Below are 57671 nucleotides of genomic sequence, written 5' to 3'. Positions count from 1 at the left end.
TGCACCGTCAGCGTCCGGCCACCGCCTCGGGGATCACGTTTGTGAACCTTGAGGATGAGGACGGGATGATCAACGTGATCTGTAGCGTCGGCCTCTGGCAGCGCCACCGCCGGGTGCTGCGCGAATCCCCGGCCCTGGTGATTCGTGGCATCCTGGAGCGCAGCCCCGAGGGCATTATTAACCTGGTGGCCGACGGCGCCGAACCCCTGGATCTTGCGGTTCGCACCCGGTCCCGAGATTTTCAATAGCACGAGGTTTTCTCTCGAATCGAGTTTCGGGGCACTCCCTCGGTAGACTGTCAGCATGATTTTTGTAATTGCACTGGTCCTGTTCCTGGGTGGAATCTACCTGTTTGGTCTGGCCTTCCACCTGGAAGAGCTGCACGCGGTTGTGTTCTTCGCCGGAATCCTGGCGATTTCGCTGAGCCTCGCTATCCCCTTCCACATGCTGCGGAGGCGCTAGCGGGAGAACGGTGACCGTTCTCAAGGAGGGGCGTTCCGAGGCAATTGCCGGGGACGCCACGGCGCTATCACGCGTGTTTTCGGTGGTGGGCATCCTCGGTCTGATGACCGGGATCCTACTGATCGGCGTTGCCGCCTATCGGCTCGATGCCGCCGGCGCGGGGATCGGCCTGGGTGTCATCGCCCTCGCCATCATCGTGCACGCGATCGGTGTGCTCCTGCGACTGCGTCGGGGGTTTTCCTGGCGGTAGCCGCGCACCGCGCACCAACACTGAATGACGATTCCCCTACGGGCGAATCGTCATTTTTGTCTTTCCATTGGATTTTCAGGCCCAATCGAGCAGAATGAAAACGTAGGTTATTCACTAGCTCGAGGAGGAATTATGGGATTCATCGAAGACGCCAAGGAAACCATCGAAGCCGGAGCCGAAAAGGTTTCGCGCGCCGCACACGACCTGGTGGACCAGGCCAAGGACAAGGTTGACGAGGTCAAGGCAGATGCCGAGGTCAAGAAGGCCGAAGCCGAAGCCGAATCGGTCCGCGCCCGTAACGAGGCCAAGGACAAGCTGCGCGACTAATCACCAACTTAAACGGAGAGGCGGGGACACCACGGTGTCCCCGCCTCTCCGCGTTAGCGGACGCTAGCGGCATGGGGGCGGTTTCCCGACAGGCCGTCAGGTGTGTTAGCGGACGCTAGCGGCGCGCGGTGCCGCGCCCGCGGCGCGACGTGAGGAGCATCACAACGGCCCCGAGGGAGCCCAAGCTGAGCAGCGATGATGCTCCGACGAGGAGTGACTGGCCATCACCCGTCCGGTAGCCGATGATCATGCTCGCAGTAACGAGGGCCAGACCGGTAAGAATGCCGAGAACAAAGATTGACAGCGCGGCGATGCGCCATCGGGCAAGCGGCTTCGGGAATCCATCGTGAGAGATAAACATCGCCTTCATCCCCTAACTACTGTCCCCAGCAGAACGGCGTGCCTGTCCAAAGATGATTTAAGAAGACTCCCCTGCCATACATATTGCAGGCGGTCACGGCACCGGCTCCCACCGTAAGAACCGCAGCAGCGACGGTCCCCGCAACCGCTCCGGCACCCGTAGCCGCGGTGATGATGGCTGCCAGTGCAGAGATTCCAGCACCGGCAGTCAGGAGGCCAATGACGAGCTGGGTATTACAGGAATCGATTCGTAGCTGGTGTCCCCACCAGTAGTTCTCGACGCCATTTCTCCCCAGACACGCACGCACTGATTGACGTAATTCTTGGTCAGAAACTGACAGCGTGGGAACCTTCACACCGGGTGAGCCGTGTACCACGCCGCCGGCAAGAAGAATTCCGCGCGCATAATCTGCCGCGAATGTTTCGTCAACGCCTGCCGACAGCGCTTTGGCGTAGTCAAAAGTGAGATTATCGTTCTCACGCGTCACGGCCTGCGTGAGAAGCTCAAGGCTATTACCTTCCTCCGCCGACAGCGTCCGGATAGCCGCGTCCTGTTGCAACGTTGCCAGGGAGGGATGCGAACCACTTGGTTCGGAAGATGCGAGTGCAATGCCAGGCTGTGAAACTGAAGCCGTTGTCACTAACGCCGTAATGAGCAGCCCCAGAAGAATAGGCCTAATCTGACGTTTTGATGTTGTAATGCTCATGGTTGATCCTCATAACTTCGGTCATCATTGACGTTTGTTGAGAGCTCTCTGGTAAGCGAAATTAGCACGGCTCAGGGGGAGGAACAACGGGACGCAGCGTGATATGTAGTATGCGTTCGGGCTCACAAATCCTGCTGGCCGATGAGGAATTCAGGAGCCTGATTTGCCGCGTGAGCGGTCGCTAGCGGCGCGCGGTGCGGCGTCCACGACGCGACATCAGCAGCAGCGCCAGTGCGCGCCAGCCGATCAGGAAGATCGCGAGGACGCCGGCGGTCACCAGCACAAACGAGATCGGGGCTTCGCCACCGGCGAGGACCCGCAACGGGAGGCCCAGCACCACGGTCGCGAGCCAGATCAGCGGACCGGTCCAGCGCAGGGCCACCGGGTTGCGCCAGGCGAGGGTGACGATCCAGCCGATGGCCGCACCCACCAGGAAGGGCCAGGCGGTCCCGAGGATTCCCAGCAGGTCGTTGCCTTCGGCGTGACTGCGCCGGCCCAGCATCACGAAGACGATGATCAGCAGGGCGTCCAGCGCCGCGGCGGAGACAATCGATCGGGTGGGGGAGGATCCAAAACGCATGCTCCCAGTCTAGGGGCGGGCGTTCGGGTGCGCGGCCGGTTAGCTGCGGCGTAGCGCGAAGAACATCACCACAAAACCGGCCAGACCGACGATCATCGCGCCGATCATCACACCCAGCTCGGTACCGGTCGCCGGGCAGGCGGCGGCGATGATGTCATCCCCGCAGGTGCGCCAGGGCTGGAGGAGTCCCAGGACCAGCCCGACCACGCCGAGGGCCATGAGGCCCATGCCGATGAGGCCGAGGGGGTTTGCACGTCTTCTGGAGGCTGCCATGCCTCCATCGTACGGGGTGTACAAACCGCCAGCCTGTCCGGCTTGTCCGCCGAGCGGGGGAGCGAACACCGTAATTCCGGGTTGATAGCGCTTGTGATCTGGCAATTTATTTGATGCCAGGCGGGGATGGCGCCTATCGTGGCGCAGACCCACCACCGCCGGTGGGCCCACACGAGAGGACCTCGCCATGACCGCACCCCTCGCGGACCCCACCCCGGACCGGCCCCGGGTGCGGGGGTCCCTGCTTCGGCTCCTGTTTTCCATCCTGGGGGCCAACCTCGGGGTGTTTTTTCTCTGGGGTGCAATCCCGGGGATCCTCCTACCGCTCCAAATTCAGGCCTTCGGGGAGGATCAGAAAGCCGAAAACCTGGCCCTGGTATTGGCGGTCGGGGCCGTTGTAGCGCTGATCGCCCAGCCTTTGGCGGGCATGGTTTCGGACCGCACCCGTAGCCGGTTCGGGCGACGCAGCCCGTGGATGATCATCGGTGCGCTGGTGGGAGGGCTGGGGCTGATCGGCATCGCCAGCGCCTCCACGCTGGTCCAAATCGTCATCTCCTGGTGTGTGGTCCAACTGGCTTATAACTTTGCCCAGGGGCCGCTCAGCGCCATCATGCCCGATCGCGTGCCGGGACCCGTGCGCGGATTGTTTTCGGCGTTCACCGGCCTCGGGGTCATGGCGGGAATGGCGGGTGGACAGGTCATTGCCAGCCAGTTTGCCGCCAATATCCCCGCCGGCTACCTCTTTTTTGCCGGGGTGACCCTCGTGGTGCTGGTGGTGTTTGTTTTCCTCAACCCCGATCGAGACAACCGGGGTGAACCGCGTGAGCGCTTCGATGTGGCGGCCTTTTTCCACACCTTCTGGGTCAACCCGATCAGGCACCCCGATTTCTTCTGGGGATTTAGCGGACGCATGCTCCTCAACGTCGGAACCAACCTGGTGGTCGGATATCAGCTGTACATCCTGCAGGACTACATCGGGCTCGGCGAGAGAGCCATCGGGCTGGTGCCGCTGCTCGCCGTTATCAACCTGGTCGCAACCACGCTTGCGGTGCTGATCTCCGGGCCGCTATCGGACCGACTGGGGCGTCGCCGCATCTTCGTGATGATCGCGGGGGTCGGGATGGCGGTGGGATTCTCGGTCCCCTGGATCGCCCCCTCGGTCACCGGGGTGCTGATCTACGCGGCCCTCGGCGGATTCTTCAGCGGGATGTTCCAGGCCGTGGATACCGCGCTGATGAGCGAGGTATTGCCCTCCGAAAAGAGCTTTGCCAAGGACCTCGGGGTCCTGAATATTGCGGCCACCCTCCCGCAGACCTTTGGTCCCGCGCTGGCCGGCCTGATTGTGGTGTCTCTGGGTGGGTATGTGATGCTCTTCCCCATCGCGATTGTGTTGGTAGTGCTGGGGGCGTTAGCGGTGATCCCGATTCGTTCGGTGCGCTAGGGCGAATAACCGGGAGGCTAGTCTCGGTCGACGACCGGGGCGACCTCGGGGCTACGGATGTGCTCGTAGACCACCGAGGTGCGCACATCGGCAACCTCGGGTTTCTCGGTCAGTCGGTCAATCACAAACGCGTAGAGGTGCTCGTTATCGGGCACGGCCACGTGCAGCAGGAAGTCTTCGGTTCCGCTGGTCACAAAGACCCCGATGACCTCGGGGAGGGTCGCCGCCCACTCCCGAAAGCCCTCAATATTGGCGCGTGTGGGTGGGCGAACACGCACGGCGACCATCGCCTGGACGGGACGTCCGATCTTGGTGAGATCGAGTTCGAGCCGGGCACCCCGAATGATTCCACGCTCGCGCAGCGCGCGGGTGCGATCCAGCGCGGTGGTGGGGGCGACGCCCACGGCGGCCGCGATGTCACGATTTGTGCGTCGTGCATCACGCTGCAATTCCCGCAGGATCGCCGTATCTAATTCGTCCAAACGGGCCATATCCACATCTTATCCGCAGAAAATACGAGTTATCCACAGAACTATGCACATGTTTATAAACTGTGCGAGCATTGCCGAATTAAATACGGGTAATTATCTAGAAACTCGAACCGTGAACGCATTCATTGGTTTTCACTCGGATGTGATTCACCCGGGCGAGCCCGCGTGGGTTGAATTTGTACATACTAGTAGTTACAGTTAACGCATGACGACCCGCGAGAAGCTCACGACCGCCATGGCCGACCTGCTCTGGGAGCGCGGCTACGCGGCCACGAGCCCGCGAGACGTCCTCGATCGTGCGGGCGTGGGCCAGGGCAGCATGTACCACCACTTCAGTGGCAAGCATGAGCTCGCCGTAGAAACGCTGCGCGAGACGGTCACCCGGGTCACCGAGCGTTCGATCCTGCTCACCGGTGAGGGTACCCCGATGGAGCGCATCCACGCCTATTTGACGCTGCCGCGTCCGGGCGTGCGCGGGTGTCGCATCGGCCGGATGACCCAGGACCCGCAGGTGGTCGAAGACGCCGAGATGATCGGCCTGGTGGCCGGAGGTTTTGACCTCATTATCGAGCGCTGGACCGTGGTCCTGACCGAGGCGATCCGGGCGGGAGAGCTGCCGGCCAGCGTGGATCCGGTCGAGCTGGCCCACACCCTGGTGGCCGTCATCCAGGGCGGCTATGTGCTGGCCCGCGCGCACGGCGATCAGGCTCCAATGGATGCCGCGATCCGTGGAGCCCTGGCGCTGCTGGATGCCGCCGGTGCCCCGCGCCCCGAGATTTAACCGCACAACAGAAGGAGTACCCATGTCCACTCGGATTGGAATCAACGGCTTTGGTCGGATCGGCCGCAGCTACCTGCGCGCCGCCCTGGCGAGCGGAGCCGACGTTGAGGTGGTCGCGATCAACGACATCACCAGCGCTCAAACCCTCGCAAACCTGCTGGAGTGGGACTCGATCTCCGGGCACCTGGACGGTGTTTCGGTGGACGGCGACTTTATCGTCGTGGGCGAGCGCCGCATCCGCGTGTTCTCCGAGCGTGAGCCCGACCAGATCCCCTGGGGCTCGGTTGGTGTGGACGTGGTGGTGGAATCCACCGGCTTCTTCACCAGCGAGGAGAGCGCTCGGCGCCACCTGGTTGGTGGTGCCCGGAGGGTCATCATCTCGGCACCGGCCTCGGGCGATCTGCCCTCGGTGGTCCTCGGAGTGAATGACGAGGTGATCAACGACTCGGTGGAGGTCATCTCCAACGGTTCCTGCACCACCAACTCGCTGGCCCCGCTGGCCAAGGTCTTGCACGATGCGTTTGGCATCGAGCACGGCCTGATGACCACCGTGCACGCCTACACGAGCGATCAGCGTCTGCAGGACGCCCCACACAGCGACCCGCGTCGGGCCCGCGCCGCCGCCCTCTCCACCATCCCGACCTCCTCGGGGGCGGCCAAGACGATCGGCAAGATCATCCCCGAACTTGACGGCAAACTCACCGGTCTGGCCCTGCGCGTTCCGGTGCCGGTGGGATCGATCACCGACCTCACCGTCAAGCTCACCCGTCCCGCCACCGTGGAAGAGGTCAACGCGGCGTTTGCGGCGGCCGCAGCCTCGGGCTCGCTGGCCCACGTGCTGGAGTACTCCGAGGCACCGATCGTCTCCGCCGACATCGTGGGTAACCCGCACTCGACGATCTTCGACGCCCCGCTCACCCAGGTGGTGGGTGACCAGGTGAAGGTCTTCGGCTGGTACGACAACGAGTGGGGATTCACCAACCGGCTGGTGGAGCTCTCCGAGCGTCTCGGGGCCTAGTGCCCCCGGCGGCCGGGCGCCCGCGGGGTGCCCGGCCGCCGTTTCGCCATCCCCGTCTGCTACGCTCGGGCCAGTCCAATCCGAGGGAGCAGCGCATGTTTGATCCGTGGAACCTCGCCGATGAGCCGAGACGTCCGGACGCGGTCTTCGCGATCACCGGGGCCACCTCGGGCATTGGGTACTTCATTGCCGAGCGGCTCGCCCAGACCGGCGCCGAGATCGTGCTGTTGGCGCGCAGCGAGGAACGAATCGATCGGGCCCGGCGCGAGATCGAGAGCCGCGTCCCCGGTGCGCACACCTCGCGCATCCGGGTGGACCTGTCGGATCTGGAGTCCGCCACCGCCGCGGGACAGGCCCTGGCCAAGTTGCCGCGCCTGGACGCACTGGTGGCCAATGCCGGACTCATCTCCGCGGGCCGCCGCCGGCGGGTGACCGCGCAGGGCCATGAACTGGTGGTGGGCACCAACCATCTGGGGCATTTTGCGCTGGTGGCGGCCGCTCATCCGGTGTTGGAAAACACCGCGGGTAGCCGGGTCATCTCGATGGGCAGCATGCTGGTGGGGCGGCTGAAACTGGACCCGGGCAATCTGATGAGCGAGCGTTCGTATCGGCCCCTGCAGGCCTATGCGAACTCCAAACATGCGACCGAACTCTTCGGGTTTGACTATCATCGACGCCTGCGTCGAGCGGGGCTGGACATCACCTCGATCGTCGCGCATCCCGGCGGTGCGATGGATCAGATGACCCCGTCTCGGGAGGGAATCGCCGGTGCCAATCGTGCAACCCGCGCCCTGTTCGCCCCGGTCCATACGGTCATCCAGGGCAAGGATGACGGGGCGTTGCCCGCCGTCCGGGCGGTGCTGGATGCGGGGGTTCGGGGCGGCGACTATGTGGGCCCGATTCACACCTCGCGGGGCCGGCCGGTACGGCTGCGCCCGCATCCGATGAGCATCGATCCGGATCGGGCGGCCTGGCTGTGGCGACGCAGCGAGGAGCTGACCGGAATCCGCTGGCTCTCCGACTAACGATGCGGGCCGGGCGGACACCTGGGTGTTGCGCCGGGAACCGGAGTAGGATCCAGGCAGCAGCGCCTCTTCCCCCTCACCAAAGGACCCTCGATGACCCAGTGGACCGCCCAGAACCTGCCCGATCTCTCCGGTAAAACGGTCGTCGTGACCGGTGCCAGTAGCGGCATCGGCGAGGTGACGGCGCGGGAGCTCGCCCGGGTGGGTGCCCGCGTGCTCCTCGCGGTCCGCAACGTGGAAAAGGGGCGGGCGGTGGCCGCGACCATCGACGGAGACACCGAGGTGCGTGAGCTCGACCTCGGCAGCCTGGACTCGGTGCGTGCCTTTGCCGCCGGGGGCGAGGGCCAGGTGGACATCCTGATTAACAATGCCGGGATCATGCAGGTGCCCGAGCAACGCTCGGCTGACGGGTTTGAGCTCCAGCTGGCGACCAATTTCCTGGGGCCGTTCCTGCTCACCAACCTGCTGCTGCCGCGGATTACCGAGCGGGTGGTGACGCTGTCCTCGGTGATGCACCGGATGTCGCGGATGGACGGGAGTGACCTCGGCTGGCAGCGCCGAAAGTACAGCGATATGGGCGCGTACAGCGACTCGAAACTCGCCGATGTGTACCTGGCCAAGGAGCTGCAGCGCCGCCTCGAGGCCGCCGGGAGCCCGGTGCGTTCGGTCCTCGCGCACCCCGGTGTTGCGCTGACTAACCTGGCGGTGGGCACCAGCTCAAGCTTCATCTACCGTTTCCCGAAGCTCGTGAACGACGCCGCCCACGGCGCACTTCCCACGCTGTATGCGGCCACTCAGGACGTTCCGGGCGGCGCCTTTGTGGGACCCAACGGAGCGTTCGGGATGAAGGGCTACCCGAAGGTTGGCGATTCCAACCGCCGCGGCCGCGACCCGGAACTGGCACGCACCATCTGGGCCTCCGCCGAGCGGATGACGGGGCTGGCCTAGGGCCGTGGTGTCCGCTTTGTCTCTCTGAACGACGGAGATGAAGTGGCCGGATGTGCTGATTTTTGACGATTATTGGGCGGAATCTCGCGGCAAAACGGATGCGAGTTCTCGGTGTCGGCGCATGGTGAATAGAGGCGCAGAAACTCTGCTCTGTTAGTCATAGTTCCTGGGTTAGAGTGAGGCAAAACTTAGTCAAGCGCACTGCCGAGAGGAGCCTCACCATGGATTTTGACGTCCGCGTCCTACTGAAGATGAACGATCATGTGAACCACCTTGAGCACCAGGCGACAACGATCCGAGACGTCGCACTTGAGACGGCCTCGGAATACCCGCAGATCAGTGAAATCCTGGTGTGGGCAGACCCTGCTCGCTCCGGAGTATTCGTTCGTCTCCTGCTCAGCGTAACGATGCCCGAGTATGGAGACGAGATAGCAGACGACTTCTTTGACGCCGTGGTGGAGTCTGTCAATCACGGGGATCGTGCGGGGGTTTTGTCCGGAGCAGGAACCTTCCTCGCCAGGCAAACCCTGGTAGCGGTCTAAGGGTGTGCCTTCCACCGGTCTGACCCGGTTTCCGACCACCGCGCTGGTGGGGGAGACCTGGTCGAGAGTGTCCCGCTTCTCCGTAATCGGACTTGCCTATGCCGGACCCATCACCTCGACGGTGTTGCTTGCCTGGGTAGCTGTCGACTGGAACAGGCGTTGGATATTTATCACGGTGGCTATTGGACTTCTCGTCTTCGATACGATCGTGACCACCACCAACAAGAGAAGCTACCGGTCGCTCGCCCTGGAACTCGCAAACACTCGATCGGCTCTTGAACAGGCTCAAGAAAACAACGTTCGTCAACAGAATGACATTGAGGCGACCGAGGGGGCGCTGCAGCTGATCTTGAATTCCCTGGTGAGAGAGCTTGCGGTTGCGCTGAACTTTAGAACACCGAATGACCGGATTTCGGTTTATTTCAATAACGGATCCCGGTTTGTAATGGCCGCAAGATACTCCGCCGACCCGGTGTTCCATACGGCCAAGGAGGACGCTTACCTGGTTTCCCGAAGCCTCATTTCCTCGGCTTGGCGTAATCAGATCGCCAGCACAAAGTATCCCAACGTTGAAGAGTGGCGCTCCGCTCTGGCTCAAGACCTCGGGCATTCCCCAGGAATTGGGGAAACGATCCACATGACGTCGCTGTCAGCTGCCGGGGTCAGACTGGAATTTCATAACGACAATGTCGGGGTGCTCGTCATAGAGTCCACCGATTCCGAGCGAGCAAAGCAGCGAACGGCCAACCTCATGCAGAAGAATGCCGCGGGAGTTCTGATCGCCGAGCTACTCCGTAACCACAGCGCGAGAGTCCCGAGCCTCCGTTAGCCGACCGGCCGCCCCACCCGCGCGTGGAACCGACTGAGACGTGGGTGGGTCATGTCTCGACTATCGGGGGGCTCTCGTCCTGACCACCTTGCTAACGGCTATCGCAGTGGCCGACTCTGCCGCCGAGAATGCAACATGGCCCCGACAAACGAAGGTTTGTCGGGGCCATGTTGTGTGGGCTGGTTAGCCGCGCTCGTTGTAGTCGGCGCAGAGGGCGTTCATCGAGGTCAGCCACTTGTGGATGAAGATGAACGGACCCACGATGATGAGCGAACCGAGCACGTTCCACAGCCAGAAATCGGCGGCGGAGATGGTCTTGGGCAGGCCGCGTCGGGTCTGCTCGTTGCCGATTCGGTCGGAGGTCTTGTGCCACCACACCAGTGCGGCGATCCCCAGGGTGATCGGACCGATCAGCAGGGCCAGCAGCCAGTAGTTCATCGAGCGCTTGTTGTCGTAGCGGCCGGCGATGGAGTTGAGGTCCTCGCCGCCGCGGGCGGTCACCCAGATGGCGTAGATACCGAGGGTGATGATGCCGATGAAGATGTACTTCACCAGCGAGCGGTTGGTGTCGAAGTTTGCGCGGACCGGCGCAGCTACCTGGGCGGGAGCCTGAGTCATGATTTGTGGATCTTTCTAATATGCGCCCCGCACCGTCGGCAGAGCTCCAAGCGCGCTTCCCGCGTGAAGTCGCGCTGGCACCCGATCGATAGTAGTAGTTATCTGGAGATCTTCTGGCAAAAAGTGAGAAAAACTTGCCAAAATGTCATTCTCGGCGGTATAAACCCCTTGGACTGGGGGGGGGGTTGCCCGCTAAAACGAGCTCACGACTGACCTCGAGCGCCCTCGTGTCGCGGCTGGGGAACCGACTTCGACTCCTGTTCCGGCTTCGGGCTAAGGCTGGGGCACCGGCTCCTGCTCGGTCAAAATCTCGTGAGCCTCGACGCGGGCCGCCGCGATTTCGGGGTCGCCGAGACCCAGGATGCGCAGGCACGAGGTAGCGATCATCTCGTCATCCAGGGCGGTGCCGGGATTCGGATCACGGCGCAGCTGGATCACGGTTTCGGCGAGCTGGATGAGGAGCAGCCCGATGCGTTCCTCGCCGAGAGCCGCGGCTACACCGGGCGTCGCCGCGGCGAGGCCCAGCTCTCCGTAGATCCCGCGCAGGCGAACACGCTGCTCGCGGAAGTGCTCGTAGCGCGGATCCTGAATCTCGGGGAGCAGATACAGCGTGCCGATGTTGTGGGGTGCGGCGCGCAGGGTGCGGGTATCCACCGTGGCCAGGGCAAACAGCGTGCCGGCCGGGCTCGCGCCGCCGACACTCTGCGCCCGCATGTCCTCGATAAAGTCGATGCTCGGGCGCACCGAGCCGCTGAGCAGCTCCGCCAGAATCTCGTCCTTGCCGGCAAAGTGATAGTAGAGCGACTGCTGGCGGATGCCCACCCGCTCGGCGATCGCCCGGGTTGAGGCCCCCGAGAACCCCGACTCGACAAACAGCGCGGCCGCCGCATCGAGGATCTGTTCCCGAGCCGACAGCGTGGATGCGGCGCCCTCCGCCCGGGCGCGCGGGCGTCCGGCCCTGCCGGTGGCGGTCGAAGATGAAGCCATAATCTCCATAATGTCATGCCACCGGCCGGGTGTGACTATGCCGCCGATTCCCGGGTGAGCCAGGCGATCCAGCCCCCGAAGCCGGTGATCTCGGGCGCCCCCTGCGTCGCGAGGGATTCGCAGAGAAAACCGGGCACCTCGCGGCCATCGGAGAGGCGTACCCGACCGATACTCATCGGGGCGGGTAGCGCGGCGACAAACGTCGCGAATCCGGCCGCCGGCAGTCGCCAGAGCTCCCCGGAAATTGCCGCGCCGCCCTCGGCTACCCGCACCAAACCGGGCTTGGGCGGCGTGGTCGGCAGGGCAAACAGGGTGTAGTCGGGTGCGGTCGAGACCGGCTCGACCAGGGAGCCTCCGGCGGCGATCAGCTGATGGTTGAGCGGCTGTCCGCTGAGGTGTGCCCCCACCACAACCAGCTCCACCGTGGGGGCGGCGAAGCGCTCGGCCAGCTCGCGCAGCGCGAGATCGTGGAAGGCCGGTGCCGTAAGCATCACGCCGAACGGGTGCCCGTCCACGGCTCCGGCGGGAATCGCCAGCGCGGACATGTCCAGGAGGTTGGCAAAGTTGGTGAAGCGGCCCATCCTGCTGTTGCCCCCGATCGGGTCCTCGGCCAGCTCTGCGAGGGTCGGGTGCCAGGTCGTGGTCGGGGTGAGGAGCGCGTCGGTCCCGGCAAGCAGCGCGCGTGCCCGAATGCCCAGGGCGTCCAGGCGTTCGCGATCCCGGAACAGCTCCACCGCGGTCTTCTCCGCGCCGCCGAGCAAAATCGCGGCGACCGAGGGATCCAGGTCGGTGCCGATCAGGTCCCGGCCCTGCTCGATGTGTTCCCCCACCGCCGCGAAGCGTTCGGCCACAAACGCCCCCTCATAGAGCAGGGCCGCGGCCTCCAGCAGCGGGGCAATGTTGACCTCCACGATCTCCACCCCGGTCGAGGCGAGCCGCGCGACGGCGTCGCCGAAGGCCTCCCGCCAGCCCGCGGCCATGCCCTCCAGATGTTCGGCGGTGGGGATCGCGACCCGCGGGGTGGCGCTCAGCCGGGAGTCAGCGGCGGACGCGGCAACCTCGGCCGCGGAGCGTGCCAGCGGATCAAGCCCGTCATCTCCCGCGAGTAGCCGGGCGGTTGCGGATCCGAGGCCCAGGTCGCGGGCAAACACGGTCACGCAGTCCAGTGTGCGGCACGCGGGCACCACCCCGGTGGCCGGGATCAGGCCGCGGGTCGGCTTGATCCCGATAATCCCGTTGAGCGCGGCGGGTACCCGGCCCGATCCGGCGGTGTCGGTCCCGAGGGCCAGATCCACGATGCCCAGAGCCACGGCGACCGCAGATCCCGAGCTTGACCCGCCCGAAATCCGGGTGGGATCCCAGGCGTTGCGGACGGCGCCAAACGGGCTGCGCGTCCCGACCAGGCCGGTGGCAAACTGGTCGAGGTTGGTCTTCCCGATCACGATGGCTCCGGCCGCGCGCAGTCGCGCCACGGCGGTGGCGTCGGCCACCGGATCGTAGGCGTAGCTGGCCGAGCCCGCCGTGGTGGACAGCCCGGCGACATCGATGTTGTCCTTGACTGCGGCGACCAGACCCGCGAGCGGCAGACGCTCCCCGGCACTCAGTCGCTCCTCGATCACCGCGGCCTCGGCCAGGACCTCGGCCTCGGCGCGCAGCGAGATCCAGACCTCGGGACGATCAACCTCGGCGATGCGTGCGTAGGCCCGGCGAACACGCTGGGTGGGGGTGAGTGTCGACATCAGTGTTCTCCCATCAGGGCGAGGAGCACCTGGCCGGGGGTGGCCTGCTCACTCGGGGCGGTATAAATCTCGACGACGGTGCCGTCGATCGGGGCCAGGACGGCGGACTCCATCTTCATCGCCTCCAGCGCGATCAGCTTGTCCCCGGCGCGCACCCGCTGTCCGGGACGCACGTTGAGCTGCCAAACGGTCGAGGTGAACGGCGCGCTCACCGCGGTCGCCCCGGCGGGGATAACCACCGCATCGGCGGGCGGCGCGGGCTTGGGTTCGGGACGCACATCAAACTCACCCGAGGCGTGCCAGCGCTCCTTCTCCTCGGCAAAGGCGCGCGCCTGCACCGCGCGGAACTCGGCAATCGAGGGCGCGTTATCGGCGAGGAAGCGCTCGTGATCGGCGATCGCGAAGGTGCCCTCCTCGGTCTCGAAGTGACCGCGCCCGGCCGCGGTTTCGGCGCGCAGCTCGGTCAGCTCCTCGGGGCTCACCGGGTACCATTCGATCCGGTCGAAGAAGCGCAGCGCCCAGGGGTTTTCGGCGAACAGGCCGCCGCGCTGATAGCGGCTCCAGATCGGCACCGTGCGTCCCACCAGCTGGTAGCCTCCGGGACCCTCCAGCCCGTAGATGCACATGTAGGCGCCGCCGATCCCCACCGAGTTTTCGGCGGTCCAGGTGCGGGCGGGGTTGTACTTGGTGGTGACCAGGCGGTGGCGGGGATCCAGCGGGGTCGCGACCGGTGCGCCGAGGTACACATCCCCGAGTCCAAGCACCAGGTAGGTGGCGTCGAACACGGTTTTGTAGACGTCCGCCGCCGAGCCCAGGCCGTTGATTCGGCGGATGAACTCGATGTTGGACGGGGTCCACGGGGCGTCGTTCCGCACGCCGTTCATGTAGCGCTCGATGGCCAGGTTGACCGTGGGGTCGTCCCAGGAGAGGGGTAACCGCACCGTCCGCGAGGGCACCACGAGCTTCCCGGTTTCGGGAATCTCGGACTCGATTTCGCGCAGCAGCCCGGCCAGTCCGCTCGCGGTGAGGGTGCTCGAATCGGTCTGGATTTGGAGCGAGCGGATCCCCGGGGTCAGCTCGCGCACCCCCGCCGGCCGGTTCTCGTTGAGGGTGGTCATCAGCGCGTGCACGCGCATCCGCAGGCCGAGATCCAGGGTCAGGTCGCCGTACTCGACCAGCAGGTTGTCGTCCCCGTCCCGGCGGTAGGTGACCGCGGGGCGTTCGGCGGTGGCCTCCATCCGGCCGATCACCCCGTCATCCCCGTCGCCGCCCGTGCTCAGCACAGTGAGCGAGGCGCGCGCCTCCAGCAGCCCGGCGGCCTCCGATTCCCGGATCGGCACAAAGCGGATGGTGTCGCCCGGGCGCAGCTGGCCGAGCTTCCACAGGTCGCCGCTGCCCACCACCGCCGGACACACAAACCCGCCGAGGCTGGGGCCGTCGGGGCCCAGGATGATCGGGGTGTCCCCGGTGAAGTCGATCGCGCCGACCGCATAGGGGTTGTCGTGAATGTTGGAGGGGTGCAGACCGGCCTCGCCGCCGTCGGGGCGGGCCCAGGTGGGGCGCGGACCCTCCAGTCGCACGCCGGTGCGGGCCGAGTTGAAGTGCACCACGTAGTCGGTCGCATAGAACACGTCCATGTCCTCCCGGGTGAAGAACTCGGGGGCACCGTGCGGACCCTCGGTCACGCCGATCTGCCAGGTGTGGGTGATCGCCGGGCGTCGGTGTGCGGGGGTCGGGCCGCCGATCAGGCCGAGTCGGGTGCCCGCGGGCAGCGCCGGGTGGGCGGCGTCGGAGTCGGGGGATCCCGGGCGCAGCACATCGCCCGGACGCAGCGCCCGACCCGCGTGCCCGCCAAACCCGCCGAGGGTGAACGTTGAGGCGCTGCCCAGGTAGAGCGGCACATCGAATCCGCCCCGAACCGCGAGGTAGGCGCGCTGGCCGGGACCGTTCAGTGCCCCGATCACCAGCACCGAGCCCTCCGCAACCTCGAAGGGCTCCCACATCGGCACGGGTTCGCCATCGAGGGTCGCGTTTGCCGGGGCACCGGTGAGCGCGAGGATCATCGTGGTGCTAAAGCGCAGGGTGGGCCCGGTGGCGGTGATTTCCAGCGCCGGTGCCCCGGCGGGGTTGCCCACCGCGAGGTTGGCCTCGGTGAGGGACACCGAATCCATCGGGCCGCTCGGGGGAACGCCGATCTGCCAGTAGCCGGTGCGGCCGGGAAGGTCCTGGATCGTGGACATGGCCCCGGCCTCCACCACGTCGATGCGTGGGTCGGGATCGGTGGTGACATCCAGCGTGGACGTGGAGTGGGTGGCGGCCCGCAGGGAATCCTCATCGGTGAGCGCGCGCAGCAGCCCCAGGTTGGTTACGACGCCGTCGATGCGGCTGGCCTCCAACCCCTCGCGCAGCAGGTCGAGCGCCGCCTCGCGGGTGGGGCCGGCGGCGATTACCTTGGCGAGCATCGGGTCGTAGTAGGGGGACACCTCCAGCCCGGTCTCGATCCAGCCGTCGACCCGCACCCCGTCCAGCGGCTCGGTCCCGAAACCGGGGAACACCGCCTGGGTCACCAGGCCCGAGCTGGGCAGGCCGTTCTGCGCGGTGTCCTCGGCATAGACGCGGGCCTCCACCGCGAACCCGCGCGGCACAAACGCGCGCTCGAAGAGCTCGGGGGCGCACGCGTCCGCGCCGTCCCGGGCCAGGGTGAGCATCATCGCCACCAGGTCCACCCCGAACACCTCCTCGGTGACCGGGTGCTCAACCTGCAGCCGGGTATTCACCTCGAGGAAGGCGATCTCCTCGCGAATCGGATCGTAGATGAACTCGACGGTCCCCGCGGACCGGTAGGACACCGATTCGGCCAGGGCCCGCGCCGACTCATGGAGCAGGGTACGCACGTGGCCCGGCAAGGCGGGGGCCGGGGCCTCCTCGATGACCTTCTGATTGCGGCGCTGCAGGGAGCAGTCGCGGTCGCCGATCACGGCCACCCGTCCCTCCCCGTCGCCAAACAGCTGCACCTCGACGTGGCGGGCGGGACGGACCAGGCGCTCCAGGAACACCCCGGCCGACCCGAAGTTCTTCTCTCCCAGCCGGGCCACGCTGGCGAAGGCCTCGCGCACCTCCGCGGGGGTGGCACACGCCTGCATCCCGATGCCGCCGCCTCCGCCGGTGGCCTTCACCATGACCGGCAGGCCCACCCGCTCGGCCCACTCAACCGCCTCCTCCGCCGAGGCGAGCAGGCCGCTGCCGGGCAGCATCGGCACCCCGGCGCGCCGGGCCAGCTCGCGGGCCGTGTGCTTTTCCCCGAACGCGGCGATGTGGTCGGCGCTCGGGCCGATGAACTGTATGCCCGCCTCCTCCAGGCGACGGGCAAACTCCAGGTTTTCGGAGAGGAACCCGTAGCCGGGATGCACGGCCCCGACCCCGAGCTCTCGGCACGCGTCGAGGATCTTCTCGATGTTGAGGTAGGAATCTTTGGCCGGTGCCGGGCCCAGATAGACGGCCTCATCGGCCTCACGAACGTGGGGTGCCGCACGGTCGGCATCGGAGTAGACGGCGACCGTGCGCAGGCCCAGGGCTCGGGCCGAGCGGATGATCCGGCGGGCGATCTCGCCGCGGTTGGCAATCAGGACGGTGTCAAAGGCGGCGCTCATGCGGGGTCCGTTTCGGTCTGGGGGTCGGTGATGATCATGCGCAGGGGGGTGCAGTTGAAGTCGTTACAGGGGTTGTTCATCTGGGGGCAGTTGGAGACGATCACCAGGACGTCGATCTCGGCGGAGAGCGCCACCCGCTTGCCCGGGGCGGAGATCCCGTCCACGATTCCCAGCGCACCGTCGGCCTCGACCGGAACGTTCATAAACCAGTTGATGTTGGACACCAGATCGCGCACCCCGAGCCCGTACCGGGCCCCCTCGGTGAGGAAGTTTTCCCGGCACGCGTGCTGATACTCGGTGTGGAAGCCGTAGCGCAGCGTGTTGGACTCCTTGGAGCAGGCCCCACCGATGGTGTCCTGACGGTCGATCTCGTTGCCCACCACCCGCATCAACACCCGGCCCTCGCTGGAGTACAGCGACGAACCGGTGCGCAGGTAGGCGTTGCCCGCGGCGGCGAGGGTGTCGGGGACCGAGTAGCGTTCGGCGGTGTTCTCGGCGTTGTAGACCAGGAAGTCCGCCGACTGGTTTCCTCCGACATCCACGATGGTGAGGGTCTGTCCGGCCCGCACGATGCCCGACCAGGGGCCGAGCGGGGCGACCGTGTCATCCAGCACGGTGGTGCCCTCCACCAGGGGACCCGAGGGATCGAGGACCGTGTCGGAGGCAAAGACCGCACCGACCGGAACGGTCGAGGCCGGCGAAGTGGAGGCCTGCGGAGCGGAGACCGGCGGAGTGGAGATCGGTGGTGTGGGGGCCGGAATGGTGAGGGGATTCGGTGTCATGGTCAGAGTCCTTGTGCCTGTGCGTAGTCGATCGTGTTGAGGTAGGCCCGGGTGAGCTCGGGCGTGCGGGCGAACCGCTCATCGTCGGGGCCGGTGGGATCGCCGCGCCACGCGTGGATGCGAAGCGGTCCGACCGCGTAGTCGGGGGAGGGGTCCAGCGGATGCGGCACATTGGCTACCAGGATCAGTACCGGCATCTCGGCGATCAGGTCCACGTGGGTCCCCGCTCCGGCACTGCCAACGAACCTCAGCGCACCATCCCCGTCGATTCGCACCCCCTGAAACAGCGAGACCGAGGGCGGTAGATCCCGGGCATCGAGTCCGTGCTTGGCGGCGGCCAGCAGGAAGCGCGAGCGGCCCGAGGGCGTGGGACCCTCGGCGGCCGAGGCACCGTACTTTTGCCGGGTGGCCGGGTCGGTGGTGGTGCCGCAGAAGGCGTCGTGGTGGCCCGAGGTATCGGCGGCGATGGTCGCGAGCACGCGGCCGTCGCCGGAGAGCAGCGGATGGTCGGTCCCCAGATACGCCTGCCAGGGGATCTTCACGGTGTCGGCGGTGTTGAGGCGCTCGCCGAGGGCTACGGCGTTGAACAGCAGCAGGTGCGCGCAGGCGGATCCGGTGGGATCCTCGAACCGAATCCGGGTCCCGCGGGCCAGTACCCGGTGCGTGTATCCGCCGGGGGCCACGGTCTCCGCCCAGGTGAGGGCCGCGGGATCCACGTCGGCCGGGATAAACGGAGAGGTGGCCGCCGGCCGATACGGCATAAAGGGTGAGGTAAGCGCGGCCCGGGAACGGGCATCGGAACGGGCGTTGTGCACGTGATCGGTCAGGTGTTGGGTGGCGATGGAGGTCATGAATCCGTCACTTTCTGAGGTGGGCCGCTACGCCTGAGTGGGCGTGGTCGGGGCCGGTGAAGCGGGCGTTGCGGAAGCGGTCGGAGCCGTGGGGATCGTCGTGGCGGTGAGGGCCAGATCGGCCAGGTCAATCTCCGCGGTGGTGGGCAGGTGGCCGAGTCGGATGGCCCCGTCACGCGCATGATTCCGGCGGTGCACCAGCACACCCACCAGCAGCGTTGCCCCGATAAACAGCAGCGCGCTCCACTGCAACCACCAGGTCTCACCGGTGAGGTCATAGATTTCCGGGCGGGGCCAGGCGAGGTTGATCACCATCGCGATCTGGTAGAGCACCGCCAGTACGTTGAGGGGCAGCCCCCAGCGTCCCAGCGCAAACAAGGGCTTTCCGTCCTCATTGATCCCACCCGAGTGCCAGTCCCGCGGGACACGCAGGCGGGCAAACAGGAGGGGGACGGTCACGCCGAGGTAGGCGAGGTAGAGCATCGCGATGCAGAGGCTGGACAACGCGGTGAAGATCGCGTTGTGGCCGAAGTTCACGGCGAGGGCCAGCGCCGCGCCCACTCCGATCACGATGCTGGTCGCAATCGGGGTCCCGGTGCGCGGGGATACCCGGGCCAGCGTGCGCCAGAAGGGGAGCGCTCGTTCGCGGGCCATCGAGTAGATCATCCGCGATCCGGAGGTCTGCACGGCGAGGGTGCACGCAAAAACCGCGACGGCGACGGCGACCAGGAGCAACCGGCCAAACACCGGTCCGAGCCGTTCGGTCACCACGTAGGCGATCCCTCCGGCGGCAAGCTTCCCGTCCGACAGGCTGGGGGCGGCCACCAGGGTCGCGATGATCAGCAGCGCACCGCCGAGTCCCGAGACCACCACCGCGTTGATGATGGTTTTGGCGATGGTCTTGCGGGGCGCGTGGGTTTCCTCGGCGAGCTCCCCGGCGGAGTCAAAGCCCACCAGGACGTAGGCAGCCATCAGCGAGGAGGCCAGAAACGCCCAGATATAGGGGGAGTCCGACGGTGCCGCCCCTTCGGTGGTGAAAACCACGGCGGGGCTGCGGGCGGGCAGCAGGAACAGGGCGGCCACCACCAGAATCAGCCCGATGATCTCCACGATCACGCCGACGCTGGTGGCGAAGGCCATGATGCGCACGCTCAGAATGTTGACGACGGTGGTGATGACCAGCAGGATCACCCCGAGTAGGACCGCGTTCTGGGCGCCGGTATCCGAGGTGAGCGAGGGGTCGGCCCCGGGGCCGCCGATGATTTGGAAGCCGTCCCAGATCGAGGGGAGTACCGCCTGGACGGCGATCGCGGCGACGGCCACGGTCAGGGTCTGCGCGATGATCATGACCCAACCGGTAAACCAGCCAAACGTGGTGCCCGCGAGTCGGCTGGACCACTGGAAGATCGCCCCGGAGATCGGCCAACGCGCGGCGAGCTGGGCGAAATTCAGCGCAACCAGTAGCTGCCCGGCAAACACCAGCGGCCAGGTCCAGAAGAACGCGGCCCCGCCGAACCCGAATCCCAGCCCGAACAGCTGAAACACGGTGGTCAGGATCGAAACAAACGAGAATCCCGCGGCAAACGAGGAGAAGTGGCCCACGCCGCGGCGCAGCTCCTGGCGGTAGGTGGCGGGGGAATCGGTGATGCTCATGGGTACGGCCTTCCCAAAACAAGAACCTAATACCTGTCATCTGACAGGTACAGTTCTTATCCTGGGCAGCGCGTATTGCCCGCCGATTTCTCAATTGTTAAATCGATGTTCCAGCTGGCAGGAAATATTAGATCCGAAATATGGTGCGCAAAAAACCCCACACGGTAACGTGTGGGGCGGCGAATTGCTTGGTAATGGTGGGCCCGGAGGGGCTCGAACCCTCGACCCGCGGATTAAAAGTCCGATGCTCTGCCAACTGAGCTACAGGCCCAACCCCGCACAGAATCCACGAGTGTGGTGCGGTGCGAGGGGAGAACGCTCGAAGAATCCAACGAGCGAACATCACCAGTCTATCGGATCAAACCGGGTGTTCGCCGCCACCACCCGCCGGGATCGCGGAGTACGCTGGAGACCGACTTTATGCGTCCACTCCCGGTGAAAGGATCCAGCCGTCAACGAATTCCGCAAACCCACCCTGTTCCCCGGACACCTGTTCAGCACGTTCGTCGGGGGGAGCGATCCGGCCGAAACCAGCCGGATCTCCCATGAGACCGCTCACGCGCTGCTTTCGCGTGTGCGCGCGAATCCCGACGCCGACATTTTGGACCGGCTGATTGCCTACACCGACAACCACGGAATCGAAACCCTCGCCGAGCTGTGGGCCACCGCGCCCGCACGCAGCCTCCCCGGTGCGCTCTGGCGCATCTACCTGTTGCGGGCCCTAATCCGTCAGGACCCGTACACATCCAGCCTGATCTTCCGCCGTGGATCCGAGGTTATTCCCACGATCGATCCGGTGATCGCCGGTGCCGCGGTCCCCACCAACGTGGAGGAGATCACCACCCTGGCCGATGAGATCCTGCGCGGCGTCTTCGATGGAGACTTTGCGATCGCGCTGGATCGCGCCGCGGCGTACTGCCGGATCAACGCCGCGGGCTGTGTCTCGCTGGCTAACGATGCCGACCCGATCCATCCCGAACGGGCCGAGGGTCTGACCCGGCGGGCGCTGCGCTACAGCACGCTGGGTGATGAGTTGGCTGCCTGTTCGAAACTGTGGCGGAGCGAGTCGCTGGACTAGCCCAGTGCCATGGTGGCGTGCCCTGTTCGCGTAGCGCGAAGACACGCCACAACTCGCGGATTTCTGAGGGAAATCCTCCCCCGAGCGGGGCACAGTCCCACGGACTTTGGTACACTGGCATAGCCGGGCCGCAAAACCCCGGGCTCCAATTTTTGCCGCTGCGAGCGGCCTTCCGCCGAGAGGCGTTTCTGCGGCCTGGCACCTACTTTTAACGCGGGTGATGAACATCTGACCCGCACCGCAGCAAAACAGCACCGCCCCCGAATCAGATTCGGGGGCGGTGCTGTTTTACTAGTGGAGACTAGAGGGCATCTGCCGAGGAACGACGGCGCTGCAGTCCGAGCAGGCCAACGCCGGCAGCGAGGACCAGGACGGCGATGCCGGGCACCACCGAGGACAGGTTCGAACCGGTTTCGGCCAGGCCACTCACGGCCGGGTCCAGCTTGACCGTCAGGGTCTGCGGTGCGGAGAGTACCCAGAACTCACCCATGCTCTGTGACGTCGCGTTGACCGTGAAGACGGCCGAACCCCGAGCGATGTCAGCGGAACTAACGATGTGGGTTCCGGTCAGGGTCCGACTTGCGCCGGGCGCAACCCCCAGCACGGTCTCGTAATCAATCGGGTAGGCGCGGTTCGGGCCACCGGTAGTGTTGGCGGGCGAGGCGAGGGCGGGCTCGGCCAGGGTCGTGTTGCCGGTGTTGGTGACAACAACCGAGTAAGAGATGACATCGCCCACGCGACGGGGAACCTCGGTGGAGGTGACCGTCGCAACAGAGGCTACCGAGGGCTTGACCACCGGGAGCGGGAAGTTGTGTACCTGAATGTCGCTGTACACACCCTTGTCGTTAGCGCTAATTCCGCGCACTACAAATGACTCGGTGGTCTCATTTCCTGCACCAGAAACGGTTCCGGTTTGAGTCGGGGTGCGGAAATCTAGCTCGATCTGGGAGTACACCCAGGTATCGGTGAGGGTAATGGTTTCACCGGCGGCAATGCTTGGGCCGGGAGTGTTCCAGGGGTAGGCGGGGTGGATCTGGTTGACGGTCAGGTTGACCAGATCCAGATCGGTGAGGTTTTTGACTTCAAAGCTGTAGCCGTAACGCTCGCCGACATCCAGGAGGCCGTTGCCGTTTGTATCGTCGAGGATCCAGGTCGGAGTCACTTCGAGGCCGAACTCGCCCCAGGGACCCTCCTCGGTCTCCTGTCCCGGCTCGGTGGCCTCTTCGTCCGCAGGCTCTACGTTCGCATCCTCGGAGTTCGTAGGCTCGAGGTTCGTAGGCTCAGCGCTCGCATCCTCGGAGTCAACCGCGGTCTTGGTCGGCTCATCGGCAGCCTCGGGGGCGGGCTCGGAAGTGGGCGACCCGGTTGCCGAATCTGCGGTGGCATCAGCGGTGCTCGTGCTGGGAGCCACCGATGGCTCGGAAGCGTCTGAACCGTCTCGCGTTGTGTCATCCTCTGCGATGGCACTCACCGACGGCGCAGGAATCGGCGCGGCCGAAGCCGGAATGGTCGTGGCTACACCGAGCAGTGCGCCGAGAGACAGAACGGAGGCCGCGGTAGCCCAGCGACCCGAGATTTTTGCCATTATTCCCCCATGGAATAGAAGTGATTGATTGTGTTCAACGATACGTCGCGAGGGCACCATTTGGTGCCAAACCGGACTTAGATTTCATAACGTTTGCGAGACGAAAAACCTTTATGTGCCGCATGGTGAATATAGCGGCCGGAATCAGTGTGATTCTGCCCCAAAGCGTGCCTCAAACGGGGGTCAGGGATAGCAAAATGCGCCGGCTTCCCCAGGGGGAAACCGGCGCATTCCGTTTATGCCATACGGCGAATTTTTGTTATCCGAAACGACCCGAAACGTAGTCTTCGGTGGCCTGGACGTTGGGCTGGGTGAAGATCGTGTTGGTGTCGTCGTACTCGATCAGCTTTCCGGGCTGGCCGGTGCCGGCGATGTTGAAGAACGCGGTCTTGTCCGAGACGCGGGAGGCCTGCTGCATGTTGTGGGTCACGATCACGATCGTGTACTCCTTCTTCAGCTCCTCCATCAGGTCCTCGATCGCCAGGGTCGAGATCGGGTCCAGTGCGGAACACGGCTCATCCATCAGCAGGATGTCCGGGGAGACCGCGATCGCGCGGGCGATGCACAAACGCTGCTGCTGTCCACCGGACAGACCCGAGCCGGGACGGTCGAGGCGGTCCTTGACCTCGTTCCAGAGGTTGGCACCGCGCAGCGACTTCTCCACCAGATCGTCGGCGTCGGACTTGGAGATGCGGCGGTTGTTGAGCTTCACACCGGCGAGCACGTTCTCCTTGATCGACATGGTCGGGAACGGGTTCGGACGCTGGAACACCATACCCACCTGACGGCGCACGAGCACCGGGTCAACACCGGGGCCGTACAGGTCGTCACCGTCGATCAGCACCTCGCCCTCGACGCGGGCGCCGGGGATGACCTCGTGCATGCGGTTCAGCGTGCGCAGGAAGGTGGACTTGCCACAACCGGACGGACCGATGAACGCGGTGATGCTGCGCGGCTCAATGGTCAGGGAGACACCCTCCACGGCACGGAACTTGGAGTAGTAGACGTTGAGGTCGCGGACCTCGATGCGCTTAGACACGGACTATTCCTTCGGGTTTCTATCGGGAGAGCTTCGGGGAGAAGATGCGGGCGATCAGGCGACCGAGGAGGTTCAGGGCCATCACGATCAGGATCAGGGTGAGCGCGCCGGTCCAGGCACGGTCGAGGAACTGCTGCGGGTCGGCACCCTGCTGCGAGTACGAGGAGTACACAAACAGCGGGAGGGACATCATCCGGTCGCTGAAGAGGTTGTAGTTCATCGACTGGGTGAAGCCGGCCACGATCAGCAGCGGCGCGGTCTCACCGATCACGCGGGCGACCGCGAGCAGCGAACCGGTCACGATACCGGCCAGCGAGGTGGGCAGAACCACCTTGAGGATCGTCAGGTACTTGGGAACACCCAGGGCGAGGGATGCTTCACGCAGCTCGTTGGGAACCAGCTTGAGCATTTCCTCGGTCGAGCGCACCACCACGGGGATCATCAGCAGCGACAGCGCGATGGATCCGGCGATACCCAGGCGGATGCCGGGTCCGAAGATCAGTGCGAACAGCGCGTAGGCGAACAGACCGGCCACGATCGAGGGGATACCGATCATGATGTCGACCATGAAGGTGATCCACTTGGCCAGCTTGCCGCGGCCGTACTCGACCAGGTAGATGGCGGTCAGGATACCGATCGGGATCGAGATGATCGCGGTGGCCAGGGTGATCAGCAGGGTTCCCACGATCGCGTGCAGCGCTCCACCGCCGGCGTCGGTGACGTTCCGCATCGAGGTGGTGAAGAACTCCAGGTCGAACCGGGCGAGGCCCAGGCCGATCGTGGTGGCGGCCACCGAGATCAGCGGCACCAGCGCGAGCAGGAAGGCCAGGGTGACCAGCGAGGTCATCAGGCGGTCCTTGGCCTTACGCGAGCCTTCGACAACCAGCGAGAGGAGGTACACCAGGACCACAAACAGGACCGCGGTGACCACCACGATGCCGGGGATCGAAGGGTTGCCCATCAGCAGGGCGATACCGGTGATGATGATCGCGGATCCCAGCAGGACCCAGGCCGGCGTGTAGCGCGGGAGCTTGCCCGCGGTGAGGGCGTTAGCAATCGGGGCGACGGTGGACATTAGTTGGCTCCCGAGAATTCTTTACGACGCGCGACGATGGCTCGAGCAATGAAGTTCACCGCGAAGGTGATCACGAACAGGATCAGACCGGTTGCGATCAGCACGTTGACGCCGGTGCCGTGGGCCTCGGGGAAGTTCAGCGCGATGTTCGAGGCGATGGTGTTGGGGTTCTCGGACTGCAGCAGCACAAAGGAGATCACGGTGCTGGGCGAGAGAACCATGGCGACGGCCATGGTTTCACCGAGCGCGCGGCCGAGGCCGAGGATCGAGGCGGACACCAGACCGGAGCGGCCGAATGGCAGCACGGCCATCTTGACCATTTCCCAGCGGGTGGCACCGAGGGCCAGGGCGGCCTCCTCGTGCAGCTTGGGAGTCTGCAGGAATACCTCGCGGGCCATCGCGGTGATGATCGGCAGGATCATCACGGCGAGCACAATCGCGACGGTAAGGATGGTGCGTCCGGTACCCGAAACCGGGCCGGAGAAGAGCGGGATCCAACCGAGGTTGTCGGTCATCCAGGCGTACACCGGCTGCACGGCCGGAGCCAGGACCTTGATGCCCCAGAGACCAAAGACCACCGAGGGAACGGCGGCGAGCAGGTCGATCACATAGGCGAGACCCTGAGCCAGGCGGCGCGGTGCGTAGTGGGAGATGAACAGTGCGATTCCCACGGCCAGCGGAACGGCGATCAACAGGGCGAGGAACGCGGCCCAGACCGTACCGAAGGCGAGCGGACCAACGTAGGTCCAGAAGTTTGAGGGGGAGCCCTTGAGCTCGGTGGTGTCGGCGCCGAGGGCGGGGATTGCTTCAACGATCAGGAAGATGGCCACCGCGGCCAGGGCCACGAGGATGAGGCTTCCAGCGATCAGGGTACTCCGGGCGAAAACGCGGTCACCCAGACGGATGACGGGTTTAGGCCGTTCGGTTTGAGTGGTCATAGTCGACGGTGCCCTCGGCTCCTTGTCTCGCCGTCGTGGCCCGGCCAAAAGGCCGGGCCACGACGAGTGTGATGTGGGGTGTTACTTGATGCTTCCGACGGCGGTAGCAACCTTCTTGGAGAGGTCAGCCGACAGCGGTGCGTTTCCGGCCTTCTCGGCGGCGGCCTTCTGGCCGGCCTCGGAGGTGATGTACTCGAGGTACGCCTTGGTCAGGGTGCCCTGAGCCGGGTCCTTGTAGGTCTCGCAGGCGATGGCGTAGGAGACCAGGACGATCGGGTAGTGGGTCGCGTCGGTGGTCTTGCGGTCCAGCTTGATGGCCAGGTCGTTGGCTCCACGGCCCTCAACCAGCGGCGACTCTGCGACGACGGCGGCCGCGGCCTCGGCCGAGTAACCGACGAACTTGTCGCCAACCTTGACCTTGACAACGCCCAGCTTGCCGGCGCGCGAGGCGTCGGCGTAACCGATCATGTTGGTGCCGTTGGTGACGGCGTCAACCACACCGGAGGTACCCTGAGCACCCTCGCCACCCTGGTACGGGAAGTCGTCGGCCGGCTTCTCGGTCCACACGTCGGGTGCGTTCTGGTTCAGGTAGTCGGCGAAGTTCTTGGTGGTACCCGAAGCGTCCGAGCGGTGCACGGCGTTGATCTTGGCGTCGGGGAGCTTAGCGTCCTTGTTCAGGGCGACGATCGCGGGGTCGTTCCACTGGGTGATCTTGCCCGAGAAGATGCCGGCCAGGGTGGCGGCGTCCAGGTTCAGGTCCTTGACTCCGTCAACGTTGAAGATCACGGCGATCGGGGAGATGTAGACGGGGATGTCGATGGCCTTGGTGTCTGCCTTGCAGGTACCGAAGGAACCGGCGAGCTCCTCATCCGAGAGGGCCGAGTCGCTACCGGCGAATGCGGCACCACCGGCGATGAAGGCCTTACGGCCAGCACCCGAACCGGACGGGTCGTAGTTCACGGTGACCTTCTCGTTGGCGGTCTGGAAACCGGCACCCCAGGTGGTCTGAGCGGTGCCCTGGCTCGAAGCGCCAACGCCGACAAGCTCACCGGAGAGGTTGCTGGCCGCGGGGGAGTCGGAGGCCGACCCGGATGCCGAGGGCGAGCCCTCGTTCGCTGCACACGAGGTGAGGGCGAGGGCGGTGATCGCGGCGACAACCGAGACGCGCGCTACCGAAGAAAACTTCACGGGTACTTCCATTCATAGTGGATTCGGGGCGAGCCTGCTGTCGGCTCACCGCCGAGGCTATGCCGCGATAGTGACAAGCATGCCGCGCGTTGGTGAACGGGAGGTTAACTCGGGTGAACGGTTGGTGCCGAGCCGCATGATCTCGCGGCGGCCATTTTCACGATCTTGCCGAGCGTTTACCTAACGGTAGGAATCCGGCTTTATGTCGTTAGCGTACACACGGTCGGTGGCACGAAACTCTCGGTGGCATGTACCGCCGTTACCGCTCGAGTGAACTCGGACTCACTAACCTCGGTGAGGAGTGAGAGTGGAGATCGTTCGGCTCCGTCGGAACCTCTTGGCAGGCATTCATTCGTCGTCTGCCACCAATCCAGTTGGGCCTGTGCTGCCCGCTCCGGTGTTGCACGAGGGCACATGCGAGCGAATGTCTGATTGATTTCCGCGAGTGCATTAATGATCGCCCCGTCACGAAACTGAAAGTCGGGGAAATAGCGCACCCCGGCGAGCTCAATCTCGATCACCGCACGATATTTTCGATATGAGGTCAAGAGGTGGCGGCGTGCCGCGGGGCCGCCCGTCGGGACGCCCTGCTGAGTGTGCCCTGTGGACATGAGCGAGCTCATCGGGGTGGAGACAAGGAGGGTTCGAATTCCCACCTGGGATGAGCACGGGATCCGATCCAGTAGGCTCGCGGCGATCATGGGAGCGCGCGGCAGTCGAAATCCCGGCTGCCACAGCGGTTCGCTCGACCACCCCGGAGAGAAACCGAGGTCGCCCAGGGAGAACCCAATGCGTCTCGCGCGCTTCCTGACAAAATTGATGATCTTGATGACGTCGGTACGATCCGGGTCGATGCTGAGCAGCAGATGACGCATGATGACCAACGAACCATAGATCTTGTTTTTCACCCGAGCGTCTGAAAGACAATGCACATGAGCCAGGTGGTCGCCGTTATCGCCCGATGGTGCCTCGATTAGGACGTCAAGGGTGCGGTTCCAGAGCCTTCCATTGTGGGCACACACATTGCGTACATGGCGAAGATGATTCAGCCAGTTTGCCAGTGCGCCGCTGTTTCCTCGGCCCTGCCGAGCCAGGATCTGAAAGCGTGCGGCAAGAACCTCCCGGTCGCTGTCTGGGGCGATTCGATAGAGCCCGTTGAGCACCCCGAACCCCATGACTTCCGTGCCCACCCAAACGGGCAGATGCTTGCCATAGTGCTCGCGGAAATGCAGGACGAAACTGTCTTGGGAGCGTCCCTCCTGCCGGTCATACTCGCGCAGCCATTTCACGTAGGAAGTGGGCGGGTGGGCGTCGGAGGGAATGGACGATCCCAAGAGTTCAGGTCGGCGATGCGCGAACGGGTGCCTCGCTCCCAGGCGATGCCCGAGGAAGAAACGAAATGAAATTTCGATAGTGCTGATTACCGCACTGACCTTCTCTCGAAGCATCCGGTCAAATTCGTACAGTTCAACCACCTGAGCCAGTGATGCGCCCCGGACAAAGTCACCGTTGCGCGCCCCTCGGCTCCGGGAATTGACTGGTGCCGGCTTGCGGTAGGGATGGAAATAGCCCGATAAACGGTAGTACCCGAAACGCTCAAGCACACTTGCGGCAAACTCATCGCTTCCGCATTCCAGGCCATGACTGCGCAGCTGAGAGATCTGTTCCGGAACCGTGAGAAACGGCTTCGAATAGGTACTATCGATGTTTGCCATGAGCCCACGCTCCCCCGCGAAATTAGTGTGCGGGGGAAAGAACAAACCCGCCTCTCATCTCGAGAAACGGGTAAGTCGTAATATCTGAACGCTACTCCGCTCCCTACCCTTGGTCAAGACCTTTCGGGAGTCGGAAAAACATTCGCATCGTTATACCGGATTGGGGTGGGTCTCGATCGAGATGATGCCCGAACTCGGGTTGGTGGCCGAGAGGTGCACCACCGAGAAGTCGCCGGGGGCGAGGTCTGCGGCCGAACGGATGTAACTGCCGGTGACGCTGCCGGTGGCCAGCGCGATCTCCCGCAGCAACTCGGGAACCAGGGGCAGGTGCGAGCAGATCACCGCGTTCTTGCCGGCGCTGACGCGCTTGCCGATGATGCTGCGCGGGTCCGCACGATCTTCCTCAAAGGCATCCTGGCTGATTTTGCCGCTGCGCTTGGGGGTGATGCTGGTGGCCGCTGCAAGCGGGGCCACCGTGGTGACACAGCGCAGTGCATCGCTGGTGACGATCTTTCGGGGCCCAAACGCGGCGATCATCGGAACCACCGCCTGGGCCTGGTCAAGCCCGCGCGGGGTCAACGGACGCCCGGCATCGGTGCCGTCCCCGGCCGAAGCCGAGGCCGCCTTGGCATGGCGCAGCACCGTGATCGAGAAGGTATGGGTCACGCCCTCGGCCACAAGTTTGTCAAACACATCCACGATTTCGACATCGTGTCCGTAGGTGAGATAGGTGCGCGCCTTCTTCAGGGTGACCCATTCGATGGCCGCCACCTCGCGGTTCGGGCGGAACTGCGAGGTACGGATCGCCTCATCGCTGACAAACGCCGCCCAGTAGTGCACAACCTTGGTTTTGCCCGAGGGCAGCAGGTAGCGGCTCATCCCGAGCGGCACTCCGAGGTTGACCGACAGACCGGTTTCCTCACCAATTTCGCGGACGGCCGTCTGCGGAAGTGTTTCGCCGGGATCTACCTTTCCCTTGGGAATGGTGACATCCCCATAGGCGGTGCGGTGGATGACGAGGACATGGACCTTGCCCTCGATCAGGCGCCAGCACAGGGCTCCGGCGGCATATACGGCTTTGTTCACCTACGGTTCCTCGGACGTCGACGATGGGTAATCTGCTGCAACAGCTTATCCTGCAGATCATCCAGCGGCGCACCCGTGTCGTCGAACGCATGACGGATCCACTCACCGTCGGCCTGGAGATCCCAGGCTCCGGTCTGGTCGTCCATGGCCAGGTCGAACAGCTCGTTGATCTCGGTGATGTGACCGGGATCCACCAGACGAACCAGGGCCTCAACTCGGCGGTCCAGGTTGCGGTGCATCATGTCGGCACTGCCGATGAAGAGGTGCTGATCGCCGTCGTTCACAAACGAGAAGATGCGCGAGTGCTCCAGGTAGCGGCCGAGGATCGAGCGCACCCGAATGTTTTCGCTCAGGCCGGGCACCCCGGGCATCAGCCCACAGATGCCGCGCACCCAGACCTCAACCGGAACTCCGGCCTGGCTGGCCCGGTACAGCGCATCGATGATGGCCTCATCCACGATCGAGTTGACCTTGATCCGGATGCCGCTGGGCTTACCCTCCAGGGCATTGCGACGCTCGGTATCGATGTGCTTGAGCAGCCCCTTACGCAGGTGCAGCGGTGCCACCAGCAGGCGCTTGAACTTCTTCTCGATCGCGTAGCCGGAGAGCTCGTTGAACAGGCGGGTGAGGTCGCGGCCCACCTGCGGGTCGGCGGTCAGCAGCCCGAAGTCCTCGTAGATGCGCGAGGTCTTGGGGTTGTAGTTTCCGGTACCGATGTGGCTGTAGGACACCAGTGATCCGTTTTCCTCACGGATCACGTGGGCAAGCTTGCAGTGGGTCTTCAGCCCCACCAGGCCGTACACCACGTGCACGCCGGCCTTTTCCAGCTTGCGTGCCCAGGTGATGTTCGCCTGCTCGTCGAAGCGTGCCTTAACCTCGACCAGCGCGAGCACCTGCTTGCCGGCCTCGGCCGCGCGAATCAGGGCCTCCACGATGGGGGAGTCGCCCGAGGTGCGATACAGGGTCTGCTTGATGGCCAGTACGTGCGGGTCCGAGGCAGCCTGCTCCAGGAAGGCCTGGACGCTGGTCGCGAAGGACTCATACGGGTGGTGCAGCAGCACGTCGCCGCGGGCGATGACTTCAAAGAAGTCGACCTTGCTGTTGGAATCCGAGGGTGCCAGGGCGGCGGCCGTGGTGGGCAGACGCTTGGGGTAGTGCAGGTCCGGACGGTCGGCCCCGGCCAGGCTGAACAGTCCGCCCAGGTCCAGCGGTGCCGGCAGGCGGTAGATCTCCTGATCGGTGATATCCAGCTCGCGTACCAGCAGACCCAGGGTGACCTGGTCCATATCGGCGCTGACCTCGAGCCGGATCGGCGGACCGAAGCGGCGACGCAGCAGCTCGCGCTCGAGGGCCTGGATGAGGTTTTCTGACTCATCCTCCTCGATCACCACATCCTCGTTTCGGGTCACCCGGAACACGTGGTGTTCGAGGATCTCCATGCCCGGGAAGAGGTCGCCGAGGTGGCTGGCGATGACGTCTTCCAGCGAGATGAACCGTGCCGAACGCAGCGTCTCGGTGGGGTCCACGCGGATGAAGCGCGGCAGCATCTGCGGCACCTTGAGCCGGGCGAATTCCTGGCGGCCGGTCTTGGTGTTGCGGATGCGCACGGCCAGGTTGATCGAGAGCCCCGAAATATAGGGGAACGGGTGGGCGGGGTCCACCGCGAGCGGCATCAGGATCGGGAACAGCTGATCGGCAAAGTAGTTGTCGATTCGGCCGTGATCGGCCTCATCCAGATCCTCCCAGGTGACCACGCTGATGCCCGCCCGGGCAAGATCCGGGGACACCAGGTCGCGCCAGGCCCGGGCATGACGCTCCTGCAGCTCGTGGGCGGCGACGGAGATATCGTTCAGCACGTCGGCCGGGGAGCGACCAACATTGGTCGGCACGGCCAGGCCGGTCAGGATGCGTCGCTTGAGACCGGCGACGCGCACCATGAAGAACTCATCCAGGTTGGAGGCGAAAATGGCGAGGAAGTTCGCTCGCTCCAGCACCGGAAGCGAGGCGTCCTCGGCCAGCTCCAGGACGCGCTGGTTGAACGCGAGCCAGCTCAGCTCGCGGTCGAGGTAACGCTCCTCGGGGAGCGAGGGGTCGGATTCGTCCAGTACCGCGTCGAAGTCATCATCGTCGCCGCCGAGTCCGCTATAGAGAGCCACGTTTTCTTCAGCCATTTCCCCATCTTGGCAGGTTATTTAGCGCGCCGCGCGGGAAATCTGTGAACGTTGTGAAAACTTCGTAGCGAATCTAAACCCGTGGACGGTGGTACTGCACGTCGATCGTGTCGGTCCGATAACCCATCGAGCGATAGAGGCCCAGCGCCCCCGGATTGGAGTCGTCCACGTACAGGCTGGTGGTGGTCAGTCCCAGCTCGCCAAAACGCGCCAGTCCGGCAGTCATGAGGCGTCTGCCCAGGCCCTGACCGGCGGTTTCCGGGGCCACACCGAGGACGTAGATTTCCCCGTCGGTGTCGCCGGGTAGCACCTTCAGCCAGTTGTAACCGATCAGATGACCGGTTTCATCGCGCACCAGTAGGAAGTTTTCGGGGTCGAACCAGTCCTCGTGGGTGCGGGCGTCCAGATCCGCGCGGAGCAGGGCACCCTGCTCGGGGTGGTCGCGGAAAACCCGGGCATTCAGGGTGACCCAGTCATCGGCGTCGCGTTCGGCACGGAACGTGGAGACCAGCGGATCAATGGTCACCGGGCCCGGGGCCTCGGGTGCCAGCTCGCGCTCCAGCCGGTACAGCACGCGTGCGCGCTCAAATTCGTGGGTGCGGGCCAGGGCGGCGGCAGCCGGGTGATCGCCGTGAGCCCAGGCCGAGACCAGACCTGCCCCGGAGCTGCCCGCCAGGACCTCGCCGATCAGGGCGGTGCCGTGACCGAGGCCACGGTGAGCCGGATCGATCACGGCCTCAAAACCCACACCGTCGATCACCGCGGCACCCAGCAGGGTGTCATCGCTGTCCTCGAGGGTGACCAGGCGGGCATTCCCCGAGGCCAGGGCAAGGCGGGACTGATCGTTGAACGGGGGCTGCTTATCGGCGTCTCGTGCGCGGCGGATCAGGGTATCCAGCGCCTCGGCTCGTTCCCCCGCGTCCCGGTCGGTGCGGATTCGAAGGCTCACGCGGTTTCTCCCGCGCCGTCTTCGGCGAGGTTGAAGCGGTACCCGACGTTGCGGATGGTCACGATCAGCTGTTCCATGTCGCCCAGCTTGGCGCGCAGGCGTCGGATGTGCACGTCGACGGTGCGGGTGCCACCGAAGTAGTCGTAGCCCCACACCTCGCTCAGGAGCTGTTCGCGGGTGAACACGCGGCCCGGGTTTCCAACAAAAAACCGCAGGAGCTCAAATTCTTTATAAGTGAGATCCAGCGGTCTTCCCTGAACGCGGGCGGAGTACGACGATTCGTCGATGGTCACGCCGGAGGTTTGCAGCGGCGAGGCCACGGTGGGCGCGGGCGTGCGTCCGATACACAGTCGAAGGCGGGCATCCAGCTCGGCGGGTCCCACCCCATCCAGCAGCAAATCGTCGACACCCCAGTCCGAGGTGACCACCGACAGGCCGCCCTCGGTGAGCACCAGAAGCAGCGGAATCTCGGCGAAACCCGAGTGCAGGATCTTGCACAGTGCACGGGCGGAGGCCAGATCACGGCGGCCATCCACCACCAGGACATCGGCCTCGACACCGGCCATGACCTGGTCGGCGCGTGCGGGTACCTGACGCACCCGGTGTTGCAGCAACCCGAGCGCGGGTAACACCTCGGTGTCGGTCTGACTGGTCAGAATCAAGAGTCGTGCCACGGGTTCCTCCGCCAAAGATGTAGGGCTATCCTACTGTTTCTTCCGGGGAACTCGGGACCATACCCGGCTGGGGCGTGGCTGCGAAGCTGAGGATCGGGCGTTTGGAATGGTGTCCGAGCGGGGGATCAGGCACAATGGCAGAATGAGTCAATTTGATCAGGTCGCCCTGCCGCGCCGCCGTGACATCGTTGTGGTGTGGGTGGTTGCCCTGGTTGCGGCGATCCTGATTTGGATCTTCGCCCCCGGCGTGAGCGCCTTCTCCTGGCTGGCCGTGGCACTGGCCGTGGTCACCATGCTGAGTTTTGTCATTCAACTGCGCGGTGGCCGGAAGACCGGCTTCATCGACCGCGTCACCATCAGCATCGCCGGCTCCGTCGTGATTCTTGGTGTGATGAGTGCGCTCATGGGGATCGGCAAGCTGCTCCCCGCTGCCTAGCAGGATTTCGATCGGCTCGGAAGGTTGATCCTCGCGGGCTGCGGGATAGACTGGAGCCATGCTCGCACTTGAACTGTTTTTCATCGGTCTGCTCTGCCTGGCATCGCTGGCGATTGTCTACACGGCAGGCGTCGTTGTGTACAACCTGTACCGCGGTCAGCGCTAGGTTCTCGAATGATTGAGATTCCGACCGGTCTGCCGGCCGAGGTTGTTCCGCTGTCCTGGCTGCTCGGCGTCTGGGAGGGCACCGGCGTGCTGTCCTATCCCGTGGGCGATGAGCGGGTGGAGCGTGAATTTCGTCAGCGGGTGAGCTTCAGCCACGACGGTCAGTCGTACCTGAACTACAGCTCGCAGGCCTGGATTCTTGGCGGCGAGCCCGCGGCTCCCGGCGTTGTCGGGTTTGCCGATGTGGCAGCGGATGCCGATGCCGCGGATCCCGTGGACCCGGACGCCGCCGACCCGTCGGAGACCGTCGCCGAGATTCTGCCGCTCGCGGCGGAGACCGGCTACTGGCGTTTGCACCGACCGCTGACCCCCGGTGACGCCGGCCCGGCAATGCTCCCCGCCCGCGCCGACGCCCCCTATACCGATGCCGAGAGTGTGGAGACCCTGCGTAATGACGCCGGCGGTTTCGATATTCAAGCCTCGATCATCCACCCGGATGGCGTGAGTGAGCTGTACCTGGGCCAGATCGTTGGCCCACGCATCGATTTGGCGACCGATGCGGTGCTGCGCGCGGCCGGAAGCAAGGATTACACCGCCGCAACGCGGATGTACGGGCTGGTGGACAACCACCTGCTGTGGGCGTGGGACATCGCCGCGCTGGGTCAGGAACTGACCTCGCACGCGTCCGCACGTCTCGCGAAGGTCGACTAGGTGACCTCGCTCCCGCGAACCCCGTTTGCCGCGCTGCCCGGCGCGATTGTGCCCGAGGCCGTGGCGCCGTCGGATGCGTTTACCGTGGATTCCACTCCGGCGGGTCAAACGGATGCGTCCGCCGACGCGGACCGGGCGATCACCGAGGCAACACGCGGACCGGCCGACCCCGGCGTGCCCGCGCACTACGGCAATCCGCTGCGGGAGCAGCGCGCGCTGGATGCGGGAAAGGCGCTGGTGGACCTCTCCACCCGCACCGTTCTTGAACTGCGTGGCGAGGACCGGTTGACCTGGTTGAACTCGATCACCTCGGGCTTGGTCACCGCCCTGGCCGTGGGCGATTCGGGGGAGACCCTGGTGCTCAGCCCGCAGGGGCGGATCGAGCATGCGGCCGGCCTCATCGATGATGGGGTGTCGCTGTGGTTGCTGCCGGAGTCTTCGTCGGCCGAGGCTCTGGTGTCCTGGCTGCTCAAGATGCGTTTCCGTGCCCGGGTGGAGATCCTGGACCGCACCGAAGACCTCGCGGTGATCGGACTGTTGGAACGAGACGGCGGGATCGCCCTCGAAACCCTGCCCGCCGCCGCACCGAACGGTGTGCCGCTGATCTGGCGTGACCCGTGGACCCAGGTGGTGGACGGGGGTTGGCAGTACTCGCGCCCCGAAACTCACCCGGGAGTGGACTTCACCTGGCGTGAGGTGCTTGTGCCGCGTTCGGCCCTGGCCGAGGTCGCCGCCGCGCACCCGGCCGCCGGCTCACTTGCGGCCGAGGCGCTGCGGGTTGCCGCGTGGCGTCCGCGAGAGCTGAGCGAAGTGGATGACCACGCGATCCCGCATGAGACCGACTGGCTGCGCTCCGCCGTGCACCTCAACAAGGGGTGCTATCGCGGTCAGGAGACCATCGCCAAGGTGCACAACCTCGGACACCCGCCGCGCCGATTTGTCCAGCTGCACCTGGACGGCTCGGAGGGCTTCCTGCCCGAACCCGGTGCCGAGATCCGCGCCTTCCGCGACGGTGAACCACGCATTGTTGGTAAGGTCACCTCGGTGGCTAACCACTATGAGTTTGGTCCGATCGCACTCGGCCTGATTCGCCGCGCCGTGGATCCCTCCATCGAGTTGGAGGTTGCCCGTCCCGTCGGCGAGAACGAGGAACCCGGGTGGCTGGCTGCTGCCCAGGAAATCATCGTCCCGAGCGACGCAGGCTCGGTCGCCGACATCCCGCGCCTGCCACGCATCGGCGGCCGCCGAGCGTAGTGCATCCACGACACCCGCATACGGGTATCCGTGCACGCCAAATTTTCCCCGTGTCGACGGGGGCCTCGATAGACTGGTGTCATGACTGAGCCCTATACCCTTATCCTGCTGCGTCACGGTAACAGTGACTGGAACCAGAAGAACCTGTTCACCGGTTGGGTCGATGTTCGCCTGAGCGACCAGGGTGTTGCCGAGGCCGCCCGCGCCGGCGAGCTGCTGACCGAATCCGGTCTGCGTCCCGACGTGCTGTTCACCTCGGTGCTGACCCGCGCCATCCAGACCGCCAACATCGCCCTGGACAAGGCGGACCTGGCCTGGATCCCGGTCACCCGCTCCTGGCGTCTGAACGAGCGTCACTACGGTGCGCTCCAGGGCAAGGACAAGGCCCAGACCCTCGCCGAGTACGGCCCCGAGCAGTTCCAGACCTGGCGTCGTTCCTTCGACGTACCGCCGCCCGCGCTGGCCGCGGACGCCGAGTACTCGCAGGCTCACGACCCGCGCTACGCCGACATCGATGGTGAGATCCCCGAGACCGAGTGCCTCAAGGACGTCATCGAGCGCATGCTCCCCTACTGGGAGGGCACCATCGCCCCCGAGCTGGTTTCGGGCAAGACCGTCCTGGTCACCGCCCACGGCAACTCGCTGCGCGCACTCGTGAAGCACCTCGATGGTATCTCGGATGACGAGATCGCCGAGCTGAACATCCCGACCGGTATCCCGCTGGTGTACCGTCTGGACGCCGACCTCAAGCCGATCGGTGCCGCCGAGTACCTCGACCCCGAGGCCGCCGCTGCCGGTGCCGCCGCCGTGGCCGCCCAGGGCGAGAAGAAGTAACCTTTCGTCCCAACACAAAGCCCCCGAGACCATGCGGTCTCGGGGGCTTTGTCCGTTGCGGCAGTTGGACCCTTGTTTGATCCCGACGGATCCGTGACCGAACTTTCACCACTCTGGGGAGGTCTGGCACCCCAGACAGACCGGCCGGGACGGGCATTGTTCCGGGGGTGCGGGACCGGTTGGATTGGGTCAGGCAGACAACGAAAGGTCTTCAACATGGCACTCCCTGGGGCACGTCCGGTTCGCGCGGCGCGAGGTACCGAGATCACCGCAAAAAGCTGGCAGACCGAAGCCGTGCTGCGCATGCTGCACAATAACCTCGACCCCGAGGTAGCCGAGCGCCCCGACGACCTCGTCGTCTACGGCGGCACCGGCCGGGCCGCACGCGACTGGGCGAGCTTCGACGCGATCACCCGCGAACTCACCAACCTCGATGACGATGAAACCCTGCTGGTGCAGTCCGGCAAGCCCGTCGGCGTCTTCCGCACCAACGTGTGGGCACCGCGCGTGCTGATCGCCAACTCCAACCTCGTCGGCGACTGGGCAACGTGGCCCGAGTTCCGTCGCCTGGAGGCCGAGGGCCTGACCATGTACGGCCAGATGACCGCCGGATCCTGGATCTACATCGGCACCCAGGGCATCCTCCAGGGCACCTATGAAACCTTCGCCGCGATCGCCGAAAAGCGCTTTGGCGGCACCCTCGCCGGAACCCTGACCCTCACCGGCGGCTGCGGCGGCATGGGCGGCGCGCAGCCCCTCTCGGTCACCCTGAACGGCGGGGCCGTGCTGATCGTCGACGTCGACATTGATCGCCTGAACCGCCGCGCCGGTAAGCGCTACCTCGACCGCGTCGAGACCGACATCGACCGCGCCCTCGAACTCGTGCTTGAGGCCAAGGAAAACCGCACCGCCCTCTCGGTGGGCCTCGTGGGCAACGCCGCCGAGGTCTTCCCCGAGCTGCTTCGCCGCGGCGTTCCGATCGACATCGTGACCGACCAGACCTCCGCCCACGACCCGCTCTCCTACCTCCCGATCGGTTACACCGTCGCCGACTGGGCCGAGCGCGCCGCCGCCGATCCCGAAACCTTCACGATCGACGCCCGCGCCTCGATGGCCGCACACGTCAAGGCGATGGTGGAGTTCCAGGACGCCGGTGCCGAGGTTTTCGACTACGGCAACTCGATCCGCGACGAGGCACGCCACGGCGGCTACGACCGCGCGTTCGAATTCCCCGGATTCGTCCCCGCCTATATCCGTCCGCTGTTCTGCGAGGGACTCGGGCCGTTCCGCTGGGTTGCGCTCTCCGGCGATCCCGAGGACATTCGGGTCACCGACGAGGCCATGCTTGAGCTGTTCCCCGAAAACGAGCACCTGCACCGCTGGATCCGCGCCGCCCAGGAGCACGTCGAGTACGAGGGCCTGCCCGCGCGCATCTGCTGGCTCGGCTACGGCGATCGGGCCAAGGCCGCTGTGCGCTTCAACGAGCTGGTGGCCGAGGGCAAGGTCAGCGCCCCGATCGTGATCGGCCGCGACCACCTCGACTCCGGATCGGTCGCCTCGCCCTACCGCGAGACCGAATCGATGGCCGACGGCTCGGACGCCATCGCCGACTGGCCGCTGCTCAACGCCCTGACCGCCGCATCCTCGGGTGCCACCTGGGTGTCGATCCATCACGGGGGCGGCGTGGGCATCGGTCGCTCGATCCACTCGGGTCAGGTATCCGTCGCCGACGGCACCCCGCTGGCAGCCGAGCGCCTCTCGCGTCTGCTGACCAACGACCCGGGCATGGGCGTAATTCGACACGTGGATGCCGGCTATCAGCGGGCAGTGGATGTGGCCGCCGAGCGCGGTGTCCACATCCCGATGGAACCGACCATCCGTAACACCGGCAACTAGGCAGGACCTCGGTTGCGGGAGCCACGGCCCCCGCAACCGAACCGCTCGGGAGGAGCGAATATGAGCACCCTGATCACCGGCATCGGCGAGCTAACCACCCACGATCCGGAGCATCCCGGCGGCCGCCTGCACGATGCGGCGGTGGTGATCGACGACGGGCTGGTTGCCTGGACCGGCCTCGCCGCCGACGCCCCCGCCGCCGACGAACGCTACGACGCCGAGGGCCGCGCGGCACTACCCGGCTGGGTCGACTCGCACACCCACCTGGTCTTCGCCGGGGACCGGACCGCCGAGTTCGAGGCGCGGATGGCCGGAGAATCATATGCCGCCGGTGGAATCAACGTGACCGTCGAGGCCACCCGTGCCGCCTCCGATGCCGAGCTTGAGCGTGGGCTGATCCGGCACCTGGAGGAAGCCTACGACGGAGGCACCACCACCCTGGAAACCAAAACCGGATACGGGTTGACGGTGGCCGATGAACGACGGTCCGCCCTGATCGCCGCCCGGCACGTGGATGAGGTCACCTTTCTCGGTGCCCACGTTGTGCCCGCCGGAAGTGACCGGGCTGCCTACCTCGACCTGGTGACCGGTGAGATGCTGGATGCGGTGGCCGACATCGTCAGCGCGGTGGACGTCTTCTGCGAGACCGGCGCGTTCGACGAGACCGAAACCCGGCGCATCCTGGAGGCTGCGGGTGCCCGCGGGCTGGCAACCCACGTCCACGGAAACCAGCTCGGGCACGGTCCCGGTGTGCGCCTGGCGGTCGAATACGGATCGCTCAGCGTGGACCACCTGGGGTTCTTGACCGATGCGGATGTGGACCTGCTGGCCGGATCCACCACCGTCGCCACGGTCCTGCCCGCCTGCGACCTCTCGACCCGCATGCCGCTGGCCCCCGCCCGACAGCTGGTGGATGCGGGGGCTCACCTGGCCATCGCGACCAACGCGAATCCGGGGACCTCCTACACCTCCTCGATGGGATTCGCCGTGGCCACCGCGGTGCTGCAGATGCGGCTGACCGTGGCCGAGGCCGTACACGCGGCCACCCACGGCGGTGCTCGGGCGCTGGGCCGACACATCGACCGGCCCGGTAAACCTCGAGTGGGCGAGCTCACGGTGGGGGCTCGCGCCGATGTTCAAATACTCGATGCGCCCTCGGTGACCCACCTGGCGTATCGTCCCGGCATGCCGCTGACCCGCGCGGTCTGGCACGCCGGATTACGCGTTCGCGGATAACAGGGGAATCGGGATCCGCGAACGATCACGGGCCGACCGGGGAGCTGCACCTCGGTCGGCCCGTCAGGGGAGTGAAGCCGCTGGCCCACCCATCGGAATGGGGGTGGGCCAGCGGCGGCTTAGTGGGCGAACCGCGGCGCTATGCCCGAGCCTGGAGGAGTTCAAGCAGTTTGGTCGCCGCCAGACCGGAGGAGACGTTTTGCTGTCCGGTCACGAGGTTTTTATCCACCACGATGTGCGGAGACCAGGCGTCTGCCTCCTCAAACAGCGCGCCCGCGAGCTGTAGCCGATCCTGGAGCAGCCAGGGGGCATTGCCGGCGAAGGATGCCCCATTTTCTTCCTCGTTGGTAAACGCGGTCAGTCGGCGTCCGCGGAACGCCCAGGTTCCATCCTCACGTGCGGCGGAGAGGAACCCCGCGGGACCGTGGCAGACGGCTCCGACGAATCGGTCCGGGGAATCGAGGTTCGCGATCAGGAGCTCTCCGAGTGTGGGGTGGACCGCGAGATCCTGCATCGGGCCGTGCCCACCGACGATGAACACAATGTCATAGCTGCCCGGTTCGACGCTCTCCAGCGCCAGCGGTGATTCCAGCGCGTCGCTGAGGGACGCCAGGAAGGCCTTCTGACGTTCCACAAATGCCGGGTCCCCGTCGTTGAAGCCAACCTCATAGCTGTACTGGTCAACGGTCGCGGATCGACCCGCGGGCGTCGCGATATCGATGGTAAGACCGCCCGCGGTAAACACCTCGTATGCCTCAACAAACTCCCGCGCCCAGAAGCCGGTGGGATGAGGGGTTCCATCTTTCATGGTCCAGACGGTGGCGCCGGTAAGGATCAACAGCACGTTTGACATTGGAGTCCTTCTTTCTGTGCCCGTATGTGGGGGTTGCTAAAAACCTAAGGACGTTTTTGCCGGGTTTCAAGACCTCGGGTGGGCCCCGGACCGGTGAAATCACGCGCGAAAATGCCGGGAAGCCCGATTAAACCCGTAAACCATGCGGTTTTTAAGGATCACAAAAATCGGCGAGTTTTCCGCTGTTTGGACTCGCTGTTCTGTGCACGCCCGGGCGTGTCGTGCACAACACAGCAACGCCGGATGAGAGGCCTCATCCGGCGTTGATTATCGTGACGGTGTTTATTGAGTTCGACCGTAAATGCGCTGGGTCAGGGTGTCCGCGGTGTTCTGCACCTGCTCGACCAGGCCGGCGATGGCCGTCGGATCCACCGAGTTCGCGGGGAAGGTGACCGCGAGGCCCGCGACCGGCCAGCCACGGTGGTCGTGGACCGCGCAGGCGACGGAGGACAGGCCCGGGCTGACCGATCCCTCCTCGGTCGCGTAGCCGCGGCGCTGTACCTGGCCGAGCACCTCGCGCAGTCGGCCGTAGCGGGTGATCTCATCGGGGCCTTCGCCGCGGGACACAAAGGATTCTTTGTCCGGGAAGAGGGCCCGGACCTGGGCGGAGGGCATCCCGGCGAGAATAGCTCGCCCGGTGGCGGTCAGCGGGGCCGGCAGGCGCACGTCCACATCGGTGACCAGCGAGGGGGCATTGCGGGCGCGTTCCTCCACGATGTAGAGGACATCGCGGCCGTGCAAGACCGCGAGGTGCGCGCTGGCCCCCACCCGGTCCACCAATCCCGCGAGCAGCGGACGGCCGAGCCGGGATAGCGGCTCCTGGCGCGCATAGGCCGAGCTCAGGGCCGCCGCGGCGACCCCGAGTCCGTAGCGCTTCTCCTCGGCCAGGTGAAGCACAAATCCGTTGCGCACCAGCACGTTGAGCAGGTGGTAGACGCTCGATCGGGGCAGATCCAGCTGGGTCGCGATCATCGAGGCGGGCAGGGGCCCGCGCTGGGTGGAGAGCAGGGTGAGGATCTGCAGCGTCTGTTCCGCCGCGGGTACCCTCGATGCTTCGCCAACCATGTTTCACTCCCCAAACCGATGGATCTCCCCGGTCGTCATCGAACGGAGGTTGTCTCCAGCCTAGTCAAGCAGACCGATGGCGTCCTCAACAGCGGCCAAAACGGCGCCGGATTCCACCAGTTCGGTGGCGGCGGTGATGGTGGGGGAGAGGAACTCATCGGTGTTCGGGGCGGCGATCCGGGTCCGGAACAGCGTGTGTACGGCTCCGGTAGCGGCTCCCGGACGCTGCTCGGGTGCGTCGTTCAGACGGAAGTCCAGCGCCCGGGTCGAGGCCAGCAGTTCGATCGAGAGGACGCGGCGCAGTCCGTCGATTCCCCGGCGCAGCTTGCGGGCGGCGGCCCAGCCCATAGACACGTGATCCTCCTGCATCGCCGAGGAGGGGATCGAATCCACCGAGGCGGGAACCGCGAGACGCTTGAGCTCGGAGACGATTCCGGCGGCGGTGTACTGGGCGATCATCAGGCCCGAGTCCAGACCCGGGTCGGCGGCGAGGAACGGCGGCAGGCCGTGGTTGCGGGAGGTGTCGAGGAAACGGTCGGTGCGACGCTCGGAGATGCTGGCGAGGTCGGCCACGGCGATCGCCAGGAAGTCGAGCACGTAGCCCACCGGTGCCCCGTGGAAGTTTCCGTTGGACTCGACCCGTCCATCGCTGGTGACCACCGGGTTGTCCACGGCCGAGCCCAGCTCGATCTGTGCGACGCTTTCGGCGTGTGCCATCGTGGCTCGCACGGCCCCGTGTACCTGGGGCGAGCAGCGCAGCGAGTAGGCGTCCTGAACCCGGGTGAACTGGCCCTCCACCGGACGCTGAATCAGCCCCGAGTCGGCGAGGACTCGGCGCAGGTTCGCGGCGCTGTCGCGCTGACCGGGGTGCGGACGCAGCTCGTGCAGATCGGGGGCGAACACCGCGTCGGTGCCCCGCAGGCCCTCGATGCTGGCGGCGGCCGCGATGTCCGCGACCCGGACCAGCTTCGCCAGGTCGAACAGGGCCAGCGAGAGCATGCCGAGCATGCCGTCGGTGCCGTTGATCAGCGCCAGACCCTCCTTTTCGGCCAGTACCACCGGGGTGATTCCGGCCGCGGCCAGGGCCTCGGCGGCGTCCTGACGGCGACCATCGGGTCCGTCCACCTCGCCCTCGCCCATGACCGCGAGCGCGCAGTGGGCGAGCGGGGACAGGTCTCCCGAGCAGCCCAGCGAACCGTACTCGTGTACCACCGGGGTGATGCCCGCGTTGAGCACGTCACGGTAGGCTTCGGCGGTTTCCAGGCGCACCCCCGTGTGTCCGGAAACGAGGGTGTTCAGACGCAGCAGCATCAGCGCGCGCACGACCTCTCGCTCGACCTCGGCGCCGGTGCCGGCGGCGTGGGAGCGCACCAGGCTGCGCTGCAGCTGGGCACGCTTCTCGGTCGGGATCTGCACGTTAGCAAGCGCCCCGAAACCGGTGGAAACGCCGTAGTGCGGGCGGGTATCGTTGGCCAGCTCCTCGATCACGTCCCGCGCCGCGCGGATCCGAACCGCGGCCTCCGGGGCAATCTCGATACGGGCATTTTCGCGGGCAACCCGAACCACGTCATTGATGGTGAGGGTCTGCGCGCCGAGGGTGATGGTCTGTGTGATGCTCATGATTTGATTTGAGCGCACCGGCGGCGAAAGGCCAACCCGACCCGTGCGGCAATTGTCTGGTATTCCAGACCTGTTGCGAAACCCAGACGGATTCTGACGCCTGTCGAGCCGCGCCCGAGCCGCGCCCGACCCGCTCCCGGTCCGTTCCCGCTCCGCGAAAACCCCTCGGCACGACGTCTGACAGACCAGACACAAGTGGGTATGCACCCCGTACACCCCGAGGGAATTCCCGCGGTACGGTCGGGGAATGAGTACCCCATCCCTGCACGATGATCCGCTCTGGCCTCGCACTGGCGCCTGGCCCTCCCGTGGATCACTGCCGGGCGGCAGAGTCGCCGACCTGGCCATTATCGGTGTGCCCACGTGGCGCACCTCGCTCTCGCCCACCGGCGCGCAGCACACCCCCGACGCCATCCGAGACGCGCTGCGGCGCTACTCGGGACACAGCGTCAGTCTCGATGGCGCAACCGACATCGTGATCGAGGAGGCGCTGCGCCTGGTGGACGACGGAAACCTCGCCGATCCGGACACCCCGGAGGGGGAGGCTTCGGCCATTCGCACCCTGCGCGAATTGGCCTCCGACACCGAACTGCTCATAAGCTTGGGCGGAGACAATGCGGCCACCGTTCCGGCCGCACTCGGGGGATTTGGCGATAACCTTGCCACCGCCGGGCTGATCACGATCGACGCGCACCATGACCTGCGCGACGGAGTGAGTAACGGATCCCCGGTACGCCGCCTCATCCAGGCGGGCCTTGAGGACACCCGGGTGGTCCAGATCGGCATCGCCGACTTCGCCAACTCCCGCGCCTACCGTGAGCGGGCACGCGAACTGGGCATCACCGTGATTCACCGCGATGCGCTCCACGATCGCACCCCGCAGGACATTGCCCATGAGGCCCTGGCCATCGCGGGTGCTGCGGGCGGACCCGTGCACATCGATGTGGATGTGGACGTGTGCGATCGCAGCGTGGCCCCGGCCTGCCCGGCATCGGTGCCGGGTGGATTACAGGCGCATGAACTGCGTCGCCTCACCCGGGCACTGGCCCGGGATGCGCGGGTACGCTCGCTCGATATCACCGAGATCGATGCCACCGCAGACACCGCGGACGGCCGGACCATCCGGCTCGCCGCCCTCCTGATTCTTGAGGCCGCTACCGGCCTGATCCAACGAAAGGCTGCCCAATGAGCGCCGAACCGAAAACCCCGCTCGCGCCGCCCGCGAGCGCCGGAGCCCCCGGCGTGATGCGCCGCGGCCTCACCGCCCGGCACATCCGCTTCATGGCCCTCGGCTCGGCGATTGGAACCGGCCTGTTCTACGGTTCCTCGGCGGCGATCAAGACGGCCGGACCCGCGGTACTGATCGCCTATATGATCGGCGGTGCGGCGGTCTTCATGGTCATGCGTGCCCTCGGCGAGATGGCCGTGCGCCACCCCATCTCGGGCTCGTTCGGGCAGTATGCCTCGCGCTATATCGGCCCCTTCGCCGGCTTCCTGACCGGCTGGACCTACACGTTTGAAATGTTTGTGGTCGCCCTGGCGGACGTCACGGCCTTCTCGGTCTATATGGGCTTCTGGTTCCCCGATGTGGATCGCTGGATCTGGATCCTGGCGCTGATCTTCTTCATCGCCGCGGTCAACCTGATCTCGGTCAAGGTGTTTGGTGAGCTGGAGTTCTGGTTTGCGCTGATCAAGATCGTGGCCATCATCGGCATGATCGCCGGTGGCATCGCGATCATCGTCTTCGGCCTGGGCAACCAGAGCGAAAATGCCGCGGGCCTGGCGAACCTCTTTGATCACGGCGGCTTCTTCGCCGGCGGATTTATGGGCTTCCTGGCCGCGTTCACCATCGTGATGTTTGCCTTCGGCGGCATCGAGGTCATCGGTATCACCGCCGGCGAGGCGCAGAACCCCAAGAAGGTCATCCCCAAGGCGATCAACTCGGTGCCCGTGCGCATCCTGCTCTTCTACGTGTTGACCCTCGGCGTGATCATGATGATCCAGCCCTGGAACACCATCGACGGATCCAAGAGCCCGTTCGTGTCGATCTTCGACGGGCTGGGCCTCACCGGCGCCGCCCACGTACTGAACGCGGTCGTGATCACCGCGGCGATCTCGGCGATCAACGCGGATATCTTCGGTGCCGGACGCATGCTGCACGGCCTGGCCGAGCAGGGCCACGCACCCAAGGCGTTCACCAGCCTGACCCGCACCGGGGTGCCGTGGCTCACGGTCATTGCGATGGCCGGCGCGTTGCTGGTGGGTGTGGTGCTGAACATCCTCTTCCCCGATCAGATCTTCTTCCTGATCGCGGCCCTGGCCACCTTCGCCACGGTGGTGGTGTGGCTGATGATTTTGATCTCGCATATTCGGATGAAACGCGAGATCGCCCGCGACAATCTGCTGCCCAGCGAGTTCCCGGTTCCGCTGTGGCCCGCCGCCTCCTGGGCCGCGGTTGGATTCATCGTGTTTGTGATCGTGATGATCGGTGTGGTGCCCGGCACCCGGGACGCCCTCTGGGTGGGACTGGTGTGGATCGCGATTCTGGCGCTCAGCTACCACTTCCTGGTGAAGCCCGCCGGCAAGAAGCGACGCGAGCTGGAGGACACCACGGCCCCGATTCGGATCATTCCGCCGAGCGAGCGCTAACCTCCGCCCGAGCCAAACACACGCCGCCCGGCATCCCCACGGATGCCGGGCGGCGCTGTGCTAACGTGACCAGCATGTCCGCCGTGATTCCCAACAGCCTGAGCGAGCGGGTGTTTGAGCGGATCCGCGACCGGATCATCGACGGCACCCTGGCCCCGGGCGAGCGCCTGCGCGAACGCGAGTTGGCCACCGAGCTTGAGGTATCCCGGGTGCCGGTGCGCGAGGCGTTGCCGCGGCTGCTGGACGCCGGGTACATCGCCGCGGGGCCCGGACGTGGCACCGTGGTGCGCGACTTTGACCGCGCCGAGGTGATCGAACTCTTTGACGTGCGCGCGCACCTGGACGTGCTGGCCGCCGAGTCCGCCGCCCGCAATGTGGCGGCCGGAGCGGATACCACCGCGTTGGCCGCGGCACTGGCGGCGGTGACCGCGCGGGCGACGTCGGATGGGGCTCGGAGCGATAGCGCCCGGGCCGAGGTATCCCGAACCGAGGCGTCGGATGGGGCCACCGCCGCGGCCGCGGTCCTGCATGCGGAGATCGTCAAACTTGCCGATAACTCGCTGCTGACCCGGCTGCTGCGACCGGTCCTGGATATGGATCGACGCCTGGCGGCCCACGCCTACCGTGAGGACCACGATGAGGCGGTGGACGAGCACCGAAGTCTTGCGGGAGCCATCCTGCGGGGACGGCCGGAAGCCGCGGCGGGCTTTGCTCGCGCCCATGTGGCCGAGGCCAGACAGCGCGTTCTTGACGCGCTCAACACAACCAGATAAATCCCAACTGGGTATACCGAAATGTTCACCGGCCCGAGGGGGTGGCGGGAATTTACATGTTAGAAACATGATCGCCGCCAAGTGGACTTTCGCATTGCCTAGTTTGGGTATACCGAGGCGGTGACCGTTGGGTCCCGCGTCAGCGGAGGGATCACGGGTGACCACACCATCACAGCACCGGACAGGCGGCGTCTCGCACGTCGCCCTGATGCTTGCACTCACGTTCTCCACCGGCATCATCGATGCGGTGGGCTATGTCGGCCTGGACCGGGTGTTCACCGGCAACATGACCGGCAACGTGGTGCTGCTCGGCATGGCCCTGGTTGGCGCCGATCATCTGCCGATCCTCGGCCCGGTGATCGCCCTCTTCTGTTTCATGGCGGGGGCCGCGATCAGCGGACGACTGGCCCGGGGCAGTGAACCCGGTTGGACCCGCCGCAACACCACCCAGCTGGGCATCGTCGCCGCGGGTCTGATCGCCTGCGCGGTGATTGTGCTGACCCTGCCGGTGGTGGACATCACCCCGCTGGCCCTCACCGTAACCGGCCTGCTGGGAGCCTCGATGGGGCTGCAAGCCGGCGCGGCGCGGCACCTCGCGGTGGCCGATGTGACCACCGTCGTGGTGACCTCCACCCTGGTTGGCCTCGCCTACGACTCCGTGCTGGGTCGCGGCGCCACCCACCCGTGGCTGCGCCGAGCCCTCGCGGTCATCCTGATCGGGCTGGGGGCCGCCACCGGTGCCTGGCTGCACCGGTTCGGGCTGGCCCCGGGCATCCTGGTGGCCGCTCTGATCACCATCGTGGTGGCCTTCCTCGGCCACCGCGGAGCATCCCGCAGCGAGACCCGCGCATGATCGCGGGGCGAGCGCCCCATCATGAGGGCATCCCGGTGCCCGGAAAGACACCGCCGATGACATCCCCCGCGCTCGCCCCCTCCTCGCCCGAATCTGCCGCGGTGCTGCCCGTTTCCGTGCCCGAGTCTGCCGCCGCGCTCCCCGTTTCCGTGCCCGAGTCTCTCGACGAATTGTTACCGAACGGATCCCTCGGATTCGGACGGCCCGATCCCGGCACCCCCGAGATCGGGATCGGCCCGATCCTGCAGCGCGGCACCGGTCCGATTCGCGCCGCCCACTACGTACCCGCGGGCGTCGATACCGTGCTCTGGGGGCGTCTGCCCGCCGCCGGTGATGCGCCGATCCTCAGCGTGGATTCCGGCACCGAGGTCACCATCGATACCGTCAGCCATGAGGGGTTGCTGGAAGACCAGGGCGGGGACCCTGCCACCTTCTTCGGTGCGCACGGGGTGCCCCGAAACCGTGTCCTGGATGATGCGGTAGAAATTGCCAGTTTGGTGCCGCGCAATGCGGGTATCGATGGGCCGCACGTGGTGTCGCGGCCGATCGAGGTGCGGGGTGCCCGGCCCGGCGACGTCCTGGGAATCACCCTGGTCGAAGCCCTGCGCCGGGTCCCGTACGGGGTGATTTCCAACCGGCACGGACGCGGTGCGCTGCCCGATCGGTTCCCCGAGGGACCCGAGAACGTGAGCGTGTTCAGCCCGGTGATGCCGAACGACCCCACCGACCTCGTAGCCGATGCCCCCGCCCACGGCAGCGTGCCGCTGCGAACGGGTGCGCCCGGATCCGGGGGTGACCCGCGGACACCTACGTCCGGCTCGCAGCCCGGTCTGGTTGACGGCGTCGCGCCCGGGCGCGCGACCTTCCCGCTGCGACCGTTCCTGGGAATCATGGGGGTCGTGGTGGCCGAGACCGAGCGTCCCCACTCGGTGCCGCCGGGGATGCACGGTGGCAACATCGATGTGTCCCTGCTGGTGCCCGGCACCACCATCTATCTGCCCGTGCAGGTGGCCGGGGCCCTCGCCTATGTGGGCGATCCGCACTTCGCCCAGGGGGACGGTGAAGTGTCGCTGACCGCGCTGGAGGCTTCGCTGCGGGTGACCGTGCGCTTCGATCTGGTGCCCGCGGCCGCGGCCGCGGCTCGCTGGGGAACCCTGAGCGCGCCGCTGATCGAGACCCCCGAGTTCCTGGTGCCCTGCGGCCTGGGAGACACCCTGGATGAAGCCATGCGCGCCTGCGTCGGCGCGAGTGTGGCGCTGCTTGGTGCCCGCTTCGACATGGAGCCCCACCTCGCCTACGCCTACCTCAGCGCCGCAACTGACTTCCGGATCTCCCAGGTGGTGGACCGCGTGGTGGGGGTGCACGCAACCATCCGTCGCAGCGATTTTGAGGGCGATCAGAACCTCGGCGCGCTGATCGCCGCCAGCGAGTCCTATGAGGCCGCGCTCGCCGCGAATGATACCGATGCACTGGACACCGCCTTTATCGAGGGACCGGATGCCCTGCGCGCCGATGCCCACGGGATTCTGCGCGGATCCGAGGCGATCTCGCGCTTCCGGGGGCGTCGCGGCGGAACGGCCCGGCGCGAGGTTGTGGGGCGCGATGTGCGTTGGATCGATCCACACAACGCGCTGATGGTCATCGAAACCCGCACCCTTTCCGGCGGACGTGGGCTGAACACGCAGCACTGGACACTCGGCCCGGGTGGCTGGCGGATTGCGCTGGCACAGGTGGCCGCCCCGGCCGCGGCCATCGACCCGGCCGTCTGGCGGATCGTCGGCACGCCGCTGGTTCCGGCGAGCGCCGACGGGGTGCTGGCGGGGGAGCGGATCGCGGTCAAGGACCTGTTTGCGGTTGCCGGGCAGCGCATCGGTGCCGGGGTTCCCGCCTACCTCGCCGAGGCCGAGTCCGAGAACGAAATCGAGCCCGTCCACGCGCCGGCCCTCGCCGCCCTGCTGGAGGCGGGGGCCGAGGTGACCGGAATCGCCCAGACCGACGAGTTCGCGTACGGGCTCACCGGCACGAGCGGTCCGCACGCCCCGGCGGCGAACCCGGCCGCCCCCGGACACCTGCCGGGGGGATCCACGAGCGGCCCGGCCGTGGCCGTGGCATCGGGACAGGTCAGCATCGGATTGGGCACGGACACCGCCGGGTCGATTCGTGTGCCCGCCGCCTATCAGGGGCTCTGGGGGTTGCGCACCACCCACGGACTGGTGTCCCGTGCCGGGGTGCTGCCGCTGGCTCCGAGTTTTGACACCGTCGGCTGGCTGACCCGATCCCCGGAGCTGTTGGGCCGCGTGCTAGAGGCGAGTGTGCCGGGGCTGTCCGTCGAGGCGAGTGTGCCGGAGATTCTGTGCCTGCCCGAGCTGCTCACCGGGGTCGCCCCGGACGTGCTCTCCGCCTATCACGCGGCCCTCGAACGCCTAACCTCGCAGGGGCTGACAATCACCGAGCTGGCACCCGCTCACCTTGCCGAGGTGCCCGAGGTCTTCCGGGTGGTCCAGGCTGGGGAGGCCCACGCGGCGCACGGAGAGTGGGTGGCCGCACATCCGGGCACCCTCGATCCGGCGGTTGTCGAGCGATTCCGGGCCGCCGCGAACCTGGACCCCGTGGTTCTCTCCGCTGCCATAACCCGGCTGCCGGAACTCCGGGCGCACCTGAACGCCGCCCTCGGCGAGCGCGTGGTGCTGCTGCCCACGACCCCCGGACCGGCACCCCGGGTGGACGCGGATCTCGCCGAGTTGGACCGGGTTCGCGCCCACACCCTGCGCCTGACCACGCTGGCCTCCCTCACCGGACGTCCGGCGCTCGCCTTCCCGGTGCCGCGGGCACCGGGTGCGCTTCCGATCGGGCTGAGCCTGATCGGTCCGCCCGGCAGCGAGTACACCCTGCTTGCGCTCGCCGAAACCCTGTTCCCCTCAACCGTTCGGGAGATTTGATGTCCATCCATACTCAGGTTCCAGCCTTTGCCTCCGAACCGATCGCGCCGCCGCAGCGGCTGCTGATGGGGCCGGGACCGATCAACGCCGATCCGCGCGTGCTGCGGGCGATGTCGGCGGGGCTGATCGGCCAGTTCGACCCGGCGATGACCGACTATATGGGCCAGACCCAGGAACTCTACCGCCGGGTGTTCCAGACCCGCAACGAACACACGCTCCTGGTGGACGGTACCGCTCGCGCGGGCATCGAGGCCGCGCTGTTCTCGCTGATCACCCCCGGGGACCGCGTGCTGGTCCCGATCTTCGGGCGCTTCGGCGGGCTGCTGCGCGAGATCTGCGAGCGGGCCGGGGCCGAGGTGCACGTGCGCGAGATCCCGTGGGGCACGGTGTTTCGGCCCGAGCAAATTGCCGAGGCCATCGCGCAGACTCGGCCCGCGCTGGTGGCGATGGTCCACGGCGACACCTCCACCACGATGCTGCAACCGATGGAGGGCCTGCGCGAAATCTGCGACCGCTACGGCGCGCTGCTCTACACCGACGTGACGGCCTCGCTCGGTGGCAACCCGTTTGATCAGGATGAGCTGGGCATCGATGCTGCCACCGCCGGACTGCAGAAGTGCCTGGGTGGCCCCTCGGGCAGCGCACCCGCCTCGTTTTCCCCGGCGGCGGTCGAGCGGATCGGCCGCCGGCACAGCGTGGAGGCGGGCCTGCGCGATCCCGGACAGTTCCCCTCCGAGCACCGCATCCGCTCCAACTACTTCGACCTCGGCATGATCTTTGACTACTGGGGTGCCACCCGGCTCAACCACCACACCGAGGCCACCAGCATGCTCTATGCGGCGCATGAGTGCGCGCGGATCATCGTGACCGAGGGGCTGGCCGAGACCATCGAGCGCCACCGAGTACACGGCGCGGCGATGCACGCCGGGGTGCTTGGGCTCGGGCTGCGCGACTTCGGTGAGGCCCAGTACCGGATGAATAACGTGGTGGCCGTGCACATCCCCGAGGGGGTCAACGGTGACGCGGTGCGAGCGGACATGCTGACGGACTTTGCGATCGAAATCGGCACCTCGTTCGGGCCGCTACACGGCAAGGTGTGGCGGATCGGCACGATGGGCTACAACGCCCGCCGGGACACCGTGCTCTCGACCCTTGCCGCGCTGGAATCGGTGCTGGTGCGTCACGGCGTCTCGGTGCCGCGCTCGGGCGGGGTCGAGGCCGCGCTGGACAGCTATCGCGGCGAGGGGAACCCGGCGTGAGCGCCGAGGGCACCCTGATCGCCCGCCGCATTGCCGAGTTGGCCGCGGTGTCCGCCCGCCCCGATGCCCTGGAACGGGTGCACCTGAGTCTGGAGCACTCGGCGGTCAACGCGTGTGTGGGCACCTGGTTTGCCGAGGCCGGGCTGGAGGTCCGGATCGATGCGGCCGGCAACCTGTGTGGGCGGATCGAGGGGCGCGAGCCCGGGCTGCCCGCGTTGCTGCTCGGCTCCCACCTGGACACCGTGCCCGATGCCGGCCGCTTTGACGGGATGCTCGGGGTGCTGCTGGCGCTCGCCGCGATCCACCGCCTGGCACCGCGGGCGCGGCATCTCCCGTTCGCGCTGGAACTGGTCGCGCTGAGCGATGAGGAGGGTACCCGGTTTGGGACCGCGCTCTCCGGTAGCCGGGCGCTCGCCGGAACGTTTGATCCCGCCTGGTGGGACATTCAGGACGGCGACGGGGTGACCTACCGCGAGGCGGCGCGCGCCTTTGGACTCGACCCCGCCCGCATCGGCGAGGCAGCCCGGGCCCCGCACGAGCTGGTGGGGTACCTGGAGGCGCACATCGAACAGGGGCCCGAGCTGCTGGATCAGGATCGGCCGCTCGGCGTGGTCTCCTCGATCGGGGCGGCCACCCGCTCCCGGATCACCCTGACCGGACGTGCCGGTCACGCCGGGGGCACACCCTGGCCGCGTCGCCGGGATGCGCTGGTCACCGCGAGCGAGGTGATTCTGGCCATCGAGTCCATCGCCCGGGAAGCCGGTGCCCTGGCCACGGTGGGCACCATTCAGGTGCTGCCCGGCGGGGTCAACGTGATCCCCGGGATCGCCGAGTTCAGCCTCGACCTGCGCGCCGAATCCACCGAACTACGCGTGGCAACCCTCGAGCGGATCCTCGATGCCACCCGCGAAATCTGCGAACGGCGCCGGGTGATATTCGAGTGCACCGAAACCTACCGGGCCGACGCGGTGACCTGTGCCCCCGCTCTGCGCGCCGCCGTGGAAACCGGGATCGCCCGGGCCACCGCCGCCCCGGTGCCCGCCCCGATCTGGAGCCGGGCCGGACACGATGGCCTGGCCATTGCCACGATCACCGACGTGGCCATGCTGTTTGTGCGCTGCGGGAATGAGGGCATCAGCCACCATCCCGATGAGAGCGTGCTCGATGCCGATATCGAGGTTGCGCTGGAAGCGCTGACCGCGGCGATCCAGGCGTTCGCCGAGGGCTTCCCGCCTCACCCATCCCCTTGTTCCCTTCCTTTTCCCACCTCCCCGGATGGAGCAACCCCCGATGTCCCACACCCCGATGTTCGCGACCCCAAAAACGGGTGAGAACCCCATCGCTCAGCCTCTGGTGGCACCCGATCTGATCATCCACGCCAAGCGTGCCCTGATCGACGGCGTGCTGCGCCCGGCGAGCGTTTACGTCACCGGCGGCCGCATCACCGCGATCACCGCACTCGATACGGAGTCGAACACCACGCTGCCCGGTATCATTCTGCCCGCGGGCCAGGTGCTCCTGCCGGGCCTCGTGGACACCCACGTCCACGTCAACGAACCCGGCCGCACCGAGTGGGAGGGCTTTGACTCGGCGACCCGCGCGGCCGCCCGCGGCGGGGTCACAACCCTGCTCGACATGCCGCTGAACTCGATCCCGGTCACCACCACCGTGGCGGCACTGGAGGAGAAGCTTGCCGCGGCGATCCCGCAGCTCCGGGTGGACGTCGGCTTCTGGGGCGGCGCGGTCCCCGAAAACGGGGCCGATCTGCGTCCGCTACACGAGGCCGGGGTCTTTGGATTCAAGGCGTTTTTGGCCCCCTCGGGGATCGACGAGTTCGGGCATCTGACCGAGGCTGAGCTCAACACGGTGCTGGCGGCGCTCGCCGAGGACGATGCGCTGCTGATCGTGCACGCCGAGTCTCCGGCGGTGCTCGACGCTCAGCCCGAATCCGTGGATGGCGGCTATCCGGAATTCCTCCGCTCACGTCCGGAGGAGGCCGAGCGGGATGCGATCCGCATGGTCATCGAGGGGCTGGAGCGCACGGGCGGAAGGGCGCACATCCTGCACCTGTCGGCGGCGAGCGCGCTGGACCAGATCCGCGCCGCCAAGGCTGCGGGCCTGCGCCTGAGCGTGGAAACCTGCCCGCACTATCTGGGGCTCAGCGCCGAGGAGGTGCCCGCCGGTGGCACCGAGTTCAAGTGTTGCCCGCCGATTCGCGATGCAGGTAACCGGGCGGCGCTCTGGGCGGCCCTGTTCGATGGAACCATCGACACGATTGCGTCGGATCACTCACCCAGCACCATCGAACAGAAGCGCCGCGGCGACGGTGACTTCCGGGTCGCCTGGGGTGGGGTTTCGGGCCTCGAGGTTGAGCTGCCCGTGGTGTGGACCGCGGCGCGCGAGTTTGGGATGCCGCTCGAGCGGGTCATCCGCCTGCTCGCCGAGGCCCCGGCTCGGCTGGTGGGGCTGAACGATGTGGGCAGCATCGCGGTGGGCAACCGCGCCCACCTGATCGCCTTTGACCCCGATGCCGCGTTCACCGTGCACGCCGAACACCTCGCCCACCGCAACAAGATTTCGGCCTTTGACGGTCGCGCCCTGCACGGCGTGGTCGAGCGAGTCTGGCTGCACGGCACCGAAATCACCGAGGACTCGGCTCCCGGCGGGCAGGTGCGTCGGAGGGGCTGATCGCGGAGCTTTCGGCGCGAGTGCGTCGGCCGGGCTGATGCCGGGCACGGAGCGGGTGCGCCGGCGGGGCTGATCCCGGGTCAGCTGCGGGGCTGTCACACTTTGGGCAGGAGCGGTGTCCTATGTCTGAAACCGTTTGTGAACGAGAGGACTCCCCATGTCAGCGCCTACCCGAGTGGTCATTATCGGTGCCGGATATGCCGGGGTGATGGCGGCCAACAGGCTCGCCGGAAGCCCAGAACTTTCGGGGTCGGTGCACGTGAGTGTACTGAATCCCCGGCCCGAGTTTGTTGAGCGGATCCGGCTGCACGAGCTCGCCGCGGGCACCCGGGAGTCGGCCACCGTCCCGATGCGCTCGCTGCTGCACGCCGATGCTGAGCTGATCGAGGGCACCGCGGTGCGCATCGACCCGGAACGGCGTCGGGTCCACCTGGCCTCCGGGGAACCCACGCTGGACTATGACGTGTTGCTCTATGCCGTGGGCAGTACCCAGCCCGCCGAATCTGTACCGGCGGCGGCATATGGGCTGCGCGATCCCGAGGAGGCGCGACGGGTGCACACGCGCCTGGCCACCCTGGACCCCGGGTCGACCGTCGGCGTGGTGGGGGCGGGCGCAACCGGGATCGAGGCGGCCACCGAAATCGCCGAGGCCTATCCGCGACTGCGCATCCGGCTGCTGTCCCGCGGCGAGATCGGCGCGAACCTCTCGGCGGCCGGGCAGCGGGCGATCGTCACCAAACTCGCGACGCTGAAGATCGAGACGCTCACCCACACGACCGTGCAGCGCTGCGAGGACTCGGCGGTAGTGACCGCGGATGGGCGCACCCTGGACTCGGCGTGCACGGTCTGGACCGGTGGATTCGGCGTCCCCGAGCTGGCGAGTCTCAGCGGTCTTCCCGTGGATGAGTTCGGTCGACTCCTGGTGGATGACACCCTGTCCTGCCCGCGCTACCCAAATATCTTTGGTGCGGGGGATGCGATCTCGGCCCCACGGGAGGTCGCAGGCCACCTGCGGATGAGCTGTGCGTCGGCGCTGCCGCTCGGCGCACATGCGGCCCAGAACATCATCGCGCTGCTCCGGGGGAAGGAACCGGCCTCGCTCTCGATCGGGTATATGATCGCCTGCATCAGCCTGGGCCGTACATCCGGGCTGATCCAGACGCTGCACGCCGATGATCGGCCGCGACGTTTCATCCTGCGGGGCCGACTCGCGGGCATCACAAAGGAACGGGTATGTGCAATGACGCTGTCGTGGCTGCGGGGCGAACGGCGCCGCAGCGGTTCCTTCGGTTGGCCCCGCGGCCCCCGGCCCACCCCCACCCGGTAGCGCGATGAGTGGCACGGAGGTATTTGCCGAACATCGATCGCTGCTGTTCACGATCGCCTATGAGATCACCGGCTCGGCGGTCGAGGCCGAGGACGTGGTGCAGGAGAGTTTTCTGCGCTGGACGGCGGTGGACCGGTCGGCAATCGAGAATCCACGGGCCTATCTGGCCAAGATCGTGACGCGTCAGGCCCTCAACGCGCTGCGCGCCGCCCAGCGCCGGCGGGAGGACTACATCGGGCCGTGGCTGCCCGAGCCGCTGCTCACGACCCCCGATGTGGCCGATCACGCGGAGCTTGGCGAATCGCTGTCCTTTGCGATGCTGGTGGTGTTGGAAACCCTGTCCCCGGAGGAGCGGGCGGTGTTTGTGCTGCGGGAGGTGTTCGACTTCCCGTATGCGGAGATTGCCGAGGCCACCGAGAAATCGGTGGTGGCCGTGCGCCAGATTTCCAGCCGGGCCAGGGCACATGTGCGTGCCCGGCGGCCGAGGTTTGACGTGGATACGCGGCGGCAGCGCGCCGTCGCCGACCGCTTCTTGACCGCGCTGCAGGGCGGAGACGTACAGTCCCTGATGGATGTGCTGGCGCCGGGTGCGGTGCTGCTCTCCGACGGTGGCGGGCGGGTGTCCGCGGCCCGAAAGCCCGTGCTTGGGGCCGAGAATATCGTTCGCTTCCTGCTGGGGATCGCCCAAAAACCGCTGCCGGACATGCGGATCGAACCGGCCTCGGTCAACGGCATGCCCGCGGTCATCGTCTGGAGCGGGGAACGGGTGGATCTGGTGGCCCTGGTCGAATCCGACCGGGACCGGGTCAGCGCCGTCTACCTGGTGCGCAACCCGGACAAGCTGGGCGCGCTGGCGGGGCGCTAACCTCAAACGGCACCGCGATCCGGGTGGATCGCGGTGCCGTTTGACGCGTACGCTTGGATTAGCGCCGTTTTTACTCAGTGCCCTCACTGGGCGAGGGACTCACCGAGGCTTCTTTTTCGCGCAATTCCTTCAGATCGTTCTGACCAATGTCTCGCGAATCCCCGGGGTAGCATCCCGAAGTTCCCGTCACACGAAACCACAAATTCTCATCGTTATTCTTCAAAGACAACTCCCCGCCCCCGGGCATATCTGCGAACACGTTGAAGTCGCCCTCGACATAACTTTTCTGCGAGACCGCGAACCCGCGTTCCCGCCAGGACTGGGCGACCGCGTTGGCAAATCCCGCGGGATCCTCGACCGGCCCCTGCATGAGTCGCCCGCCGTTGTAGTTGAAACCACTCCCTCCAATACAACGATTCGCAATCGGGCTATCTAC

The 57671-nt window shown here is 66.2% G+C and carries 54 protein-coding genes and 1 tRNA gene (1 of these 55 running past the window's edge); 28 read left to right on the top strand and 27 right to left on the bottom strand.

Going from position 1 to position 57671, the window contains the following annotated elements; translation table 11 throughout:
* From M2390_RS14910 to M2390_RS14895, 4 genes are all read left to right on the top strand, one after another.
* On the top strand, window positions 1-248 hold the end of the coding sequence (locus tag M2390_RS14910; protein ID WP_259179885.1) for an error-prone DNA polymerase. The gene continues 3121 nt to the left of window position 1, outside the view; the window shows 248 of its 3369 coding nt (coding positions 3122-3369); its start codon lies beyond the left edge, outside the window; its stop codon occupies window positions 246-248.
* 55 nt (window positions 249-303) lie between these two features.
* Window positions 304-462 (top strand): hypothetical protein, encoded by a 159-nt coding sequence (locus M2390_RS14905; RefSeq protein WP_183091816.1) that lies wholly within the window; start codon window positions 304-306, stop codon window positions 460-462.
* A gap of 10 nt (window positions 463-472) precedes the next feature.
* A complete protein-coding gene (locus tag M2390_RS14900; RefSeq protein ID WP_259179884.1) occupies window positions 473-712 on the top strand; it encodes a hypothetical protein in 240 nt (79 codons plus the stop codon).
* 132 nt (window positions 713-844) lie between these two features.
* A complete protein-coding gene (locus M2390_RS14895; protein ID WP_030148146.1) occupies window positions 845-1039 on the top strand; it encodes a hypothetical protein in 195 nt (64 codons plus the stop codon).
* A 115-nt stretch (window positions 1040-1154) separates the two neighbouring features.
* Here the strand turns inward: M2390_RS14895 and M2390_RS14890 are convergent, their stop codons facing one another.
* From M2390_RS14890 to M2390_RS14875, 4 genes are all read right to left on the bottom strand, one after another.
* Window positions 1155-1400, bottom strand: a complete 246-nt coding sequence (locus M2390_RS14890) for a hypothetical protein (protein ID WP_259179880.1) — start codon at window positions 1398-1400, stop codon at window positions 1155-1157.
* A gap of 16 nt (window positions 1401-1416) precedes the next feature.
* Window positions 1417-2106, bottom strand: coding sequence for a hypothetical protein (locus M2390_RS14885; protein ID WP_259179879.1), 690 nt, complete (start codon window positions 2104-2106; stop codon window positions 1417-1419).
* Between the two features lie 181 nt (window positions 2107-2287).
* Window positions 2288-2686, bottom strand: coding sequence for a DUF3054 domain-containing protein (locus M2390_RS14880; protein WP_259179877.1), 399 nt, complete (start codon window positions 2684-2686; stop codon window positions 2288-2290).
* 39 nt (window positions 2687-2725) lie between these two features.
* Window positions 2726-2959, bottom strand: coding sequence for a hypothetical protein (locus M2390_RS14875; protein WP_121687406.1), 234 nt, complete (start codon window positions 2957-2959; stop codon window positions 2726-2728).
* Window positions 2960-3146: 187 nt separating this feature from the next.
* On the opposite strand from M2390_RS14875, the gene M2390_RS14870 reads away from it, so the two are divergent.
* A complete protein-coding gene (locus tag M2390_RS14870) occupies window positions 3147-4400 on the top strand; it encodes an MFS transporter (protein ID WP_259179875.1) in 1254 nt (417 codons plus the stop codon).
* 17 nt (window positions 4401-4417) lie between these two features.
* On the opposite strand, the gene M2390_RS14865 is transcribed toward M2390_RS14870, so the two are convergent.
* Window positions 4418-4891, bottom strand: a complete 474-nt coding sequence (locus tag M2390_RS14865) for an Lrp/AsnC family transcriptional regulator (RefSeq protein ID WP_259179874.1) — start codon at window positions 4889-4891, stop codon at window positions 4418-4420.
* 205 nt (window positions 4892-5096) lie between these two features.
* Between M2390_RS14865 and M2390_RS14860 the strand changes: the two genes are divergently transcribed.
* The 6 genes from M2390_RS14860 (at window position 5097) to M2390_RS14835 (ending at window position 10034) form a co-directional block, all read left to right on the top strand.
* Window positions 5097-5672, top strand: a complete 576-nt coding sequence (locus tag M2390_RS14860; protein ID WP_259179873.1) for a TetR/AcrR family transcriptional regulator — start codon at window positions 5097-5099, stop codon at window positions 5670-5672.
* Window positions 5673-5694: 22 nt separating this feature from the next.
* Entirely contained in the window at window positions 5695-6690 is a 996-nt protein-coding gene (gene gap, locus M2390_RS14855) for a type I glyceraldehyde-3-phosphate dehydrogenase (RefSeq protein ID WP_259179871.1), read from the top strand.
* Between the two features lie 95 nt (window positions 6691-6785).
* Entirely contained in the window at window positions 6786-7715 is a 930-nt protein-coding gene (locus M2390_RS14850) for an SDR family NAD(P)-dependent oxidoreductase (protein WP_259179870.1), read from the top strand.
* Window positions 7716-7808: 93 nt separating this feature from the next.
* Complete coding sequence (locus tag M2390_RS14845; protein ID WP_259179869.1) at window positions 7809-8663, top strand: oxidoreductase; 855 nt, start codon at window positions 7809-7811, stop codon at window positions 8661-8663.
* A gap of 221 nt (window positions 8664-8884) precedes the next feature.
* Complete coding sequence (locus tag M2390_RS14840; protein WP_259179867.1) at window positions 8885-9205, top strand: hypothetical protein; 321 nt, start codon at window positions 8885-8887, stop codon at window positions 9203-9205.
* Window positions 9206-9209: 4 nt separating this feature from the next.
* Complete coding sequence (locus M2390_RS14835; RefSeq protein ID WP_259179864.1) at window positions 9210-10034, top strand: hypothetical protein; 825 nt, start codon at window positions 9210-9212, stop codon at window positions 10032-10034.
* 183 nt (window positions 10035-10217) lie between these two features.
* On the opposite strand, the gene M2390_RS14830 is transcribed toward M2390_RS14835, so the two are convergent.
* The 8 genes from M2390_RS14830 to M2390_RS14795 all read right to left on the bottom strand — a co-directional run bounded on the left by M2390_RS14830 (window position 10218) and on the right by M2390_RS14795 (window position 20585).
* Window positions 10218-10652, bottom strand: coding sequence for a DUF4234 domain-containing protein (locus M2390_RS14830; RefSeq protein WP_259179863.1), 435 nt, complete (start codon window positions 10650-10652; stop codon window positions 10218-10220).
* Window positions 10653-10925: 273 nt separating this feature from the next.
* Entirely contained in the window at window positions 10926-11639 is a 714-nt protein-coding gene (locus tag M2390_RS14825) for a TetR/AcrR family transcriptional regulator (protein WP_259179862.1), read from the bottom strand.
* Between the two features lie 35 nt (window positions 11640-11674).
* The gene (gene atzF / locus M2390_RS14820) at window positions 11675-13378 is read right to left on the bottom strand and encodes an allophanate hydrolase (RefSeq protein WP_259179861.1); all 1704 of its coding nucleotides are present in this window, start codon (window positions 13376-13378) and stop codon (window positions 11675-11677) included.
* Window positions 13378-17028 (bottom strand): urea carboxylase, encoded by a 3651-nt coding sequence (uca, locus tag M2390_RS14815; RefSeq protein ID WP_259179860.1) that lies wholly within the window; start codon window positions 17026-17028, stop codon window positions 13378-13380. The genes atzF and uca overlap by 1 nt, the downstream gene beginning before the upstream one ends.
* Window positions 17025-17810, bottom strand: a complete 786-nt coding sequence (locus M2390_RS14810; RefSeq protein ID WP_259179858.1) for an urea amidolyase associated protein UAAP2 — start codon at window positions 17808-17810, stop codon at window positions 17025-17027. The genes uca and M2390_RS14810 overlap by 4 nt, the downstream gene beginning before the upstream one ends.
* Before the next feature lie 2 nt (window positions 17811-17812).
* Window positions 17813-18661 (bottom strand): urea amidolyase associated protein UAAP1, encoded by an 849-nt coding sequence (locus M2390_RS14805; protein ID WP_259179857.1) that lies wholly within the window; start codon window positions 18659-18661, stop codon window positions 17813-17815.
* Between the two features lie 27 nt (window positions 18662-18688).
* A complete protein-coding gene (locus M2390_RS14800; RefSeq protein ID WP_259179856.1) occupies window positions 18689-20314 on the bottom strand; it encodes an APC family permease in 1626 nt (541 codons plus the stop codon).
* Between the two features lie 195 nt (window positions 20315-20509).
* Window positions 20510-20585 (bottom strand) — tRNA-Lys (locus M2390_RS14795).
* A gap of 303 nt (window positions 20586-20888) precedes the next feature.
* Between M2390_RS14795 and M2390_RS14790 the strand changes: the two genes are divergently transcribed.
* The gene (locus M2390_RS14790) at window positions 20889-21392 is read left to right on the top strand and encodes a DNA-directed RNA polymerase subunit beta (protein ID WP_259179854.1); all 504 of its coding nucleotides are present in this window, start codon (window positions 20889-20891) and stop codon (window positions 21390-21392) included.
* A 301-nt stretch (window positions 21393-21693) separates the two neighbouring features.
* Here the strand turns inward: M2390_RS14790 and M2390_RS14785 are convergent, their stop codons facing one another.
* The 10 genes from M2390_RS14785 to M2390_RS14740 all read right to left on the bottom strand — a co-directional run bounded on the left by M2390_RS14785 (window position 21694) and on the right by M2390_RS14740 (window position 33812).
* Window positions 21694-22977 (bottom strand): hypothetical protein, encoded by a 1284-nt coding sequence (locus M2390_RS14785; protein WP_259179853.1) that lies wholly within the window; start codon window positions 22975-22977, stop codon window positions 21694-21696.
* A 259-nt stretch (window positions 22978-23236) separates the two neighbouring features.
* Complete coding sequence (pstB, locus tag M2390_RS14780) at window positions 23237-24016, bottom strand: phosphate ABC transporter ATP-binding protein PstB (protein WP_030148172.1); 780 nt, start codon at window positions 24014-24016, stop codon at window positions 23237-23239.
* Window positions 24017-24035: 19 nt separating this feature from the next.
* A complete protein-coding gene (gene pstA / locus M2390_RS14775) occupies window positions 24036-25091 on the bottom strand; it encodes a phosphate ABC transporter permease PstA (RefSeq protein WP_259179850.1) in 1056 nt (351 codons plus the stop codon).
* Window positions 25091-26029, bottom strand: a complete 939-nt coding sequence (gene pstC, locus M2390_RS14770; protein ID WP_259179847.1) for a phosphate ABC transporter permease subunit PstC — start codon at window positions 26027-26029, stop codon at window positions 25091-25093. The genes pstA and pstC overlap by 1 nt, the downstream gene beginning before the upstream one ends.
* Window positions 26030-26110: 81 nt before the next feature.
* Window positions 26111-27217, bottom strand: coding sequence for a phosphate ABC transporter substrate-binding protein PstS (gene pstS, locus M2390_RS14765; RefSeq protein ID WP_259179846.1), 1107 nt, complete (start codon window positions 27215-27217; stop codon window positions 26111-26113).
* A 200-nt stretch (window positions 27218-27417) separates the two neighbouring features.
* Window positions 27418-28932 carry an Abi family protein gene (locus tag M2390_RS14760; RefSeq protein ID WP_259179844.1) on the bottom strand — a complete coding sequence of 505 codons (1515 nt, stop codon included), beginning with the start codon at window positions 28930-28932 and terminating at the stop codon, window positions 27418-27420.
* A gap of 150 nt (window positions 28933-29082) precedes the next feature.
* Window positions 29083-30018 carry an NUDIX hydrolase gene (locus tag M2390_RS14755; RefSeq protein WP_259179843.1) on the bottom strand — a complete coding sequence of 312 codons (936 nt, stop codon included), beginning with the start codon at window positions 30016-30018 and terminating at the stop codon, window positions 29083-29085.
* Window positions 30015-32189, bottom strand: coding sequence for an RNA degradosome polyphosphate kinase (locus M2390_RS14750; RefSeq protein WP_259179842.1), 2175 nt, complete (start codon window positions 32187-32189; stop codon window positions 30015-30017). The genes M2390_RS14755 and M2390_RS14750 overlap by 4 nt, the downstream gene beginning before the upstream one ends.
* Window positions 32190-32262: 73 nt before the next feature.
* Entirely contained in the window at window positions 32263-33138 is an 876-nt protein-coding gene (gene mshD / locus M2390_RS14745) for a mycothiol synthase (protein WP_259179841.1), read from the bottom strand.
* Complete coding sequence (locus tag M2390_RS14740) at window positions 33135-33812, bottom strand: response regulator transcription factor (RefSeq protein WP_259179840.1); 678 nt, start codon at window positions 33810-33812, stop codon at window positions 33135-33137. Before M2390_RS14740 ends, mshD begins: the two co-directional genes overlap by 4 nt.
* 142 nt (window positions 33813-33954) lie before the next feature.
* On the opposite strand from M2390_RS14740, the gene M2390_RS14735 reads away from it, so the two are divergent.
* From M2390_RS14735 to hutI, 6 genes are all read left to right on the top strand, one after another.
* A complete protein-coding gene (locus tag M2390_RS14735) occupies window positions 33955-34248 on the top strand; it encodes a hypothetical protein (protein WP_259179839.1) in 294 nt (97 codons plus the stop codon).
* Window positions 34249-34422: 174 nt separating this feature from the next.
* Complete coding sequence (locus tag M2390_RS14730; protein WP_259179838.1) at window positions 34423-35124, top strand: FABP family protein; 702 nt, start codon at window positions 34423-34425, stop codon at window positions 35122-35124.
* Window positions 35125-35262: 138 nt separating this feature from the next.
* A complete protein-coding gene (locus tag M2390_RS14725) occupies window positions 35263-36378 on the top strand; it encodes a folate-binding protein YgfZ (RefSeq protein ID WP_259180001.1) in 1116 nt (371 codons plus the stop codon).
* A gap of 81 nt (window positions 36379-36459) precedes the next feature.
* Window positions 36460-37212, top strand: coding sequence for a phosphoglyceromutase (locus tag M2390_RS14720; RefSeq protein ID WP_030148185.1), 753 nt, complete (start codon window positions 36460-36462; stop codon window positions 37210-37212).
* A 216-nt stretch (window positions 37213-37428) separates the two neighbouring features.
* Window positions 37429-39108 carry a urocanate hydratase gene (gene hutU, locus M2390_RS14715; RefSeq protein ID WP_259179835.1) on the top strand — a complete coding sequence of 560 codons (1680 nt, stop codon included), beginning with the start codon at window positions 37429-37431 and terminating at the stop codon, window positions 39106-39108.
* A 60-nt stretch (window positions 39109-39168) separates the two neighbouring features.
* Window positions 39169-40344: an imidazolonepropionase gene (gene hutI, locus M2390_RS14710; protein WP_259179832.1), complete on the top strand. Its 1176-nt coding sequence runs from the start codon at window positions 39169-39171 to the stop codon at window positions 40342-40344.
* Between the two features lie 139 nt (window positions 40345-40483).
* On the opposite strand, the gene M2390_RS14705 is transcribed toward hutI, so the two are convergent.
* The 3 genes from M2390_RS14705 to hutH form a co-directional block, all read right to left on the bottom strand.
* Window positions 40484-41197 carry a type 1 glutamine amidotransferase domain-containing protein gene (locus tag M2390_RS14705; RefSeq protein WP_259179831.1) on the bottom strand — a complete coding sequence of 238 codons (714 nt, stop codon included), beginning with the start codon at window positions 41195-41197 and terminating at the stop codon, window positions 40484-40486.
* 282 nt (window positions 41198-41479) lie between these two features.
* The gene (locus M2390_RS14700; RefSeq protein ID WP_259179828.1) at window positions 41480-42262 is read right to left on the bottom strand and encodes an IclR family transcriptional regulator; all 783 of its coding nucleotides are present in this window, start codon (window positions 42260-42262) and stop codon (window positions 41480-41482) included.
* Between the two features lie 60 nt (window positions 42263-42322).
* Window positions 42323-43882: a histidine ammonia-lyase gene (gene hutH, locus M2390_RS14695; RefSeq protein ID WP_259179826.1), complete on the bottom strand. Its 1560-nt coding sequence runs from the start codon at window positions 43880-43882 to the stop codon at window positions 42323-42325.
* Window positions 43883-44129: 247 nt separating this feature from the next.
* Between hutH and M2390_RS14690 the strand changes: the two genes are divergently transcribed.
* The 10 genes from M2390_RS14690 to M2390_RS14645 all read left to right on the top strand — a co-directional run bounded on the left by M2390_RS14690 (window position 44130) and on the right by M2390_RS14645 (window position 57235).
* A complete protein-coding gene (locus M2390_RS14690; RefSeq protein WP_259179824.1) occupies window positions 44130-45071 on the top strand; it encodes an arginase family protein in 942 nt (313 codons plus the stop codon).
* A complete protein-coding gene (locus M2390_RS14685) occupies window positions 45068-46531 on the top strand; it encodes an amino acid permease (RefSeq protein ID WP_030148192.1) in 1464 nt (487 codons plus the stop codon). The genes M2390_RS14690 and M2390_RS14685 overlap by 4 nt, the downstream gene beginning before the upstream one ends.
* Window positions 46532-46605: 74 nt before the next feature.
* Window positions 46606-47304: a GntR family transcriptional regulator gene (locus M2390_RS14680; RefSeq protein ID WP_259179822.1), complete on the top strand. Its 699-nt coding sequence runs from the start codon at window positions 46606-46608 to the stop codon at window positions 47302-47304.
* A gap of 157 nt (window positions 47305-47461) precedes the next feature.
* A complete protein-coding gene (locus M2390_RS14675; protein WP_255505759.1) occupies window positions 47462-48157 on the top strand; it encodes a YoaK family protein in 696 nt (231 codons plus the stop codon).
* A 56-nt stretch (window positions 48158-48213) separates the two neighbouring features.
* Window positions 48214-51096, top strand: a complete 2883-nt coding sequence (locus M2390_RS14670) for an AtzH-like domain-containing protein (protein WP_259179820.1) — start codon at window positions 48214-48216, stop codon at window positions 51094-51096.
* Window positions 51096-52355, top strand: a complete 1260-nt coding sequence (locus tag M2390_RS14665) for an alanine--glyoxylate aminotransferase family protein (RefSeq protein ID WP_259179818.1) — start codon at window positions 51096-51098, stop codon at window positions 52353-52355. Before M2390_RS14670 ends, M2390_RS14665 begins: the two co-directional genes overlap by 1 nt.
* A complete protein-coding gene (locus tag M2390_RS14660; RefSeq protein WP_259179816.1) occupies window positions 52352-53686 on the top strand; it encodes an allantoate amidohydrolase in 1335 nt (444 codons plus the stop codon). Before M2390_RS14665 ends, M2390_RS14660 begins: the two co-directional genes overlap by 4 nt.
* Window positions 53661-55043, top strand: a complete 1383-nt coding sequence (allB, locus tag M2390_RS14655) for an allantoinase AllB (protein WP_396823213.1) — start codon at window positions 53661-53663, stop codon at window positions 55041-55043. The genes M2390_RS14660 and allB overlap by 26 nt, the downstream gene beginning before the upstream one ends.
* A gap of 157 nt (window positions 55044-55200) precedes the next feature.
* Window positions 55201-56370 carry an NAD(P)/FAD-dependent oxidoreductase gene (locus M2390_RS14650; RefSeq protein WP_259179814.1) on the top strand — a complete coding sequence of 390 codons (1170 nt, stop codon included), beginning with the start codon at window positions 55201-55203 and terminating at the stop codon, window positions 56368-56370.
* A 4-nt stretch (window positions 56371-56374) separates the two neighbouring features.
* A complete protein-coding gene (locus M2390_RS14645) occupies window positions 56375-57235 on the top strand; it encodes an RNA polymerase sigma-70 factor (protein ID WP_259179813.1) in 861 nt (286 codons plus the stop codon).
* 70 nt (window positions 57236-57305) lie between these two features.
* On the opposite strand, the gene M2390_RS14640 is transcribed toward M2390_RS14645, so the two are convergent.
* On the bottom strand, window positions 57306-57671 hold a 366-nt coding region (locus M2390_RS14640), incomplete at its 5' end, for a hypothetical protein (protein WP_259179812.1).

The organism is Mycetocola sp. BIGb0189, from assembly GCF_024810155.1.
Classification (GTDB): domain Bacteria; phylum Actinomycetota; class Actinomycetes; order Actinomycetales; family Microbacteriaceae; genus Mycetocola; species Mycetocola lacteus.
Note: the sequence above shows the minus strand (reverse complement) of the source record. Positions and strands in the feature narration are given on the sequence as shown.

Excerpts from the sequence above, each read along its gene's own strand:
- M2390_RS14905 (WP_183091816.1), top strand. The coding sequence starts at position 304 with ATGATTTTTGTAATTGCACTGGTCCTGTTCCTGGGTGGAATCTACCTG.
- M2390_RS14895 (WP_030148146.1), top strand. The coding sequence starts at position 845 with ATGGGATTCATCGAAGACGCCAAGGAAACCATCGAAGCCGGAGCCGAA.
- M2390_RS14890 (WP_259179880.1), bottom strand. The coding sequence starts at position 1,400 with ATGTTTATCTCTCACGATGGATTCCCGAAGCCGCTTGCCCGATGGCGC.
- M2390_RS14885 (WP_259179879.1), bottom strand. The coding sequence starts at position 2,106 with ATGAGCATTACAACATCAAAACGTCAGATTAGGCCTATTCTTCTGGGG.
- M2390_RS14880 (WP_259179877.1), bottom strand. The coding sequence starts at position 2,686 with ATGCGTTTTGGATCCTCCCCCACCCGATCGATTGTCTCCGCCGCGGCG.
- M2390_RS14875 (WP_121687406.1), bottom strand. The coding sequence starts at position 2,959 with ATGGCAGCCTCCAGAAGACGTGCAAACCCCCTCGGCCTCATCGGCATG.
- M2390_RS14870 (WP_259179875.1), top strand. The coding sequence starts at position 3,147 with ATGACCGCACCCCTCGCGGACCCCACCCCGGACCGGCCCCGGGTGCGG.
- M2390_RS14865 (WP_259179874.1), bottom strand. The coding sequence starts at position 4,891 with ATGGCCCGTTTGGACGAATTAGATACGGCGATCCTGCGGGAATTGCAG.
- M2390_RS14860 (WP_259179873.1), top strand. The coding sequence starts at position 5,097 with ATGACGACCCGCGAGAAGCTCACGACCGCCATGGCCGACCTGCTCTGG.
- gap (WP_259179871.1), top strand. The coding sequence starts at position 5,695 with ATGTCCACTCGGATTGGAATCAACGGCTTTGGTCGGATCGGCCGCAGC.
- M2390_RS14850 (WP_259179870.1), top strand. The coding sequence starts at position 6,786 with ATGTTTGATCCGTGGAACCTCGCCGATGAGCCGAGACGTCCGGACGCG.
- M2390_RS14845 (WP_259179869.1), top strand. The coding sequence starts at position 7,809 with ATGACCCAGTGGACCGCCCAGAACCTGCCCGATCTCTCCGGTAAAACG.
- M2390_RS14840 (WP_259179867.1), top strand. The coding sequence starts at position 8,885 with ATGGATTTTGACGTCCGCGTCCTACTGAAGATGAACGATCATGTGAAC.
- M2390_RS14830 (WP_259179863.1), bottom strand. The coding sequence starts at position 10,652 with ATGACTCAGGCTCCCGCCCAGGTAGCTGCGCCGGTCCGCGCAAACTTC.
- M2390_RS14825 (WP_259179862.1), bottom strand. The coding sequence starts at position 11,639 with ATGGCTTCATCTTCGACCGCCACCGGCAGGGCCGGACGCCCGCGCGCC.
- atzF (WP_259179861.1), bottom strand. The coding sequence starts at position 13,378 with ATGTCGACACTCACCCCCACCCAGCGTGTTCGCCGGGCCTACGCACGC.
- uca (WP_259179860.1), bottom strand. The coding sequence starts at position 17,028 with ATGAGCGCCGCCTTTGACACCGTCCTGATTGCCAACCGCGGCGAGATC.
- M2390_RS14810 (WP_259179858.1), bottom strand. The coding sequence starts at position 17,810 with ATGACACCGAATCCCCTCACCATTCCGGCCCCCACACCACCGATCTCC.
- M2390_RS14805 (WP_259179857.1), bottom strand. The coding sequence starts at position 18,661 with ATGACCTCCATCGCCACCCAACACCTGACCGATCACGTGCACAACGCC.
- M2390_RS14800 (WP_259179856.1), bottom strand. The coding sequence starts at position 20,314 with ATGAGCATCACCGATTCCCCCGCCACCTACCGCCAGGAGCTGCGCCGC.
- M2390_RS14785 (WP_259179853.1), bottom strand. The coding sequence starts at position 22,977 with ATGGCAAAAATCTCGGGTCGCTGGGCTACCGCGGCCTCCGTTCTGTCT.
- pstA (WP_259179850.1), bottom strand. The coding sequence starts at position 25,091 with ATGTCCACCGTCGCCCCGATTGCTAACGCCCTCACCGCGGGCAAGCTC.
- pstC (WP_259179847.1), bottom strand. The coding sequence starts at position 26,029 with ATGACCACTCAAACCGAACGGCCTAAACCCGTCATCCGTCTGGGTGAC.
- M2390_RS14760 (WP_259179844.1), bottom strand. The coding sequence starts at position 28,932 with ATGGCAAACATCGATAGTACCTATTCGAAGCCGTTTCTCACGGTTCCG.
- M2390_RS14750 (WP_259179842.1), bottom strand. The coding sequence starts at position 32,189 with ATGGCTGAAGAAAACGTGGCTCTCTATAGCGGACTCGGCGGCGACGAT.
- M2390_RS14735 (WP_259179839.1), top strand. The coding sequence starts at position 33,955 with ATGAGTCAATTTGATCAGGTCGCCCTGCCGCGCCGCCGTGACATCGTT.
- M2390_RS14730 (WP_259179838.1), top strand. The coding sequence starts at position 34,423 with ATGATTGAGATTCCGACCGGTCTGCCGGCCGAGGTTGTTCCGCTGTCC.
- M2390_RS14720 (WP_030148185.1), top strand. The coding sequence starts at position 36,460 with ATGACTGAGCCCTATACCCTTATCCTGCTGCGTCACGGTAACAGTGAC.
- hutU (WP_259179835.1), top strand. The coding sequence starts at position 37,429 with ATGGCACTCCCTGGGGCACGTCCGGTTCGCGCGGCGCGAGGTACCGAG.
- hutI (WP_259179832.1), top strand. The coding sequence starts at position 39,169 with ATGAGCACCCTGATCACCGGCATCGGCGAGCTAACCACCCACGATCCG.
- M2390_RS14705 (WP_259179831.1), bottom strand. The coding sequence starts at position 41,197 with ATGTCAAACGTGCTGTTGATCCTTACCGGCGCCACCGTCTGGACCATG.
- M2390_RS14700 (WP_259179828.1), bottom strand. The coding sequence starts at position 42,262 with ATGGTTGGCGAAGCATCGAGGGTACCCGCGGCGGAACAGACGCTGCAG.
- hutH (WP_259179826.1), bottom strand. The coding sequence starts at position 43,882 with ATGAGCATCACACAGACCATCACCCTCGGCGCGCAGACCCTCACCATC.
- M2390_RS14690 (WP_259179824.1), top strand. The coding sequence starts at position 44,130 with ATGAGTACCCCATCCCTGCACGATGATCCGCTCTGGCCTCGCACTGGC.
- M2390_RS14685 (WP_030148192.1), top strand. The coding sequence starts at position 45,068 with ATGAGCGCCGAACCGAAAACCCCGCTCGCGCCGCCCGCGAGCGCCGGA.
- M2390_RS14680 (WP_259179822.1), top strand. The coding sequence starts at position 46,606 with ATGTCCGCCGTGATTCCCAACAGCCTGAGCGAGCGGGTGTTTGAGCGG.
- M2390_RS14670 (WP_259179820.1), top strand. The coding sequence starts at position 48,214 with ATGACATCCCCCGCGCTCGCCCCCTCCTCGCCCGAATCTGCCGCGGTG.
- M2390_RS14665 (WP_259179818.1), top strand. The coding sequence starts at position 51,096 with ATGTCCATCCATACTCAGGTTCCAGCCTTTGCCTCCGAACCGATCGCG.
- allB (WP_396823213.1), top strand. The coding sequence starts at position 53,661 with ATGTTCGCGACCCCAAAAACGGGTGAGAACCCCATCGCTCAGCCTCTG.
- M2390_RS14650 (WP_259179814.1), top strand. The coding sequence starts at position 55,201 with ATGTCAGCGCCTACCCGAGTGGTCATTATCGGTGCCGGATATGCCGGG.
- M2390_RS14645 (WP_259179813.1), top strand. The coding sequence starts at position 56,375 with ATGAGTGGCACGGAGGTATTTGCCGAACATCGATCGCTGCTGTTCACG.